The sequence below is a fragment of the uncultured Brachyspira sp. genome (genome assembly GCF_934747485.1).
Lineage (GTDB): Bacteria > Spirochaetota > Brachyspiria > Brachyspirales > Brachyspiraceae > Brachyspira.
Genome location: NZ_CAKVGN010000001.1, coordinates 1 through 57671, shown reverse-complemented (window position 1 = coordinate 57671; position 57671 = coordinate 1). Strand labels below are relative to the sequence as shown.

The 57671-nt window shown below is 29.5% G+C and carries 56 protein-coding genes and 1 pseudogene; 14 read left to right on the top strand and 43 right to left on the bottom strand.

Features of this window, described 5'->3' with window-relative positions; genetic code table 11:
• Positions 1-21 precede the first annotated feature (21 nt).
• The 15 genes and pseudogenes from rpsQ to rpsL all read right to left on the bottom strand — a co-directional run.
• Positions 22-282: pseudogene (gene rpsQ / locus Q0H31_RS00285) on the bottom strand (30S ribosomal protein S17); the annotation flags it as partial.
• Positions 283-296: 14 nt separating this feature from the next.
• Positions 297-503: a 50S ribosomal protein L29 gene (gene rpmC, locus Q0H31_RS00280; RefSeq protein WP_013243962.1), complete on the bottom strand. Its 207-nt coding sequence runs from the start codon at positions 501-503 to the stop codon at positions 297-299.
• On the bottom strand, positions 503-916 hold the full coding sequence (rplP, locus tag Q0H31_RS00275; RefSeq protein WP_014933897.1) for a 50S ribosomal protein L16: 414 nt from the start codon (positions 914-916) through the stop codon (positions 503-505). The genes rpmC and rplP overlap by 1 nt, the downstream gene beginning before the upstream one ends.
• Positions 916-1653, bottom strand: coding sequence for a 30S ribosomal protein S3 (rpsC, locus tag Q0H31_RS00270; RefSeq protein ID WP_013243964.1), 738 nt, complete (start codon positions 1651-1653; stop codon positions 916-918). The genes rplP and rpsC overlap by 1 nt, the downstream gene beginning before the upstream one ends.
• A 3-nt stretch (positions 1654-1656) precedes the next feature.
• A complete protein-coding gene (rplV, locus tag Q0H31_RS00265; RefSeq protein WP_014933898.1) occupies positions 1657-2061 on the bottom strand; it encodes a 50S ribosomal protein L22 in 405 nt (134 codons plus the stop codon).
• An 11-nt stretch (positions 2062-2072) separates the two neighbouring features.
• Positions 2073-2342, bottom strand: a complete 270-nt coding sequence (gene rpsS, locus Q0H31_RS00260; protein WP_013243966.1) for a 30S ribosomal protein S19 — start codon at positions 2340-2342, stop codon at positions 2073-2075.
• Positions 2342-3178 carry a 50S ribosomal protein L2 gene (gene rplB, locus Q0H31_RS00255; RefSeq protein ID WP_013243967.1) on the bottom strand — a complete coding sequence of 279 codons (837 nt, stop codon included), beginning with the start codon at positions 3176-3178 and terminating at the stop codon, positions 2342-2344. The genes rpsS and rplB overlap by 1 nt, the downstream gene beginning before the upstream one ends.
• A gap of 14 nt (positions 3179-3192) precedes the next feature.
• Complete coding sequence (gene rplW, locus Q0H31_RS00250) at positions 3193-3486, bottom strand: 50S ribosomal protein L23 (RefSeq protein ID WP_173385055.1); 294 nt, start codon at positions 3484-3486, stop codon at positions 3193-3195.
• Between the two features lie 11 nt (positions 3487-3497).
• The gene (gene rplD, locus Q0H31_RS00245) at positions 3498-4145 is read right to left on the bottom strand and encodes a 50S ribosomal protein L4 (protein ID WP_013243969.1); all 648 of its coding nucleotides are present in this window, start codon (positions 4143-4145) and stop codon (positions 3498-3500) included.
• An 18-nt stretch (positions 4146-4163) separates the two neighbouring features.
• Positions 4164-4820 carry a 50S ribosomal protein L3 gene (rplC, locus tag Q0H31_RS00240; RefSeq protein WP_013243970.1) on the bottom strand — a complete coding sequence of 219 codons (657 nt, stop codon included), beginning with the start codon at positions 4818-4820 and terminating at the stop codon, positions 4164-4166.
• A 126-nt stretch (positions 4821-4946) separates the two neighbouring features.
• Complete coding sequence (gene rpsJ / locus Q0H31_RS00235; RefSeq protein WP_013243971.1) at positions 4947-5252, bottom strand: 30S ribosomal protein S10; 306 nt, start codon at positions 5250-5252, stop codon at positions 4947-4949.
• 80 nt (positions 5253-5332) lie between these two features.
• The gene (tuf, locus tag Q0H31_RS00230) at positions 5333-6559 is read right to left on the bottom strand and encodes an elongation factor Tu (RefSeq protein WP_014935284.1); all 1227 of its coding nucleotides are present in this window, start codon (positions 6557-6559) and stop codon (positions 5333-5335) included.
• 78 nt (positions 6560-6637) lie between these two features.
• Positions 6638-8719 carry an elongation factor G gene (gene fusA, locus Q0H31_RS00225; RefSeq protein WP_295294889.1) on the bottom strand — a complete coding sequence of 694 codons (2082 nt, stop codon included), beginning with the start codon at positions 8717-8719 and terminating at the stop codon, positions 6638-6640.
• Positions 8720-8739: 20 nt separating this feature from the next.
• Positions 8740-9210, bottom strand: coding sequence for a 30S ribosomal protein S7 (rpsG, locus tag Q0H31_RS00220; RefSeq protein WP_014933900.1), 471 nt, complete (start codon positions 9208-9210; stop codon positions 8740-8742).
• Positions 9211-9224: 14 nt separating this feature from the next.
• A complete protein-coding gene (rpsL, locus tag Q0H31_RS00215; RefSeq protein ID WP_014935282.1) occupies positions 9225-9599 on the bottom strand; it encodes a 30S ribosomal protein S12 in 375 nt (124 codons plus the stop codon).
• A 372-nt stretch (positions 9600-9971) separates the two neighbouring features.
• Here rpsL and Q0H31_RS00210 point away from each other — a divergent pair, with 372 nt between their 5' ends.
• From Q0H31_RS00210 to Q0H31_RS00185, 6 genes are all read left to right on the top strand, one after another.
• Positions 9972-10565, top strand: coding sequence for a restriction endonuclease subunit S (locus tag Q0H31_RS00210; RefSeq protein ID WP_295294887.1), 594 nt, complete (start codon positions 9972-9974; stop codon positions 10563-10565).
• 25 nt (positions 10566-10590) lie between these two features.
• On the top strand, positions 10591-12438 hold the full coding sequence (locus Q0H31_RS00205; RefSeq protein ID WP_295294885.1) for a DUF2971 domain-containing protein: 1848 nt from the start codon (positions 10591-10593) through the stop codon (positions 12436-12438).
• 82 nt (positions 12439-12520) lie between these two features.
• A complete protein-coding gene (locus Q0H31_RS00200) occupies positions 12521-13699 on the top strand; it encodes a restriction endonuclease subunit S (protein ID WP_295294883.1) in 1179 nt (392 codons plus the stop codon).
• A gap of 157 nt (positions 13700-13856) precedes the next feature.
• On the top strand, positions 13857-15341 hold the full coding sequence (locus Q0H31_RS00195; RefSeq protein WP_295294882.1) for a type I restriction-modification system subunit M: 1485 nt from the start codon (positions 13857-13859) through the stop codon (positions 15339-15341).
• 336 nt (positions 15342-15677) lie between these two features.
• Positions 15678-18812, top strand: a complete 3135-nt coding sequence (locus Q0H31_RS00190) for an HsdR family type I site-specific deoxyribonuclease (RefSeq protein ID WP_295294880.1) — start codon at positions 15678-15680, stop codon at positions 18810-18812.
• 7 nt (positions 18813-18819) lie between these two features.
• The gene (locus tag Q0H31_RS00185; RefSeq protein ID WP_014933907.1) at positions 18820-19518 is read left to right on the top strand and encodes a M48 family metallopeptidase; all 699 of its coding nucleotides are present in this window, start codon (positions 18820-18822) and stop codon (positions 19516-19518) included.
• A 61-nt stretch (positions 19519-19579) separates the two neighbouring features.
• Here Q0H31_RS00185 and Q0H31_RS00180 read toward each other — a convergent pair whose 3' ends face one another.
• The 13 genes from Q0H31_RS00180 to Q0H31_RS00120 form a co-directional block, all read right to left on the bottom strand.
• Positions 19580-20068 carry a prolyl-tRNA synthetase associated domain-containing protein gene (locus tag Q0H31_RS00180; protein WP_295294877.1) on the bottom strand — a complete coding sequence of 163 codons (489 nt, stop codon included), beginning with the start codon at positions 20066-20068 and terminating at the stop codon, positions 19580-19582.
• 8 nt (positions 20069-20076) lie between these two features.
• Positions 20077-21015 (bottom strand): ABC transporter ATP-binding protein, encoded by a 939-nt coding sequence (locus Q0H31_RS00175; RefSeq protein ID WP_014933910.1) that lies wholly within the window; start codon positions 21013-21015, stop codon positions 20077-20079.
• Between the two features lie 12 nt (positions 21016-21027).
• Positions 21028-21984, bottom strand: coding sequence for an ABC transporter ATP-binding protein (locus Q0H31_RS00170; protein ID WP_295294875.1), 957 nt, complete (start codon positions 21982-21984; stop codon positions 21028-21030).
• 31 nt (positions 21985-22015) lie between these two features.
• On the bottom strand, positions 22016-23512 hold the full coding sequence (locus Q0H31_RS00165) for an ABC transporter permease (RefSeq protein WP_014933912.1): 1497 nt from the start codon (positions 23510-23512) through the stop codon (positions 22016-22018).
• Between the two features lie 22 nt (positions 23513-23534).
• Positions 23535-24932, bottom strand: coding sequence for an ABC transporter permease subunit (locus Q0H31_RS00160; RefSeq protein WP_295294871.1), 1398 nt, complete (start codon positions 24930-24932; stop codon positions 23535-23537).
• Positions 24933-25030: 98 nt separating this feature from the next.
• Positions 25031-26815, bottom strand: a complete 1785-nt coding sequence (locus tag Q0H31_RS00155; protein ID WP_295294870.1) for an ABC transporter substrate-binding protein — start codon at positions 26813-26815, stop codon at positions 25031-25033.
• 301 nt (positions 26816-27116) lie between these two features.
• Positions 27117-27572, bottom strand: a complete 456-nt coding sequence (locus Q0H31_RS00150; RefSeq protein ID WP_228369497.1) for an ATPase — start codon at positions 27570-27572, stop codon at positions 27117-27119.
• A gap of 83 nt (positions 27573-27655) precedes the next feature.
• Entirely contained in the window at positions 27656-29515 is a 1860-nt protein-coding gene (locus tag Q0H31_RS00145) for a V-type ATPase 116kDa subunit family protein (RefSeq protein ID WP_295294867.1), read from the bottom strand.
• On the bottom strand, positions 29512-30111 hold the full coding sequence (locus Q0H31_RS00140) for a V-type ATP synthase subunit D (RefSeq protein ID WP_157152085.1): 600 nt from the start codon (positions 30109-30111) through the stop codon (positions 29512-29514). Before Q0H31_RS00140 ends, Q0H31_RS00145 begins: the two co-directional genes overlap by 4 nt.
• Before the next feature lie 25 nt (positions 30112-30136).
• The gene (locus Q0H31_RS00135) at positions 30137-31462 is read right to left on the bottom strand and encodes a V-type ATP synthase subunit B (RefSeq protein ID WP_295294865.1); all 1326 of its coding nucleotides are present in this window, start codon (positions 31460-31462) and stop codon (positions 30137-30139) included.
• A complete protein-coding gene (locus Q0H31_RS00130) occupies positions 31455-33218 on the bottom strand; it encodes a V-type ATP synthase subunit A (protein ID WP_101504042.1) in 1764 nt (587 codons plus the stop codon). Before Q0H31_RS00130 ends, Q0H31_RS00135 begins: the two co-directional genes overlap by 8 nt.
• A 25-nt stretch (positions 33219-33243) precedes the next feature.
• The gene (locus Q0H31_RS00125) at positions 33244-34077 is read right to left on the bottom strand and encodes a DUF2764 family protein (RefSeq protein WP_157152088.1); all 834 of its coding nucleotides are present in this window, start codon (positions 34075-34077) and stop codon (positions 33244-33246) included.
• An 11-nt stretch (positions 34078-34088) separates the two neighbouring features.
• The gene (locus Q0H31_RS00120) at positions 34089-34703 is read right to left on the bottom strand and encodes a V-type ATP synthase subunit E (RefSeq protein WP_295294860.1); all 615 of its coding nucleotides are present in this window, start codon (positions 34701-34703) and stop codon (positions 34089-34091) included.
• A gap of 291 nt (positions 34704-34994) precedes the next feature.
• On the opposite strand from Q0H31_RS00120, the gene hpt reads away from it, so the two are divergent.
• On the top strand, positions 34995-35522 hold the full coding sequence (gene hpt, locus Q0H31_RS00115) for a hypoxanthine phosphoribosyltransferase (RefSeq protein WP_295294859.1): 528 nt from the start codon (positions 34995-34997) through the stop codon (positions 35520-35522).
• 407 nt (positions 35523-35929) lie between these two features.
• Here the strand turns inward: hpt and Q0H31_RS00110 are convergent, their stop codons facing one another.
• The 3 genes from Q0H31_RS00110 to ispG all read right to left on the bottom strand — a co-directional run bounded on the left by Q0H31_RS00110 (position 35930) and on the right by ispG (position 39723).
• Positions 35930-36847, bottom strand: a complete 918-nt coding sequence (locus Q0H31_RS00110) for an energy transducer TonB (protein ID WP_295294857.1) — start codon at positions 36845-36847, stop codon at positions 35930-35932.
• A 443-nt stretch (positions 36848-37290) separates the two neighbouring features.
• Positions 37291-38304 carry an FAD:protein FMN transferase gene (locus tag Q0H31_RS00105; protein ID WP_295294855.1) on the bottom strand — a complete coding sequence of 338 codons (1014 nt, stop codon included), beginning with the start codon at positions 38302-38304 and terminating at the stop codon, positions 37291-37293.
• Between the two features lie 384 nt (positions 38305-38688).
• Entirely contained in the window at positions 38689-39723 is a 1035-nt protein-coding gene (gene ispG / locus Q0H31_RS00100; protein ID WP_295294854.1) for a flavodoxin-dependent (E)-4-hydroxy-3-methylbut-2-enyl-diphosphate synthase, read from the bottom strand.
• A 202-nt stretch (positions 39724-39925) separates the two neighbouring features.
• Between ispG and Q0H31_RS00095 the strand changes: the two genes are divergently transcribed.
• Both Q0H31_RS00095 and Q0H31_RS00090 read left to right on the top strand, forming a co-directional pair.
• Positions 39926-40501, top strand: coding sequence for a CarD family transcriptional regulator (locus Q0H31_RS00095; RefSeq protein WP_295294852.1), 576 nt, complete (start codon positions 39926-39928; stop codon positions 40499-40501).
• 95 nt (positions 40502-40596) lie between these two features.
• Complete coding sequence (locus tag Q0H31_RS00090; RefSeq protein WP_295294851.1) at positions 40597-41607, top strand: PIN domain-containing protein; 1011 nt, start codon at positions 40597-40599, stop codon at positions 41605-41607.
• Between the two features lie 5 nt (positions 41608-41612).
• Here the strand turns inward: Q0H31_RS00090 and Q0H31_RS00085 are convergent, their stop codons facing one another.
• The 9 genes from Q0H31_RS00085 to Q0H31_RS00045 all read right to left on the bottom strand — a co-directional run bounded on the left by Q0H31_RS00085 (position 41613) and on the right by Q0H31_RS00045 (position 48604).
• Positions 41613-42173, bottom strand: a complete 561-nt coding sequence (locus tag Q0H31_RS00085; protein WP_295294849.1) for a geranyl transferase — start codon at positions 42171-42173, stop codon at positions 41613-41615.
• 21 nt (positions 42174-42194) lie between these two features.
• Positions 42195-43448, bottom strand: coding sequence for an AAA family ATPase (locus tag Q0H31_RS00080; protein ID WP_295294847.1), 1254 nt, complete (start codon positions 43446-43448; stop codon positions 42195-42197).
• An 85-nt stretch (positions 43449-43533) separates the two neighbouring features.
• Positions 43534-44073: a rod shape-determining protein MreD gene (gene mreD / locus Q0H31_RS00075; protein ID WP_295294846.1), complete on the bottom strand. Its 540-nt coding sequence runs from the start codon at positions 44071-44073 to the stop codon at positions 43534-43536.
• The gene (gene mreC, locus Q0H31_RS00070; RefSeq protein WP_295294962.1) at positions 44070-44927 is read right to left on the bottom strand and encodes a rod shape-determining protein MreC; all 858 of its coding nucleotides are present in this window, start codon (positions 44925-44927) and stop codon (positions 44070-44072) included. The genes mreD and mreC overlap by 4 nt, the downstream gene beginning before the upstream one ends.
• Before the next feature lie 33 nt (positions 44928-44960).
• The gene (locus Q0H31_RS00065) at positions 44961-45986 is read right to left on the bottom strand and encodes a rod shape-determining protein (RefSeq protein WP_014933928.1); all 1026 of its coding nucleotides are present in this window, start codon (positions 45984-45986) and stop codon (positions 44961-44963) included.
• A 5-nt stretch (positions 45987-45991) separates the two neighbouring features.
• Positions 45992-46930: a lipopolysaccharide assembly protein LapB gene (locus Q0H31_RS00060; protein ID WP_295294844.1), complete on the bottom strand. Its 939-nt coding sequence runs from the start codon at positions 46928-46930 to the stop codon at positions 45992-45994.
• 5 nt (positions 46931-46935) lie between these two features.
• Positions 46936-47334 carry a polymer-forming cytoskeletal protein gene (locus tag Q0H31_RS00055; protein WP_295294843.1) on the bottom strand — a complete coding sequence of 133 codons (399 nt, stop codon included), beginning with the start codon at positions 47332-47334 and terminating at the stop codon, positions 46936-46938.
• Positions 47334-48164, bottom strand: coding sequence for a protein-glutamate O-methyltransferase CheR (locus tag Q0H31_RS00050; RefSeq protein WP_295294841.1), 831 nt, complete (start codon positions 48162-48164; stop codon positions 47334-47336). Before Q0H31_RS00050 ends, Q0H31_RS00055 begins: the two co-directional genes overlap by 1 nt.
• A 23-nt stretch (positions 48165-48187) precedes the next feature.
• On the bottom strand, positions 48188-48604 hold the full coding sequence (locus Q0H31_RS00045; RefSeq protein WP_295294839.1) for a response regulator: 417 nt from the start codon (positions 48602-48604) through the stop codon (positions 48188-48190).
• Positions 48605-48830: 226 nt separating this feature from the next.
• On the opposite strand from Q0H31_RS00045, the gene Q0H31_RS00040 reads away from it, so the two are divergent.
• The 3 genes from Q0H31_RS00040 (at position 48831) to Q0H31_RS00030 (ending at position 51164) form a co-directional block, all read left to right on the top strand.
• On the top strand, positions 48831-49835 hold the full coding sequence (locus Q0H31_RS00040; protein WP_295294837.1) for a hypothetical protein: 1005 nt from the start codon (positions 48831-48833) through the stop codon (positions 49833-49835).
• A gap of 173 nt (positions 49836-50008) precedes the next feature.
• The gene (gene efp, locus Q0H31_RS00035) at positions 50009-50569 is read left to right on the top strand and encodes an elongation factor P (protein ID WP_147731790.1); all 561 of its coding nucleotides are present in this window, start codon (positions 50009-50011) and stop codon (positions 50567-50569) included.
• A gap of 1 nt (position 50570) precedes the next feature.
• Positions 50571-51164 carry a hypothetical protein gene (locus Q0H31_RS00030; protein WP_295294834.1) on the top strand — a complete coding sequence of 198 codons (594 nt, stop codon included), beginning with the start codon at positions 50571-50573 and terminating at the stop codon, positions 51162-51164.
• On the opposite strand, the gene Q0H31_RS00025 is transcribed toward Q0H31_RS00030, so the two are convergent.
• On the bottom strand, positions 51140-51502 hold the full coding sequence (locus Q0H31_RS00025) for a hypothetical protein (protein WP_295294832.1): 363 nt from the start codon (positions 51500-51502) through the stop codon (positions 51140-51142). The genes Q0H31_RS00030 and Q0H31_RS00025 overlap by 25 nt on opposite strands.
• Before the next feature lie 368 nt (positions 51503-51870).
• Here Q0H31_RS00025 and Q0H31_RS00020 point away from each other — a divergent pair, with 368 nt between their 5' ends.
• Together Q0H31_RS00020 and Q0H31_RS00015 are read left to right on the top strand one after the other, a co-directional pair.
• Entirely contained in the window at positions 51871-52971 is a 1101-nt protein-coding gene (locus tag Q0H31_RS00020) for an AAA family ATPase (RefSeq protein WP_295294831.1), read from the top strand.
• Positions 52972-53499: 528 nt separating this feature from the next.
• Positions 53500-54651 (top strand): iron-containing alcohol dehydrogenase, encoded by a 1152-nt coding sequence (locus tag Q0H31_RS00015; protein WP_295294829.1) that lies wholly within the window; start codon positions 53500-53502, stop codon positions 54649-54651.
• Between the two features lie 6 nt (positions 54652-54657).
• On the opposite strand, the gene Q0H31_RS00010 is transcribed toward Q0H31_RS00015, so the two are convergent.
• Positions 54658-55548, bottom strand: a complete 891-nt coding sequence (locus Q0H31_RS00010; protein WP_295294827.1) for a ribonuclease H-like domain-containing protein — start codon at positions 55546-55548, stop codon at positions 54658-54660.
• Positions 55523-56932, bottom strand: a complete 1410-nt coding sequence (gene cysS / locus Q0H31_RS00005; RefSeq protein WP_295294825.1) for a cysteine--tRNA ligase — start codon at positions 56930-56932, stop codon at positions 55523-55525. The genes Q0H31_RS00010 and cysS overlap by 26 nt, the downstream gene beginning before the upstream one ends.
• Positions 56933-57671 lie beyond the last annotated feature (739 nt).

Below are 57671 nucleotides of genomic sequence, written 5' to 3'. Positions count from 1 at the left end.
CATAGAATCTTTCTCTACACGCTCAGACTTCTTAACGATTTTTACTAATCTGAATTTTTTATCTTTACTAATAGGTCTGCACTCTATTATTCTTACTAAATCGCCTTCAAAACATTCATTTTTTTCATCATGAGCTTTATAGCGTTTATTCTTACTTATAGTCTTACCATAAAGGGGGTGTTTCTGTTTACTTTCAACTTTTACAACTATAGTTTTATCCATTTTATCAGAAACTACAATTCCTTCAAGTACTCTTTTATATTTTTTTGCTTTGTTTTCCACAGTAATACCTCACACTATTTTTTTATGCCAAGTTCATGCTGACGTATAAATGTCTTAACTCTAGCTATATCTTTGCGAGCTTTTTTTAATTGATGAGTTTGTCTTGCATCACCAACTACTTTTTCAAATCTATGCTCTTGATATTCTTTTTCTAATTTTAGAAGTTCACCCTTAAGCTCTTCTAAACCTAATGACTTGTAATCTTTATTATTCTTAGCCATTATATAGCCTCCCTCTTAATGAACTTAGTTTTAATAGGAAGCTTGAAACCAGCTAATCTGAAAGCAGACTGTGCTAATTCTTCTGGTACACCTGCTATTTCAAATATAACTTTACCTGGCTTTACAACTGCTACCCAATATTCAACGTTACCTTTACCTTTACCCATTCTTGTTTCTGCTGGCTTTTTAGTATAAGGTTTGTCTGGAAATACTTTTATCCACATTTTACCTACACGCTTAACATGTCTTGATATAGCAATACGTGCAGCTTCAATTTGTCTATCTGTAAGCCATACAGGCTCTAATGCCATTAAACCATAATCTCCAAAAGTTAAGTTACTTCCTCTTTTGGACTTACCTTTCATTCTACCTCTATGCTGTTTACGATACTTAGTTCTTGATGGTTGTAACATTATCTATCTCCTTTAGCACTGATAACTTTACCCGCATCATCTTGTTTGCTTTCTTTCTTATCAAGAATCTCGCCTTTATATATCCACACTTTTACCCCGATGATACCAAATGTAGTAGAAGCTTCAGCAGTACCATAATCTATATTTGCTCTTATTGTATGAAGAGGTACTGAACCATTTTTGTACTGTTCTGTTCTAGCGATATCAGCACCTGCTAAACGACCAGAACACATAACTTTTATACCTTTAGCACCTTTCTTCATAGCTTGAGTGATAACACTCTTCATAGCTCTTCTGAAAGCAACACGCATTTCTAATTGACGAGCTACGCTTTGTGCTGCCAATGTAGCATCTAATTCAGCCTCTTTGATTTCTGATATAGAAACATTAATAGGCTTTTTTACTAACTTTTGTACAGCAGCCTTAACAGCCTCAACTCTCTGACCCTTAGGACCTACAACTACTCCTACTCTTGCAGTAGAAATAAATACATTGATTCTATCTGGGAAACGTACTATTTGTATGTCAGATATAGCAGGATCAAAAGACTCTTTCTTTCCGCCAATTTTTTTCTGTTCTTCTTTTAATGTCTTATAATAATAGTTCATTATATAGCGTCTTATAGATAAGTCTTCATGCAAACTATCTGCATAAGTTCTGCCATCTTCGAACCATTTACTAGACCAAGTTTTATTAACTCCGAGTCTTAAACCTATTGGACTAACCTTTTGACCCATAGTTTATACCTCCGCTACTTTAGCTGCTTCTTCTTTTTTTGCAACTCTCTTAATTTTTTTCTTCTCAGGTTTTTTTTCATCACTTAATACTATAGTAATATGTGAATTTCTTTTTAATATAGGATCAGCACTACCACGACTTGCTGCTCTTATGCGTTTCAATGATGGTGCTTTATCAACAAAAGCTGTCTTAACCCATAATGTGTCTGGGTTAATAGTTCTAGTCTGAGAAATAGCATTTGCTATACCGCTTTTTATAGCCTTTCTAAGTACAACTGATGACATTTGTGGCATAGTTGTAAGATTAGCGATTGCATGGTTAACATACTCACCTTTAACAAAAGGAAGTAATCTTGCTACTTTCCTGCGACCTATGCGTAAATAACGTACCTTTACCTTATATTCCATAGTCCAATTCCTTATTTCTTAGCTACCTTAGCTGCACCTGCATGTGAACGAAAAGTTCTAGTAGGAGCAAATTCACCTAATTTATGACCTATCATATTCTCTTGTACATAAACTGCTACAAATGTTTTACCGTTATGAACATTTATAGTAAAACCTATCATCTCTGGAATAATTGTTGAAGCACGGCTATAAGTTTTTATTTGGTGCTTGTTATCTCCAGCTTGTATCTTCTTGAAAAGATTTTTATCTACAAAAGGTCCTTTCTTAATAGAGCGAGACATTATTTCTTACCCCCTCTTCTCTTAATTATTAATCTGTCAGAATATTTGTTTTTCTTTCTAGTCTTATATCCCTTAGTAGGTACACCTGTAGGAGATACTGGATGTGGGTTACCCTGTCCACTCTTACCTTCACCACCGCCGTGTGGGTGATCTACTGGGTTCATTACAACACCTCTTACTTTTGGTCTTCTACCTTTATGTCTAGTAGTACCTGCTTTACCGTCTGTAGTGTTGAAATGATCTAAGTTACCGATTTGTCCTATAGTAGCATAACAATCTTCTAATATTCTTCTCTCTTCACCAGAGCGAAGTCTTATTACACAATAACCACCAGATTTTGCTGTTATCTGAGCACCACCGCCTGCTGCTCTAACAAGCTGACCACCTTTTCCTGGTGTTATTTCTATGTTATGTATTATAGTACCTAAAGGTATCTTTCTTAAAGGTAAAGTGCAACCTACTTTTACTTTAGCATTTTCTCCGCTAACAACTCTGTCGCCTACATTAAGTCCCAATGGCCATATTATATATCTTTTTTCACCATCTGTGTAATGTAAAAGAGCTATACGAGCTGTTCTGTTAGGATCATACTCTATAGAAACTACTTTAGCTTCTATATCATGCTTATCTCTTCTAAAATCTACTAATCTAAATAATTTCTTGTGTCCACCACCACGACGACGCATAGTGATACGACCGTTTGAACCTCTTCCGCTTATGCGTTTTTTACCGCATACTAATGATTTACAAGGCTCATTTGTTGTTATATCCGAAAAATCAACTACTGTACGATAACGTAAACTTGGTGTTGTCGGTTTAAATTTCTTAATAGCCATCGGTATCCCTCAACTTATTTTACTATATCTATTGATTCTTTGCCATCGAGAACTATTATCGCTTTTTTATAACTGCGTGTATAACCGCGTCTGCTCATTCTGCGATTTTTCTTCTTAGGCTTTACATTTATTATCTTACAATCTAGCGGATGTACATTAAATATTTTTTCAACCGCTTTCTTCAACTCTTGCTTATTAGCGTCCTGTCTTACTCTAAATACATAATAACGCTTCTCTGTTCCTTTAGGCTCAGTTCTAAGGATATTACTCTTTTCTGTAAGTATAGGCTCTATTAAAAGTGAATACATGCTCATATTTATTATCCCTTAATTCTAGCATTTAATTTAGATAAAGCTGTTTTAGTAAAGTATACTTCATCAGCATAATATAAAGGATGTATAGACATACTGTCTGCATTTACAAGCTTTAAATCTTTGATGTTTCTTAAAGATAATAATAACTTATTGTAATTATCACCTAATGACTCATCTTTACCTACTACAAATGCTACTTTTCTGCTATTTGGCTCTTTAACCTTACTTATAAAACTTGCCATTCTTTTTGTCTTTGGAGCATCAAAAGTGAAATCCTCAAAAACTTTAAGAACATTGTTACCATATTTCAAAGATAAAACAGACAATAGAGCCTTACGTTTCATCTTTTTAGGCAATCTATAACTATAATCTCTAGGCTTAGGAGTATGTGTTTTACCACCGCCTACCCAAATTGGTGAACGTGTAGAACCTGCTCTTGCTCTACCTGTACCTTTTTGTCTCCAAGGCTTTTTACCGCCTCCTGAAACTTCTGCTCTTGTTTTAGTAGAGTGAGTTCCTTGACGTCTGTTCGCCAACTCATTTTTGATTGCTTCGTAAAGTAGATTGTTGTTAACTTCTGATTTGAATATCTCGTCAACTACCTCTAAATTACCTACGCTATCTCCATTTTCATTTAGTATTACTACTTCCATTTTATCATCCTGCTTTTATTATTTAGTCATTGAGTTCTTCTTCTTATTTTTCTTCTTAGCTGCTTGAGTGATTTTTACTATACCGTTTATAGCTCCGGGTATAGAACCTTTAATCATAATCAAGTTATCTTCTGGTCTTATTTCAACTACTTTTAAGTTTTGTATAGTAGTTAAAGTATTACCCATATGACCAGGCATACCTTTGCCTTTCCATACTCTTGCAGGGTAACTGTTACAACCTATAGAACCTGCTCTTCTTCTGAAATTAGAACCATGACTCATAGGACCACCATCGTAATTATGTCTTTTCATTACGCCGGCAAATCCTCTACCTTTGCTCAAAGAACTAACATCTATAAAATCGCCCGCTTGAAATATATCTACTTTAAGTTCCTGACCAACTGTATAGGCACTTGAATCATCTAACCTAAATTCTTTTAAATATTTCTTAGGCTCTAAATTTGCTTTTTTAAATTGCCCTATTTGTGGCTTTTTTAAATGCTTTTCTTTTACAGCACCATAACCTAATTGAATAGCATTATAGCCATCTTTCTCATTATCTCTAACCTGCATAACTGTGCATGGCCCAGCCTCTACAACTGTTACTGCTATAGCATTTCCAGTTTCATCGAAAACTGTTGTCATACCCAATTTTCTGCCAATTATTCCTACCATCGGCTAATCCTCTATAATGATTTTACTACTTCTTTTTTACCAATTTTTTTAAGTCAAACTATTAAAATTATAACCATATAAATAAAACGTAGTAAAGTTTTATTCACACAGTTTAAAAAACCTTTCTTATTTCAACTGTACATCTACGCCAGCTGGAAGTGCCAACTTCTTCAAAGACTCAGTTGTTTGAGGTGTTACATCAAAGATATCTATTAATCTCTTGTAAACTCTCATCTCGAACTGTTCTCTTGACTTAATGTTTACATGCGGACTTCTTATTACTGTTACCTTTCTTATGCTTGTTGGTAGCGGTATAGGTCCTGATACTCTTGCACCTGTCTTCTTTACACTAGCAACTATTGACTGAGCTGATTGATCAATTAATTCTATATCAAAGGCTTTTAATTTAACTCTTATTTTCTGTTCTTTCATAGTTTGAATTACTCGCTTTTATTCTTTATATTAAGGGATACATTTATTAAAACATATCCCTTTTATTTTCTTTCCTTAAATTATTCTAATATTTTTGTTACAACACCGTTACCTACTGTCTTACCGCCTTCACGTATAGCGAATCTTTGTTTCTCTTCCATAGCTATTGGAGTGATAAGCTCGATTGTTAAGTTAGCGTTATCACCTGGCATTATCATTGGAGAGCCTTCTGGTAAGTTGATAACTCCTGTTACGTCTGTTGTTCTGAAGTACATTTGTGGTCTGTAACCGCTTACGAAACCGCTATGTCTTCCGCCTTCTTCTTTTTTCAAGATATATACTTCTGCTTCGAATTTTTTATGAGGTGTGATTGTACCTGGTTTAGCTAATACCTGTCCTCTTTCTACTTCTTTACGTTCAATACCTCTTAAAAGACATCCAACGTTATAACCAGCTATACCAACAACTTCTTTCTTGAACATTTCTACACCTGTACAAGTAGTTTTCTTAGTAGGTCTTATTCCAACGATTTCTACTTCATCACCTTTTTTAATTTGTCCTCTTTCTATTCTACCTGTAACGACTGTACCTCTTCCAGGAATTGAGTATACGTCTTCGATAGACATTAAGAAGTCTTTATCTGTTTCACGTACTGGATCTGGAATATAAGTATCAAGTGCGTTTAATAGGTCTATTATACATTTACAATCTGGATCAGTTCTTGGATCTTTACCTGCTTCAATTGCTTGAATAGCTTTGATTGCAGAACCTCTAATAATAGGAGTTTTAGAGCCATCGAAACCATAGTGGTCTAATACGTCTACTACTTCTGCTTCTACTATTTCTGCCATTTCTGGGTCATCTAATTTATCACATTTGTTTAAGAATACAACGATGTAGTTTACACCTACTTGTCTTGAAAGAAGTACGTGTTCTTTTGTTTGCGGCATTACACCGTCTTCTGCTGATACTACTAAGATAGCACCGTCCATCTGAGCAGCACCTGTAATCATGTTTTTAATATAGTCAGCGTGACCTGGACAGTCTACGTGAGCATAGTGTCTGTTATCTGATTCATATTCTACGTGTGAAGTAGCGATTGTCAAAATTTTTGTAGGGTCTCTTCTACCTTGACTCTCAGAAGCTTTTGCTACTGAATCGTATGCAACTTTTTGTACTGTTGCTGGAAACATTGCAGATGATACTGCAGTTATTGCTGATGTTAATGTTGTTTTACCATGGTCAACGTGACCGATAGTACCAACGTTTACGTGTGTTTTTGTACCTTCATAAGTTCCTTTAGCCATTTTTATCCTCCAATTATTTATCCCTATTCTCTAGGAAATTGTTTTTTATTTTATTTTTATTTTTTGTTAATCTCTTACTTATTTGGTGTTACCCATTCTAGCACCTATTATCTCTTCTGCTACATTTTTAGGTACTTCCTCGTAGTGTGAGAACTGCATTGTGTAGCTTGCTCTACCTTGTGATACGTTTCTTATACTTGTTGTATAACCAAACATCTCTGCAAGAGGTACTGTAGCATTAATAGATTTATAACCAGACTTATCTGTAAATCCGTGAACCTGTCCTCTTCTTGAAGCTAAGTCACCGATAATATCACCCATATAATCTTCTGGTGTTACAACCTCTACACTCATCATAGGCTCTAACAAATAAGGGTCTGCTTTTTTACATCCATCTTTGAAACCCATTGAAGCAGCAATTTTGAATGCCATCTCTGATGAGTCTACTGGGTGGAATGAACCATCAAATGCTGATACTATAACGTCAAGCATTGGATAGTTAGCAAGAACACCTGTATTCATAGCCTCAACACAACCTTTCTCTACAGCTGGTATATATTCTTTTGGAACAACACCGCCAACGATTTCATTGTTAAACTTGAATCCTGCATTAGGCTCGTTAGGTCCAATTCTCAACCATACATCACCGTACTGACCTTTACCGCCAGACTGACGTACAAATTTACCTTCAACTTCAACTGTCTTCTTAATACCTTCTCTGTAAGATACTTGAGGACGACCTACATTTGCCTCAACTTTGTATTCTCTTTTCATTCTGTCACAGATAATCTCTAAGTGAAGCTCACCCATACCTGCGATGATTGTTTGACCTGTTTCTTCATCAAAACTAACTCTAAATGTTGGATCTTCTTCAGCAAGTCTTGATAAAGCTATAGACATTTTATCTCTATCACCTTTTGTTTTAGGCTCTATAGCAACGTTAATTACCGGCTCTGGGAAGTTGATTGATTCTAAGATGATAGGAGCATTTTCAGGACATAATGTATCACCTGTTGTAGTTTCTTTAAGTCCTACTGCTGCTGCTATATCACCGCAATATACTTGTTCAATCTCTTCTCTTTTGTTAGCATGCATCTGAAGTATTCTTCCGATACGCTCTCTTTTACCTTTTGTAGCATTATATACATAAGAACCAGCTTCTAATATTCCAGAGTAAACTCTTAAGAATGCTATTTTTCCAACGTGCGGGTCTGTCATTATTTTGAATGCTAATGCACTGAATTTCTCATCATCTGCTACTTTTCTTTTTATAACATTACCATCTAAATCTGTACCTTCTATTTCAGGTTTATCTAATGGAGATGGTAAATAATCAACTACAGCATCTATTAATACTTGAATACCTTTATTTTTGAAAGCTGTACCACAGAACATTGGGAAGAAGTCAGCTGTTAATGTAGCTGTTCTTATAAGTCTTTTTATTGTAGGAATATCTATTTCCTCACCTTCAAAGAACTTATTCATAGCATCATCATCATATTCAACGATTGCTTCTAATAATTCATTTCTATATTTTTCTGCTTGTTCTTTTAGTTCAGGTCTGATTTCTCTCTCTTCCATCTTCATACCGTCTTCAGATACCCAAACTATCTCTTTCATTTTTACTAAGTCAACAACACCCTCGAAATTGCTTTCTGCACCTATAGGTATAACTACTGGGTGACTGTTTGCTTTTAATCTATCTCTTGTTTGATCTAAAACAGCGTAGAAGTTAGCACCAATCCTGTCCATTTTATTAACAAAAATAGCTCTTGGGATTTTATAGTTACTTGCTTGTCTCCATACTGTTTCACTTTGAGGCTGAACACCGCCTACTGAACAAAATACTCCTACAGCACTATCTAATACCCTTAAAGACCTTTCTACCTCAGCAGTAAAGTCAACGTGCCCCGGAGTATCTATTAAGTTAATTCTATGACCATTCCAAAAACAAGTAGTTGCAGCAGAAGTAATTGTAATACCTCTTTCTCTCTCCTGCTCCATCCAGTCCATTTCAGCTGCACCTTCATGAACCTCACCTAATCTATGTGTCTTACCTGTAAAGAATAATATACGCTCACTTAAAGTAGTTTTACCAGCATCAATGTGAGCCATAATACCAATATTACGTGTATTTTCTAACGAAATTTGACGTGCCACTTATTCTCTCTCCTTAAACCTTACCACCTAAAGTGTGCAAATGCTTTGTTACCTTCAGCCATTCTATGTACTGTATCTCTCTTAGCAACTGCTTGACCTTTACCTTCTATTGCATCAGCTATTTCATTTGACAAACGCTCTATCATGCTTCTTCCGCCTCTTTTTCTTGAAGCATCTATAAGCCATGTAAAAGCTAATGAGTTTTGTCTGTCTGGTCTAACTTCAACAGGTACTTGATAAGTAGAACCGCCGACTCTTTTTGATTTTACTTCTACTTGCGGTTTTATATTATTAATAGCTTCATTAAAAGCCTCTAAACCATCTTTTCCTGTTTTCTCTTTTACCAAATCCATAGCTTTATAAAAAATGTTTTCAGCTTTACTTTTTTTGCCGTCATACATTAATTTGTTTATAAATTTACTTATAACAACACTGCCGTAAATTGGATCAGCATTTATTTTTCTTGTTTGCGCTCTTCTTCTTCTTGCCATATTAATTCACTCCATTAAGCCTTAGGTTTTTTAGTACCATATTTACTTCTAGCTTTCATTCTCTTTTCTACACCTGTAGCTTCACGGCTTCCGCGAACTATGTGATAACGACAACCAGGTAAGTCTTTAACTCTTCCGCCTCTTATTAATACACGGTTGTGTTCCTGTAATGTATGGTCTATACCAGGAATATATGCTGTTACTTCCATACCGTTTGTTATTCTTACACGAGCTATTTTACGCATAGCTGAGTTAGGTTTTTTTGGTGTAGTTGTTGTTACACGAGTACAAACACCTTCTCTTTGCGGACATTTCATTAATGCAGGTGATTTAGTCTTATTTACTATACGTTTACGACCTTTTCTTACTAATTGATTAATTGTAGGCATACAATACAAAACCTCTAATCTTTATTTTTTTATTTTTACCCTTTATTAAAAAGGATTTATATTATTAAAATTTTATCTTCAAACGAAACAGCTTATAACAGCCGAGCTTTTATAGTATTTATCTACATAAATGTAAAGAAAACTAATACTAAACGCTTTAATCGCTTCTCTGAAAGTTAGAAAATTATAAAACAATAAAACAAAAAAATCAATAGTTTTTTAACGAATTTTAGAATTTTTTTAAAAAATATAAACACTAAAAAGAACCTGCAACGCATATCATAATAAAAAACTGTTATATTTCAATATACAACAGACTTTATTCAAACAAAATCACTTGACTTTATCATAAAATTTCATATACTCTTAAATATGAAAACTATACCCCTCAAAAATATAGCCGACATCAAAATCGGAAGCCAAATACAAAGATTAACCGCAAAAAAACAATCTCCCCCCATAAACATTAAACTCATTAACCTAAAAGCATTCGATAATTTCTCTGCAGAATTCAAACCTAACTCCATAAACAATGAACCAATAACAATATATCAACAAAATTATAACATCATCGAAAATAATGACATACTCATAAGACTAAGAGAACCTTTTAAAGCAATAATCATAAAAAATAACGCCCAAGATTATATAATAAGCTCATTAATAGCCAACATCAAACTAAAGGAAAAAGCCCAAAATATATGTATGCCTGAATTTTTAGCTATCTACATAAACTCAAGCAGAAAAATACAAAATTTCCTACAAAAACAATCCCGAGGCACAGGAATAATATCCGTAGGCGTATCAAACCTATATGAAATACAAATAAATATTCCAAATATAGAAGAGCAAAAGAAGATAATAGAAGCCAACCGCCTATTTGAACGGTCATTGGAGATAGAAAGAAGCATTTTAGAGCAGAAAGAAAAATTTTATATAGGAGTGATGAGAAAATTTTTAGTTTAATTATTAATTAGATAGGTCATTTTATATGTTAAATAAAAATCAAATTGTAAAATTAATTAAAAATCGGGAATTTAAAGAAGCAGAAATAGCATGCAAAAATTATATAGAAAATAATCATAATGATGGAGAAATATATTATTATTTAGGTATAGTCTATAGCTTTGATAATGATTCTTTAGAAGCTAAAAAATATTTTGATAAAGCTATTAAATTGGGATATATAAATTCTGAAATATATTTTAATAGAGCAATAGCTAATAATAATTTAAAAAAATATCTTTATGCTATTGAAGATTATAAAAAAGCTGTGGAATATTTTAATGAAAATATAGGTTTAGGATATACTATTACAGATTGTTATTTTTATATAGCTTCATGTTATGTTCGTTTAAATATGTATAAAGAATCTATAGAGTATTCTAATAAAATAATAGAAATAAACAATTTCGATAAAATTTCATATTCTAATAGAGGATTATGTAAATCATATTTATCTAAATATGATGAAGCAATAGAAGATTGTTTGAAATCTATAGAAATAGACAATAGTTATGTACCTGCATATAACAATTTAGGAATATTCTATTCATATATAGAAAAATATGAACAAGCTTTAAAATACTTTGATAAAGGCATAAATATAATACATGCTCTTAACATGTATGGCATATATATTTATAATAAATATTTTATAGATTTACATTTACATAGAGGAATAACTAAATATTATTTAAATAAATATGAAGAGGCTATAAAAGATTTTGATATTGGTATTAAATATAACAATAAATATGCTGGATTATATTTTCATAGAGGATTAACAAAACAAGAATTAGCAAAAAAAATTAATGATAATAATTTATTTTTGGAAGCAATAAAAGATTATAATAGTTCGATAAAATATTTAGGTTTATCATATAACAAATTGAAAATACATATAAACAAAGCTGAGTGTTTTAGATATTTAAATGATAAAGAAAATGAATCAAATTTATATAAAACTTTTATAGAAGAATCTAAATTACTATTAGAAAAATCAAAATCTTTTGAATATACATACTTTTTGTTTGATGACTTAAAAAAAGTAAAAAATAATATAGAAATCAACTCATACTATAGTCTTTTAAAAGATATAATTCTATATGATTTAAAAAATGATGATAGATATAATATAAATAAAACTTTATTCAATTATACAAAGATTAATAAAGATACAATAAAAAATATTTTAAATGAAGAAATATGGCTAAGCAATACAAAATTATTCAATGACCCTGTTGACCCAAGTATCAAAAGAAAAAATAAAAATAATGAATACTATAATGATTTATTAGATAGAATAAAAGTTGGCTGTTTATCATCAAAAAATGATAATACATTAATGTGGAGTCATTATGCTGATAAACATAAAGGAATTTGCATAGAATATAATATTTCAAAAATTTTTATTGATAATAATTCTACCATTAGAAAAGTAAACTATGATAAAAATATGGTAGAAGAAAAAATGGATTATATAAAAAGGTTTAGTGATATAAAAATAGGTGATAAAAATATAACAAAACTTTTAGAGTTATTTTATATAAAATCTAAAGAATGGGAATATGAAGATGAATACAGAATATTATATTATGATGCTACAGCAAACAGTAATGGAATTACAATAAAACTTCCCATAAAGAGTATATATTTTGGCACAGAAACATCTGAAGAAGATAAAAAGTTAATATATGATATAATAAAAAATATAAATATAACTAAAACAAAAAATAATAAAATAAAGATTTACGAATCAAAATTTGATGATAAAAAATTATTTGAAATAAAAACAAATAAAAAATATATAAGGGCAAATAGTATTAAAAAAACTTAAATATATTGCAGGGCTTTGCACCGCACCCCAGTTCTTTTATTGGTATAAAAGAACCAAAAGAACTGCAGCAATAGTAATAATAATGTATAAAGGAGCGATAACTATGAACCACCCCCTCCCCCGCGGCTGGCAGGAAAAAAAGATTTCTGATATATCTGAAGTAACATCAAGTAAAAGAATTTACGAAAAAGAATATGTAAAAAATGGAATACCATTTTATAGAGGTAAAGAAATAACCCTACTAAAAAATAAAGAAAAAATAAAAGAACTATTTTATATAAGCGAAGAAAGATATATAGAATTAAAAAATAATTATGGTGTACCAAAAAAAAATGACATTTTAATTACTGCCGTCGGAACTATAGGTAATGCTTATATGATAGATGATGATAAACCTTTCTATTTTAAAGATGGTAATTTAATATGGTTAAAAAATATAAAAGAATACCCTAAATTTTTAGAGTTTTTATTTGAATATAATCAAAATAAAATATTAGAAATTTCTATGGGTTCATCACAAAAAGCATTAACCATAATAAAATTAGAGAACTTGAGTTTTTATTTTCCTCCCCTTGACGAGCAAAAACGTATTGCCGAAGTGTTGTCGTTATGCGATAAGTTAATAGAAAACCTCACGAAGCTCATAGAGAAAAAAGAGATTTATAAGAAAGGCGTGATGCAAAGGGTGCTTACAGGAAAGGTGCGTTTTAATGGTTTTAAAGATGAGTGGAGAGAAATAAACTTACGAGATATTGTAGAAGAATATTCAATTCCTAATACTAATAAATTAAAACAATATACTATTGGAAAAAATGGAATAAAGGAATTAGATGATTTTAGACATAGTATAGATAAACATAAAGTTTTTAAAAAAAATGATTTAATTGTAGGTATTGGAATAGATGAAATTAATGTAAATATTAATTTAGATTATGGATGCTGTAGTCCAGTATATAGAGTATATTCTATAAATACAAATTTATTAAATCCTAAATTTGGATATTTTTATATTAGAAAAGCTATAGATAGGATAAAAAATAAAATAACTAGAAAATCAACAAGAAGAGAATTTGAGTTTGACCATAAAGAATTTATAAAATATAGTATCCTATTACCAAGCCTCGAAGAGCAAAACAAGATTGCTGAACTGCTTACGCTCATTGACAAAGATATAGAAATTCTTAAACAGCTTTTACATCTTCGCAAGCTTCAAAAAAAAGGCGTGATGCAAAAACTATTAACTGGAGAGGTAAGAATCTAAAAAATATTTATTGTGTACTAAAAAATAACAACCCGCACGCATAAAAGATATGTGTTAATAAAAGGCTATACCGTGCGGAAAGGTGCTACAGCTCGTAGGGCAAAAGCCACCACTAATAATAAAATCTATAAAAGGTAAACAAAAAGGAGACTTCAAAATGAACAAAACTACTAAAGAAACTATTCAAAGTATCGTTTGGAGAGCTTGCGACACTTTTAGAGGGTCCATCGACTCATCGCTATACAAAGACTATATTTTAAGTATGCTATTCGTCAAATATTTATCTGACTTCAATAAAGAAAAAGCACAAGAACTTGAAAAGAAATATGGCTCAGATAAAGATAGACTTAAAAGAAATTTAGATAGAATGGAATATATAATATCTGAAGATGCAAGCTTTGATTATTTGGTATCTCAAAAAGAAGACCCTAAAATTGGGGAGATTATTAATAAAGCATTATTAAAAATAGAAGATTTAAACCGCAGTAAATTTACAGGCATATTTAATAATATAGATTTTAATGATAAAGTTAAATTAGGTTCTACAAGCACAAGAAATACAGTATTAAAAAACTTGTTAGAAGATTTTAATGACCCTTCTTTAAATCTCAATCCGAGTGCTTTAGAAAATAATGATGTGATGGGCGATGCTTATGAATATTTAATAAAGAACTTTGCAGGCGATGCCGGAAAAAAGGGAGGCGAGTTCTTTACACCGCCTGAGGTTTCTATACTTATATCCAAACTTGTAAGCGGCAGAAAAGGCGTAAGAATATATGACCCCACTTGCGGAAGCGGTTCTCTGCTTATAAAAGTATTTAAAGAAATAGGAAAAGATAATTGCAGTATATACGGCCAAGAAAAAAATGCTCAAACCTATTCGCTATGCAGAATGAATATGTATTTGCATGAAATAGGCGATATAGCAAAAATTGAATGGGGCGATACTATAAAAGAGCCTAAATTCTTGGAAGATGATAAATTAATGAAATTCGATATAGTAGTAGCAAATCCGCCTTTTAGTTTGGATAAATGGGGCGATAAAAATGATGATAAGTATAATAGATTTGAATATGGTGTTCCGCCTAAGAGTAAAGGAGATTACGCTTTTGTGCTTCATATGATAAGCAGTATGTCAGATAATGCAATTGCTGCTGTTGTAATGCCTCATGGTGTATTATTTAGAGGTTCTTCTGAAGGCATAATACGCGAAAATATAATAAAAGATAATTTACTTGACGCGGTTATAGGTCTTCCAAATAATTTATTTTATGGTACTTCTATACCAGCATGTATATTGATATTTAAGAAAGACAGAAAAGAGAAAGATGTTTTATTTATAGATGCGAGCAAGGAATGCGAGAAAGGCAAGAATCAAAACCGTTTAAGAGATGAAGATGTAGAGAAAATATACAAAGCTTATAAAGATAGAAAAGATATAGAAAAATATTCTAAGGTTGTAAGCCTTAAAGAAATAGAGGATAATGAATATAATTTGAATATACCTCGCTATATAGATTCTTTTGAAGATGAGGATAATATAGATTTAAAAAGTATAAGGGAAGAGATAAGCAAATTGGAAGCAGAGAGGGACAGTTTAGATTCAAGCATAGCAAAGATATTGAAAGATATAAAGCTATGAAGTTGCTGAAATGAAAATTTTATAATAGAATATGTTGGAGTGATTGCCTTTTGTTAGAAGAATATTTTTTAAGTTTTTTATCTGTGGCAGCTTTGCCCCACGCCCTCAGTTCTTTTGCGACCGTAGGAAGTGCCTTCGGTATTGCCACAAAGAAGCAAAAAGGCTACATTTTAATAATTTATCTTATATATAACTATGATTGATATTATTGTTTATTTGCACTTTTTGGTTCTTTTTGCGGCGGGAAAAAGAATTGAGGTTACGGGGGCTAGTCCCCGCAAATATACAAAAACTAAAATAAATTTAATTTTATTCATTACTGTTTAAGGAGCTAACATGACTAAACAACACAGCGAAAGATTTTTACAAGATAAAGTTATTGAACTCTTTAAAAAACTTGGATATAAATATTTAACTAAAGAAGAAGCCCTAAAAGAAAGAGATAATAATCTTAATAATGTGCTGCTTAAAAATATTTTAGAAGAGAGAATGACAAACTTTAATTATTTTTTATTTAGGGATAAGAAATATGCATTTTCTATAAATAATATAAAAAAGGCTATAGAAGATTTAGATTTTACATTAATAAAAGGCAGTTCAACTGCAAATGAAAAAATAACTTCAAAACTTATAGAAGGTGAATCATACGTAGAAAAAATAGGAGATAAACAAGACAGCTTTTCTATAAATTATATAGATTTTAAAAACATAGAAAACAATGTATTTCACATTACAGAAGAGTTTGAAGTAAATAGAAATGCAATAGATGAAAAAATAAAAACAAGAAGACCCGATTTAGTTGTATTTATTAACGGCATACCAATAGCGGTGATAGAATTAAAAAATGCTGTTGTTAATGTTGAAGAAGCAATTACTCAGATGATTAGAAATCAGGAGCAAAACGAAATACCTAATTTATTTAAGTTCACACAATTATTAATATGTGCTAATGATGATAAAGTAAAGTACGGCACCTTAGGAACAACATCAAAGTTTTATGCTGTATGGAAAGATAAAGAGCAGTATGATTACAATAAATCAAAAGATGCTTTAATAAAAAATGAAGAAAGTAGAATACAAAAAGAAATAAAAGAAATTATAAAAGACAGAATTATAAACGACATAGATATAACATTATATTCATTTTTTCAAAAAGAAAGATTTTTAGACATATTAGAATATTTTATAATTTTTGATAATGGAATAAAAAAAGTAGCTCGATACAATCAATATTTTGCCATAAAAAAGATAATGGAAAGAATAGAGCAAACTAATGATGAAGGCAAAAGAGAAGGCGGCGTTGTATGGCATACACAGGGAAGCGGAAAGAGCCTTATAATGTCTATGCTTACAAAAATAATATCAAGAAAAATTAAAGGCTCAAAAATAGTAGTAGTTACCGACAGAATAGAATTAGACAAACAAATAGAAAAAACTTTCAATGACACAGGCATATCAGTAAAAAGAGCAAAAACAGGTACTGGTTTAATAAATCTAATAAAAGAAGGAGCAACAATAATAACTACAATAATAAATAAATTTGAAAATGTATTTGATAAAAGAGTGGTAGTAGATTCTCCAGATATATTTATATTGGTTGATGAAAGTCATAGAACACAATACGGAGATTTTGCAGATAAGATGAGAAAAGTATTTCCTAATGCATGTTATATAGGTTTTACTGGAACACCGCTTTACAAATCAGAAAAAAGCACTGCAAAGAAATTCGGAGGATTTATAGACACATATACAATAAGAGATGCTTTAAAAGATGAAGTAATAGTTCCTTTATATTATGAAAGCAGGCTTCCAAAGATAATGATAAAAGATAAAGAAGCTATGGATAATGAATATGATGCTATATTAGAAGAATGTGCAGATACCGATGAAGAAAAAAAAATATTCAAAAGAAATATTAGAGGCGGCAGAATATTAATTAGTTATGAAGTATTAGAAAATATTGTAGATGATATTATAGAACATTATAATAAAAACTTAAAAAACACAAAATTTAATGCTATGTTTGCTGTAGGTTCTAAATTTGAAGCTATGAGGGTAAAAGAAATATTTGATAAAAAAAATGCTCTTACTACAGCAGTGATAATATCAGAAGATGATGACAGAAATGCAAATACTGAGCAAAAAAAATATGTTATAAACGAAGCTAAAAAATTATACAAAGATTATAAAGATGATAAAAATTATCAAGAAAAAATGATAGAGAAATTCAAAAGAGGAGATTTAGATATATTAATAGTAGTAGACAAACTTCTTACAGGATTTGATGCCCCTACTGCACAAGTTTTATATATAGATAAATACTTAAAAGATCATGGTCTTCTTCAGGCAATAGCGAGAGTAAATAGAACTCATGAAGGTAAAGGTTTTGGAGTGTTAATAGATTATAGAGGGCTATTTCAAAATTTGGGCGAGGCTTTTAATGCTTATGACAGGCTTGCTAATTATGATTTAGAAGATATTGAAGACACAGTTTTTGATATAAAAGAACAAATTGAAGAATTAGAAAACTCATACAATGAATTAACAGCTTTCTTACCTCAGCTTTTAGATGAAAATGATGCTTTAGATAAATGTGTTAGTGTTTTGATAGAAAAAGCAGAAAGAGAAAAATTTACAAAATTATTTTTAAATTATTCAAAAGTATTGAATATATGTCAGTTTAGCGAGCAATTTGTTAATGGTCTTGATAGTGAAGAAATATCAAAATATAAAAACTTATTTAAATTATGCGTAATATTAAGAAATCGCTTAAGAAATAAATATAATGAAAATATTAATTTTGCAGAATATGAATCTAAAATGCAAAAATTATATGATGAATTTATAGGAGTAGAAGATAACGTAAAAGTTTTAACAAAGATTCCAAATATATTTGATTATAATTTTGATGAAGAGATAAATAGTTTAGAATTAGAAGATAAAGCAGATGCAATATTAAATGCTTCAAAAAATACTTTAAAAGAAATATTAGAAGAAAATCCAGAGCTATATAAAAGATTATCTGAAAGAATAGATGAAATAATAAATGATTATAAAAACAACAGAATAACCTCAGAAGAAAAATTAGAATTAGCTCAAGAAATAGCACTTACAATTAAAGGCAAAAACGAAAAAGAAAATATTAAATATGATGAATCTATAAGAGATAATAAATGTGCTAGAAGCGTTTATGACAATTCTAAGAAATATATTGAAGATGAAAATATATTAATAGATTTCTCTTTGTTTGTAGACAAATTATTTAAAGATAAAAGCAGTATTCCAGATTGGCAAAACATGGAACATATAAGAATAAATATAGAGAGTAATATAGATGATAAATTATTTGAATTAGAAAATGATAAAAAAATAGAAAAAATAACAGGTCAAGAAATGAGAGAATTTTTATATATTTTAGTTCATATAGGTTTAAATATATACTCTAATTACAGCGATAAAAAAATAAAGTAGATTATAAATGAGCGATATAATAATAGAATATAAAAAAATAAAAAATATTTATATAAGAGTGAAAGAAGATTTTAATATATATGTAACTGCTCCTAAAAGAGTGAGTAAAGAATACATATATGAGCTTATAGAAAAAAGAAAAGATTGGATAGAAGAGAAGAAAAAAGAATTAAGAGAAAAAAACATTTATGATATAAGCAAAAAAGAATTAGTAAGCGGCGATGAAATTTATTATTTAGGCAGAAGATATATATTAAGAGTATTACAAAATAGAAAAGAAGATATTATATTGGATAGAAATATAATATATATGCATGCCAATCTAAAAGAAAAAGATGAGTTCAAAAATATTGATATACGAAGAAAACATAATTTGCTTGATATATGGTATAAAAAAGAAGCTTTAAAATTATTTGAAGAATTATTAAAAAAATATTGCAGTATCATGGATTTAGAAATAAATTCATTTAGTGTAAAAAAACTTAAGAGCAAATGGGGTTCATGCGATGTTTCAAAAAGGCATATAACTTTTAATTTAGAGCTTATGAAATACCCAGTTCATTCATTAGAATATATAGTAGTTCATGAATTAGCACATTTAATAGAAGCCAATCATAGTAAAAGATTTTATAATATTGTTAGTCTTTATATTCCTAATTGGATTAAAGAAAAAGAAATTTTAAATAATTTTTTTAAAAACAAATAGAAAACTAAAAATTTTAAGTATATACTGAAGTAATTATGTTTTTAAAAAACCTGATAATGTTTTAAATATCTATGATTTCTATATTATTTTTATTATTTATTAATTTTATTAAATCTCTATACTCAAGAAAAACAGTAGCAGTGTTATCGCATGGATGAATTCCTATTATATTAGTTTCCGGAAGCACTAACTCTCTATCTGCCACTAAATTAACTATTCCCTCTTTATCATATAAAATACCTAAAGGTGATACTGCTCCCTTACTTAAATTAAGATATTTATTCAAATCTTCTTCACTTGCAAATGTAAGCTTTGCCTGCAATTTTGAACTTAAATCCTTCAAATTAAGTCTTTTAGATTCTTCCATTATTACTAAAAAATATCTCTTTGTTTTTCTGCAAAACAAAAAAATATTTTTTATTATTCTTCCTTTTTTATCAAGTTCAAGCTCAAGCATATCTTCCATAGTATAAACTGCTTTATGCTCAACTGCTTCATAATGGATATTATTCTCTTTCAAAATATTATAAATTTCTTCTTTAGAACCCATATTTAAACCTAACTTTTTATACATGAAACCAAATGATTATTTCCAATATCTCTTAATTTTACATTATCATACAAACAGCTATCTTCAGCATAAGGACATCTATTATAAAATCTGCATCCTTTTTTAGGATTTATAGGAGAAGTAACTTCCCCCCTAAGCAATATCCTATCCTTTTTCTTATTTACATCAACAGTTGGAATGGCTGAAAGCAATGCTTTAGTGTATGGGTGTTTAGGATTTTCAAACAAAGTTTTTTTATCGCAGCTTTCTATTATCTCACCCAAATACATAACCGATATATTATTTGATATATGTTTTATAACAGATAAATCATGAGATATAAACATATAAGTTAATTTTAATTCTTTTTGCAAGTCCATAAGTAAATTAATTATTTGTGCCTGTATTGAAACATCTAAAGCACTAACCGGCTCATCGCAAACTATAAACTTTGGATTAATAGATAAAGTTCTTGCTATAACTATTCTCTGTCTTCTTCCGCCATCGAACTCATGCGGATACATATTATAGCTTCTCTTACTAAGACCTACTATATCCATAATCTCTTCAACCCTTGCTTTTCTATCTCTCGCATTATCATATATCTTAAAAAAACTTAAAGGCTCAGAAATTATCTCTGCTACTGTATATCTTGGATTTAAAGATGAATAAGGGTCTTGAAATATTATCTGCATGAATCTTCGCATTTTTCTCATATCATCATTATTTAATTTAGTTATATCCATGCCGTTATAATATATATTACCGCTGTCAGCCTCATGCAATCTCAAAATCACCCTTCCCAAAGTGCTTTTTCCGCAGCCGGACTCTCCCACAACTCCAAGCGTTTCACCCTCTTTTATGCTCAAATTAACATTATCAACAGCATGCAATTTACCCTTCGGCGTATCAAAATATTTATATAGATTCTTAGTTTCAATAAACATAAATAACTTCCCTTAAAAATTAAAATGACATTTATATTGATGCTCATTGCCCATTATATTAGGCTTCTTCTCTATACATATATCTTTTTTATATTTACACCTAGGATTAAAATAACATCCGCTTGGCAAATCGGCAGGATTAACCATATCACCCTCTATAGGTATGAGCCTCTCGTTATCAACATCAAGCCTTGGTATAGAATTAAATAATCCTTTGGTATATGGGTGCTTTGTATTTAAATAAACTTCTTTAACAGAACCGCTTTCAACAATCTCCCCCGCATACATTATAAAAACTCTATCACAAACTTCTGCCACAACACCCAAATCATGCGTAATAAGAATAAGAGACATGTCAAATTTTTCTTTAAGATTATTTATTATATTTAACACCTGTGCCTGTATGGTTACATCTAAAGCAGTAGTAGGCTCATCAGCTATTAGTATTTTAGGTTTTAAAAGCAAAGACATAGCAATAACAACCCTCTGCTTCATACCGCCGGAAAATTGATGAGGATATTCTTTTAATCTATCTCTTTGAACGCCCACCAATTCAAGAAGTTCTATAATAGTATCAAGCTTCTCGCCCTTACTCATATTACTTTTATGACTATCCAAAACTTCCATTAACTGTTTTTCAACTGTCATAGCAGGATTTAATGCAGTCATAGGGTCTTGAAATATCATAGAGATTCCGTTTCCCCTTATTTGCTGATACTCTTTTGCACTGCATTCTATTATATTTTTATCTTCATAAATTATCTCTCCGTCCATAATAATTCCCGGAGGATATGGAATTAACCCCATTACAGATAAAGCCATAGTAGTTTTTCCAGCACCAGTTTCTCCAACTATTCCTATACTCTCCCCTTTTTTGAGAGATAAGTTTATGCCATTTACCGCCTTTACTGTTTCATCTTCTTTAATGTAATGTACATGCAAATTTTTTATTTCTAATATATCTTTCATAATAGGCAACTCTTAATTTTTATTTGTTTTGTTATTTCATTTTAGGGTCTAATGCATCTCTAAGTCCATCACCCAAAAAGTTAAAAGCAAGAACCATAAATATAATTGCTAAACCCGGAAATATAGCTATATAAGGATTAGTTTCCAAATAAACACTTCCTATCTTCAATATATTTCCCCATTCCGGTATATGAGGCTCTATTCCTAAACCCAAAAAGCTTAAACCGCTTGTAGATAAAACAGCAGAACCTATATCCAAAGACATTCTAACAATTACAGGAGAAAGTACATTAGGCACTATATGCTTATAAATAATAACAAAATTATTAGCCCCCAATGCCTTAGCCGCTTCTATAAACTCCATATTAGATACCGATATTACACTAGCTCTCACAGTTCTCGCATAACTCGGTATAGCACTAATACTAAGAGCTATTATCAATACAAAAACATTAGCACCAAAAACAGCAATAATGGCTATAGCAAGAAGTATGCTTGGTACAGAATATAATATATCCAATACTCTCATTATAATGTTATCAGCCTTTCCCTTATAATATCCAGACAAAGCTCCTAAAACTCCGCCAACTACTATAGGTATGAGTGTGGATATCACACCTATTATAAGAGATATTCTGGCACCAAATACTATTCTGCTGAAAACATCTCTTCCATAATTATCCGTACCAAATGGATATATTAAAGAAGGTGTTTGAAGCAAAGCAGTATAATTGTTTTCTATAGCATCAGCATAATTAAAAGTAAATGTACTCATTATTGATAAGGCAAATAAAAATATTACAAAAAACATTCCTATTACAGCCATTTCATTTCTAAAAACTCTATATAATATATCAACAAACTCTATAGATATATCATCATCTTTATGAATAATTTTTAATATCATAGTAATGCCTGCTAAAAATGAAAATATATTTCCAATGAGTATAGTTAAAATACATATTGCAGAAATAAAATAAAAAAGCTTCTTATTTTGTTTTATTTCTTTTATTGAAATTAAATACATTGATAATATAAAAAATAATGAAACTAATATTAAAATTATTATGCCAAAATAAAAATTGTCAGGCAAAACTTCTTTAAATAAATTAATGCTTGATACAAATATAATAGCTATATTAACCAAAAAAGCCTCGAATATAAGTATATACTCAAGCTTTTTTTTCTTTGTTATCAAATGAAAACCAGAAGAAGCTACAAAAATATTTGCAGATACTAAAAAAGCTATAAGAAGAAAACCCAATTTTCTTGTAGAAGAAGATATATCATTATTAGCTTTTACATCTTTTTTTAATTTTATCAATACCAAGTATGAAATTAAAGCTGAAATAAAATATAATAATGCCGCTGAAATAGTGTAAATATTAAAACTCTTTTTAGTAAAATCTACAGAAAATAATAGTATAACAACTCCTACAAATAAAGAAGCCCCTACTGCAAAATTAAGAGAACTGTACTCTCTAAATTTAATAAACTTACTCTCTTCTAATTGTTTTTTATAATCCATATTCAGTTCCTATTTTTATCTGTTAATAATTTTTCATATTAGATTTTATTCTAGGGTCTAAGAAAGCATATAATATATCAACTGCCAAATTAACAACGCTTACAACCACAGATACATAAACAACCCCCGCTAAAACCGCAGGTATATCTGGAATAAATTGCTTATCAACTATATAGCTTCCTATACCGCTTATGTTAAACACCTTCTCTGTAACAGCAGCACCACCAAGTACAGCCCCTAACTGCATGCCGGCAGCAGTTATTATTGGTATTAAAGCGTTTTTTAAAATATGCCTAAATATAACTACATTCTCATTTAAGCCTTTGCTTCTTGCCGTAAGTACAAAATCTGCATTCTTTATCTCAAGCATAGAAGCCCTAGTCATTCTTGCTATACTCGCTGAAAAACCTGTACCCAATACTATAACAGGCATTATATATGATTTTAAATCACCTATAGAAAAAGTAGATGGAAGTAAATTTAAATTAATAGAGAAATTCAATATAAGTATTAACCCTATCCAGAAATTTGGTATAGATAATCCTATTAAAGCAAAAAGCATAAAAATATAATCAAATAATGAATACTGTTTTATAGAAGAAATTATACCGGCAGGTATTGCTATAATTATCGCAAGCAAAAGAGATAAAAATGATATTGACAAAGTTACAGGAAATTTTCTCGCTATGGCTGAAAATATATCCTCATTGCCTACATAAGATTTTCCTAAGTTAAAAGTAATAATATTTTTAAAAGCATTAAATAATTGTTCTATATAAGGTTTATCAAGACCATAAGATTTATTGAAAGCTTCTATCTGTTCTTTTGTTGCATCCTGACCCAATATATTTAAAGCACTATCCATAGGCGAAATATAAAGTATAGTAAATACTAAGAAAATTACACCAAGCATTACAAATATCATCATCATAAGTCTTTCAAATATATACTTCATATACCAATGAGAATATATATATATTAAAATATACATAGGAAAAGAAAATATTATAGAATATACAAAAAATATTTTATTCTCAAGCATACTGCTTAATACAGCAGAATTGGTAAAGCTCTCTTTAAACTTTTTATATTTATTTTTATTTCTTTCTTTTTTTAATTGTTCTATATATTTTTTTACCCTTTCTTTTTTATCTTCTTCGCTTATTTTTTTACCTAATATTTCTATCTCTTTTTCTATATGCAAATAATATTCTTTTTCTTTAATCTCTATTTCATCATCTGCATAATCATCAATAGCCTTATAAGAATTAGATTTTTTGTATTTGCTGTAGATAAAAAACTTTCTTATCCACAAAGCAATATAAGTAAATATTCCAAGTATTATTAATGCAGCTTTATAAAGAAATATTTTCTGCATTTTTTCAAAATTGCTGCTGATAGAAAAAACAATATTATTCATTTTAACGTCTCTATATTTTTTTAAATTAAACAATAAAAAATAATAGTTTTGTAAGTAAATAAATATATACACCTACAAAACTATTTTTTTATTAATAATTATTTAGAAGCCCCATTACTTTCTTCATAAGCTTTTAAATATTCTTTAGCCTTATCTTTATCTGCTGTTAAAACATTACCAGTATCAACCAATGGTGTAAGAGTAGTATAAGCCTTATAAGCATAGCCATCATTAACAGCTATAAAAGCATTTTGGTCTATAGAATATAAAATAGCCTTTCTTACATTAACATCTTTAGTAACATGTCCGTCTGACATATTAATAAAAGTAAATATTAAAGCATTACTTGGTACAGTTTGAAGAACTAAGTTGCTGTCACTTTCTATTACTTTTAATTTATCAGCTACTATATCATATAATATATAAAGGTCTCCGCTTCTCAAAGAAGATACAGCAGCATCTAAATCTTTTATAAATTTTATATTTATTGTTTTTATTTTAGGGAATTTATCAGTATCTGCCATAAATCCAGGATTTCTTTCTAAAACTACTTCATAATCATTTTTATAAATAGCAATATACTGTCCGCTAGTACATAAAGTATTGTTATAGCTATTTCCTTCTGTTATTGTTGATTCATCACCATAACAAATATCTTTCTGAGGGTCATAATTAGCAACATTATAAGTGTTTACTTTTTTAATTTGCTTTTCACTTACTATACCGGCAGATTGATGTGCCAAATAATTAAGCACTTGAGGGAATGGGTTTATTGTTGTAATTTTTACTACTTGATATACTCCATTTTTATTATCAGCCTGAGCAGTAGAAGAAGTAAGAGAACTTATAGGAGCAGGCAAGTTTTTAGAAAGTTCTGTATAAACATCACTTGCAGCTGTCTTAGTATTTTTAAGTTCATTTATATCAGTTACTATAGAAATTTTATCCATACTGCTGTGAAGACTATATGTTCTGTGATTAGGAACGCTATTTCTATCTTTAGCTCTGTTTAATGAAAATACTACATCGCTAGCACCAACTCTCTCACCTGTATTAACTGCTTTTCTATCTTCTACTTTAGCAAAATATATATCATCTCTTAAAATAAAATAATAATCTTTATTTCCGCTTGCTATAGCATAATTGTATGATAAAGAATTCTCAGTGCTTATTTGGTCATTAGTAGTCAAAGTTACTATTCTTACATACATTTGATTATTGATGAAATTAATAGAACCATCATTTCCTTTTATTGGGTCTAAAGAAGTTAATGAAGATAGAGACTGGCTTATATATAAAGGCTCAGTTTCATTTTTTGCTTTATCTACAAATGATATTGCCCCTGCATTAATAGAAGCTGCTTTGTATATCTGAACTGTATTTTCATCTAATATAGTTTTATTGAAAGCTTGAGTTTTTACTCTGTTGTATAATGGTATAATATATGCATTTTCATCTATAATAACTTTTTCTATTTCAGAATATGTAGCTTTAGAATCTTCAAAAGACTCTGCCGCTGCTTTTTCTATAAGTTCATCTAACTTAGCATTTGATATTTTAGAAGCGTTATAATCTCCATCGCTTATAAATAATGATCTTACAGCATAATCTGGGGTTCCTGTTACAGTATTCCAGCTGGTAATTGCTATATCATAATTATTAGCTTCCAACTGACCCATAAAACTCGCATAATCTGGGAGCATACTGATAGTAGGATTAAATCCGCTTTTTGAAAGTATATCTCTCATTACATTTAAAGATTTCTCATCAAAAGATTGAGCAATAATCTTGATGTTTACTTTATTTTCTGTGGTTTCTGAAGATTTTCCACATGAAATTGTTAATAACAATAAAAATAAAAAAACTAAAAATTGTCTATGCATTTGCATACCCCTTTTAAATATTATAATTATTTTAATTTAGATAATGAAATTTATTTATAGACTAACTGTCTACTTAAAAGATATTTTATAGATGCGGAAAATAATAAATTATAGGGAAAAACATATTTGTATACCTTATACCAATAATTTTTGAGTATATATTAAAATATAAAAAAAGCAATTTATTTTTTGTTAGTTTTAATAAAAAATACTATTTATAATAGTTTTTTAAAATAAAAAAATCCGTAAGAGCTATTACAACTCCTACGGATTTTATTTATTTCACTTTTATTAATTGATATTAAGCACCTAAAACACCGCTGATTAAGAATGCTGTAGCGAAAGAAACGATAGCGTAAAGTTCTGGGAATACAGCAACGATGATAGTGTTACCAAATACATCATAACCATTACCTATAGCCTCAACACCATTAGCACAAACTTTACCTTGGAATATAGCTGAAACCATACAAGCTAAACCAACAGCAATACCAGCACCCAATATAGCAGCACCTTGGAAGATAGTGATATCAGCAGTCAAATAAGGCTGCATAATGAAGAAAGCAGCAAAACCATAAAGACCTTGTGTACCAGGCAACGCACTTAAAACAAGACAGCTACCAAATGCATCTTTATTTTTTTTCAAAGCTCCAACAGTAGTCATAGCAGAAATAGAAGTACCAACCGCACTACCAATACCAGACATACCTACCATTATACCCGCTCCTATATATCCTAATAAAAGCGCTGTGTTCATTGTAAAACCCATAGTTAAAATCTCCTTTTTTAGATTATTTTCTTTTTTTTAATTATTAAATATTTTTATATATAAAAAACTAATTAAGCTGCCTTTTTAAGCGGCTTATATTCCTTACCGCCGCCTTCAAAACCAACGTTATTGTAGAACTCTACAAATGTTAATCTTAAAGGGTGTACCAAAGCACCAAGTATGTTTAATGCGAATATAGCTATGTGTCCGAATACTAAGAACACTACCATTATAACAACACCAACACCCGGTATAGCTTTGAAACTCATACCTATTTGGTTAATTACCAATGCCAATATAGAACCAGAAGCACCTAATGCAAACAAACGTATATAAGAAAGTGTATCACCCATTATACCAGTTGCCGCAAAATAAACACCAAGTATAGAGTTTAATACATCTGGTTTTTTACCAACATTAGAAAGTATTACTAAGAATACCAAACCAACAAGCATAGTTATATAATATATAGAGCTGAATTGTTTGATAACTTGCATTTTCTGCATATCACCCAAGAACCATAAAACAAGACTTGGTATAAATAAAAGCTTACCAACAGCTGCAAATATATCACCTATAGCACTAGTTTTTATTCTGTCTATAACACCAACTACTAAAGCAAAACATATATGAAGTACACCTATAAGTAATGCTGTATTGAATGGAGTTAAGAACCAATTTTCTTTTATATCTGTAATTATTAAATACTTACTTAAAGTAGCAAATATAGGTATTTGAGTATTAGAAGGTATGCTTACACCAAAGAAACTTCCCCCATTAATTACACCCATAATAGTAGTACATATTCCAAGTGTTAAAGCAAGTATACCAATACCTCTTAATTGTCCTTTTAGCACAGTAAATAAACCTACCAAAGCTACTATAGTTAATACTATACCATAACCAGAGTCCCCAAAACAATAAGCGAAAAATAACGGATAGAAAACTGCTATCATAGGAGTTAAATCTATCTCGAAATAATTAGGCAATTGGAACAATTTTGTAATAAGCTCATAAGCAGAAGAATACTTATTGTTTTTAAGCTCAACAGGTACATTATCATCTTTTGTAGGCTCTTCCATTATGTAAGCTATTTTTTTGCTGTCGAGTAAAGTTTTAACTTCGCTCTCTTTATCTTTAGGTACATAAGCTTCAACATAAAGTATCTTGCCTTCTGTAACCTCACTAGCTACAAAACTCTCTTTAGCCTCTTCAAAATGATTCTGTAAATTAAGATTATCTACTTCTTTGTTAATAGATTCTATATATATCTGATTTTTTATTATATCATTTTCAATATTCTCTATTTTGCTGTCAAGTTCAGCTATTTGAGTTTTTAATTCATCATAAGATTTATTAGGAATATTAACTATATCGAAAGGAATAGCCTCTTCGCTGCCCTCTTTCTTGAAAGCAACAAAATAAACCTTACCAGCCTCTTCTTTTACAGCATAAGTGAATATATCCCCAAAATTATAAGCTTCATACTCCTTAATAGGACCATTAAAAAATGATATATCATAAGAAGTTTTTTCTTTTAAGTTATTAATCTTATCAAAGCTAAAACTTCCAAAAGGAGCTATAATAGACAATTCTTTTTTAAGGTTATCTCTTTCAGCTTTTAATTTATCAGAAGATTGAGATAACTGCAAAACATTTTCTATTACATCAGATGCTTTTTTGTTAGTATCAGTTGCTTTTAAGTTAGCTACATCTTTCTTAGCTTTTTTAGCATCAGATAAAGCAGCATTTATAATACTTTTAGCTCTATTAGCATCATTTTTTTGAGCGGCAATATTTTCTATACTTTCAGATGAAACACCGTTAGCAATTTCTATATGCACAACTCCAAGAGAAGCTAAATCATTTAGAGTTTTTTCCCTATCCTCATGAAAGACAAAGAGAGAGAGTTTCTTCATTTTTCTAATCATAAAGACGCCTCCTTAGCTCTGTTTCTTTCTTTTACTATCTTTTGAGAAGACTTACTTAAATTTTCTTCATCTTCCATATACCTTTTAATTTTGATTATAGCTGTTTTATACTCAGGAATTTGCACTTTCTCATAAAGGTTAACTTTCTGAGTAGTTTTCTTCCTCGCATAAGCCAAAGCGTTGAGTCTTGCCTCAGTCATTTCAATTTTTATTTGTAATGTCATAAGAAGCTCAAACATATTAATGGCAAGCCTAATCCAAGAAGGCATATTAAACATGCTGACATTTTCAATATCAAAATCTATACCTGTTAATATAGAAACTTTAACACCGGCAATATTTTTTTGCTCAGAGTTTACATTTCTAATCTTAACAATCTCAGGAAACTCAGTCCAAAAACCATTATAGTTTTGATTTTGTTTCACAAGGGCTTGATATTCTTCTTTAAGTAATTCAATCTCAGCGGTAATCTTTCTCACCTCAAGACGAAGTGCTGCCTCTTTACTTTTCAAAGTAGGCAAAGCTTTCTCACGAATGGAAAGCTGGCGTCTTAGGTTTTGAAGAGCCGTTTTATTGTATTGAAACTTTAATGCCATATTTTTTAACCTACTTTTTTATAAATTAATTATTTGTCCATTTACCATATTTTTCTACAAGAGATTCTTTTACACCCACTTCGGCTTTACTGAAATATTTACCCATTAATTCCCAACCAGTCTCTAACATCTCATCAATTTTAATGTTAATGTCTATTGCTAATAATCTTTCAGAATATTCAGCAGCATATTTCAAACATCTTTCATCATACTCAGTTAAGTCGAAACCGTTTTCTTTTTTCATTTTAGCGTTAGCAGCATCTGAATAAAGACGAACTAAAGTGTTCATTACAGCAGGGTGATCTTCTCTAGTTTTCTTACCTATAACCAACTGTTTCAAACGTGAAAGACTTCTGAATGGGTCGATGATTGTTTTACCTATATCAGAGTCACGTCTTAAGTAAAGCTGACCTTCAGTGATGTAACCAGTGTTGTCTGGTACAGCGTGAGTAATATCACCTTCGTTAAGAGTAGTAACAGCGATAATAGTAATAGAACCGCCGTCAGGGAACTGAGCTGCTTTTTCGTATATTTTAGCAAGGTCAGAATATAATGAACCAGGCATAGAGTCTTTAGAAGGAATCTGGTCCATTTTGTTTGATACTATAGCTAAAGCATCGGCATAAAGAGTCATGTCTGTAAGAAGTACAAGAACTTTTTGCTTATGCTCAACTGCGAAATATTCTGCAGCTGTACAAGCCATATCAGGTATCAAAAGTCTTTCTACTGGAGGGTCATCAGTAGTGTTGATGAAACATATAATTTTGTCTAATGCTCCAGCTTCAGTAAATGTATTTTTAAATGATAAGTAGTCATCGTTAGAAAGTCCCATACCGCCAAGAATAATCTTGTCAGCTTCAGCTCTCAAAGCAACCTGTGCAAGTACTGCGTTATAAGGTTGGTCTGGGTCTGCGAAGAATGGGATTTTTTGTCCTGTAACAAGTGTGTTGTTAAGGTCAATTCCAGCAATACCAGTAGCAATAAGCTCTGAAGGCTGTTTTCTTCTAACAGGGTTTACAGAAGGTCCTCCGATTTCTACCTCTTTACCTTCAACTTCAGCACCTCCGTCTATAGGCTCACCGTAAGCGTTAAAGAATCTTCCTGCAAGAAGTTCGCTTACTTTAAGTTTAGGAGGTCTGCCTAAGAATACAACTTCAGCGTTTGTAGGTATACCTTCAGTACCTTGGAAAACCTGAAGCGTAACAATATCTCCAATCATTTTTACAACCTGAGCAGGTCTTCCAGCTACAAGAGCCATCTCATCGTTACCAACATTTTCTGCTCTTAAAGATACGGTTGCTTTAGTAATTTGTACTAATTTTGTATATACTTTTTGAAATGCTTTAGGCATGTGTTATACTCCTTTCAGCAAATATTGATTCCATCTCAGCTGTGTATTTTTTGTGTTCTTCAGACTGATATACAGAATAGTTCATCTGTTTGAATGCGTTAATAAGTCTTTTGAAATAAGTACCTACTTCGCTGTAATCATCAAATCTGTAATCAGCTTCTACAACTTTCATAACTTGATTTAATAATTCTTTTTGTCTCTCTATTGGGCAGTTTTTATCTACTTTATCGAAAGCGTCCTGCTGTAAGATTACGAAGTCTATAAGCTCAGCTTTCCATAAACGCTGATGGTATTCAAGAGGTACTGCGTCGTCACCAAGAATGCTTATCTGGTCGCTTGCTTCCTGACCTCTTCTAGCTATATCTTTTGCTCTAGTTACTTTATCAGCCCAGCCTTTTTCTATATAAGTGTCTGAAAACTCTACGAACTCTGGATATTCTATATACTTAGAATAAGAATCTAATGGGTCAACAGCAGGATATCTTTTACTGTCAGCACGTTTTTGTGATAATGCGTAGAAACATCTAGCTGCTTTACGAGTAGATTCTGTTACAGGCTCTTTCAAGTTACCGCCTGCAGGTGATACTGTACCTATAAATGTAATAGAACCAGTCTCTCCGTTATTTAAGTATACGAAACCTGCTCTCGCATAGAAACTAGAAATAATAGCCGGCAAGTCGATAGGGAACGCATCTGGACCAGGTAATTCCTCAAGTCTGTTAGACATCTCTCTTAAAGCTTGTGCCCAACGAGAAGTAGAGTCAGCAAGAAGAAGTACTTTAAGTCCCATTGACCTATAATATTCAGCTACTGTCATACCTACATAAACTGAAGCCTCACGAGCAGCAACAGGCATGTTTGAAGTGTTACAGATGATTGTTGTTCTTTCCATCAAGCTTCTTCCTGTTCTTGGGTCTATAAGCTCTGGGAACTCTGTAAATATTTCTACTACCTCATTAGCCCTCTCACCGCAAGCTGTCATTATAATCAAGTCAGCATTTGCGTTAGTAGCCAAAGCGTGCTGCAATACTGTTTTACCTGCACCGAATGGTCCCGGAATAAATCCTGTACCGCCTTCAGTGATAGGGTTAAATGTATCTATAGTTCTAACACCAGTCTCCAACAATTTGAATGGTCTTGGCTTTTCTTTGTAAGCTTTAATAGTAAGTTTTACAGGCCAAGTTTGTACCATTGTTACATTAACTTTTTCGCCTTTAGAATCTTTTATAACAGCAAGTGTGTCTTCTAAACCATAATTTCCAGCAGAAACTACGCTTTCAACAACACCTTTACCTTCAAATTTGAAAGGAACCATTATCTTGTGGTCAATCCAACCCTCTTTAACAGCACCAATCCAATCTCCTGCCTCAACTTCATCACCAACTTTAGCTATAGGTGTAAAGTCGTATCTCGCATCTTTATCTTCAGTAAGATTGTTATATTTACCTCTCTCTAAGAATACACCTTTTAATTTATCAAGGTCATTTTGAAGTCCGTCAAAGTTTTTACCTAAAAGTCCAGGTCCTAATTCAATTTCCAACATTGAACCAGTAAACTCTACGGCATCGCCTAATTTCATTCCCCTTGTAGATTCAAATACCTGAGCACTAGCACTAGTACCAGATATTTTAATAACCTCTGCCATTAGTTTGGCTTCCCCGCAAGATACAAAACATATCTCGTTTTGTGAAACGGGTCCGTCTACCTCTATTGAAATTAGGTTTGATATAATAGCAGTTACTTTACCTTTAGTCATTTCTATCTCCTAATTAATTTACATTTTATAATGACGCTTTGCTTTTTAATGTTTCTACAAGCGTCTCTAAATGTTTCTTACCTTCCTCTTCATCTCTTCCGTTGATACTAACGGCATAGTTAAGATTTATATAATAAGCAAAAATATTATCTGTTGTGAAAGATTTTATAGATGTTAACTTATCCAAAAACTCCCCTACCAAAGAACATTCTATATTCTCCATATTATATGGGTCAGCTTTGTCTGATGAGTTAAATGTCTCTATAATTGTATTAATATAAGGTATCTCTCTACCTACACCAAAATCTGAAGCTGTAGATTTGCTTAATGCAGATATTAAAGAATAATCGCCTATAAGCTCTTTAGCTATCTTATCACTATTAAAACCTAAAGCCCTGCCGTTTAAAGCTGCTAAAACATTCTTCATATCTCTCATAAATAAGGCATAATTCTTTATAAAATTATTACCGCTATTTATCATCTCTTCATAATACAAATTCAATAAACTGTTTTCTATATGTCTAACACTTTCCCATTCAACATTCTTATTATCTTCTAAAAATTTGCTCATATATGTTGGTAAATTAGAGATATTGCTGTATTTTTGTATCTCCTCTTTACTAAATATACAAGGCTCTAAATGCTTTGTATAAGGGCTGAATAACCCCTTTTGTTTTGCTATAGCATTTACCAAATTTTTATTATCGTTTTGATAAATAAGATATTTAAAAAACTTAGCATCTTTAGCACTTAAACTAGATAATATGCTTTGAGTAATTTCATTAATATCATACTTAGCCTTAGCATCAGATAATTTCACTTCGGGAAGACCTGAGATAAGATAATAATATGATCCCATACTCGCCCCTCTTATTTACTAAATATTACTTCTTCTGTTTTAGCTTTGATATAATCACTGAAAAACTCTACAAAATCTTCATCTGTAAATTGTAATTGATAATTGCCATTATTAGGTACTATTTTAAATCCGTTTGATAATTTCTTATCAAAATTAATAGTAGCATTATTAATAGCAGATTTTATAGATTTCTCAAATGCAGCATCTATATCTGCTTTTTTAGATTCTGGGAAATAAACTGTTACATCAGAATTATCTGAAGCAATATCCCATTTTTTTACAACCTCTAAAATTAAATCTTTTAAAAATGCAGTATCAGCAAAAGCTCCTTTCAAGCCTTCTTCCAATACTTTAGAGGCAACTAATTCTTTTACTCTTTGCTTTAAAGCACTTATTGACTGCTCACCTGCCATACGAACATCAGTTATGGTGTTCTTTTTTAGCTCTTCTGATTTTCTCTGAGCTTCTTTAATGATTTCTTCTGATTTTGATTCTGCTTCTTTAATAATTCTGTCTGCTTCACTTTTAGCATTAGAAATTATTTCATCAGCTTTCTTATTAGATTTTTCAACACCGTCTTGATATATACGTTCTAGAAGAGAGTCAAGTTTTTTATCTTCAGCCATGATATCTCCTTAACTTATAAATTATGTAATTATAAACATTATACGATATTGAACCATTTTAATGAATTCTAAAAAAAAATGCAAGCAAAATACAAAAAATATTGTTTTATGTTCGTATAATAAATGTATAATTTACACTTTAATTATATCATTATTCATTTTGTATATATATGTTACAATTATATAAAAAACTGACATGCATCTAAAAATTTTTATTAATTAAATAAAACTTTAAAAAAATATTTTTTATTATATAATCAATAAATAAAAATATATATATTAGGAAAAATTATGCTAAAAAAAGAAAATGGAATAAAAAAAATATTAATAGATGAAAACACTGTAAAACAAAAAGTTAAAGAGTTAGCACAAAAAATAAATAACGACTATAAAGATAAAACTCCATGTTTAATAGGGCTTCTTAAAGGTTCTTTTGTGTTTATTGCAGATTTGGCAAGAGAAATTGAAACAAATATAGAAATTGATTTTATGATTGTTTCTAGCTATGGAAATGATAAAATAGGCTCTGAAATTAAAATACTAAAAGATGTTGATATACCTCTAACAGGCAAAGATGTTATTATAGTAGAAGATATCATTGATACAGGATATACTTTAGAGAAGATTTGTGAAGTTTTAAAAACGAGAAATGTTTCTTCACTAAAAATATGCACACTTCTTAATAAGCCGTCAAGAAGAAAGGTTGATATAAAAATTGATTATAACGGTTTTGATATAGAAGATGAGTTTGTTGTAGGCTATGGTATTGACTATGCTCAGAAATATAGAAATCTTCCGTATATTGGAGTAGTTGAATAAAACTCTACTTACCGCACGCAGAGTGAAGTTATAATTTAATTTTTTGTTTACGGGTACTTTATCAAAGGACTAAAAAGTGCAAACGTTTTAACTTTATATTTTAGCTTCTATAAAGATAGGATTTATAAAAATCCAGCCTTTTTGCTTCTTTGTGGCAACAAAAGAAGTGGGGTGCGGGGCAAAGCCCTGCAATATCTTAATTTAAATAATTTAGATAAAAAATTTAATATATGTTAAAAAATTTTAAATTAATTTTATTGTTCTTTTTCCCGCAGCAAAAAGTGCAAGTTAAGAAACTAATACTAACTATATTTTATATACTAAATATTAAAACAATATCAATATTTATTTACACTAAATAATTAAAAATAAATCTTAATAACTCTCAATAAATTTCAAAAAAATTATCACTCTCTGCTGAAATTTTGGTATATAAACTTAAACGGTATATATATCTTACCATTCTCTGCATAATCACGCACTAAACCCTGTGGCGGCGGTTTTAATTTTTTAGCATATTCTATAGCCTTCGAACATGAATTGTCTAAACTGCTTTGACCTAATTTTGAATTGCTTAAAAACTTCTCAAAAATAATATTTCCGTCCAAATCTATTGATATAAGCACCTCTACCTCATCACTTCTCAAAAGCCCCAAAAAATGTGCCTGATTTGGAATAGTTAAATACCAAGAATCTCTTATAGAACCAACTAAAGTATAAAAATACCAAAAATATTCCTGTGCCTTTGTGCCGAGTTGAATACTTCCTGTTTCACTGGATAATACCACTGCCCTGTCTGCTCCGTCTTCAAATGATGCTGGTATTTTTGTATCGCCTTTAAGACCGGGATTTTTTGGCTTATAAGTTTCAACTTTTTCTCTATTTATTTCATTACCTAAATCTTTTTGTTTTGATGGTGAATTATTGTTGTTTGGAGTTATATTATCGCGTCTTTCAACTATTGGACTATTGGCTCCGTCCCCCAAAAAAGAAAACACTGAAGCATCTGAAAATACTTTTGAAGGTGTTACATTTACTTCTCCTCTTGATACTAATGACTTATCTGAAGCAAATGGAGTATCTTCGTTGTTTTCCTCTTCCTCTACATCTGGAGTCTCTACCAAAAACATATAATCATCTTTTTTATTTTTCTCTTCTTCTAAGATTTTTTTTAATTCATCATTATATGCAAACAAAGATTCTACTATATAAGTATTTATTAAACTCAATACAAATATATGAAGTATAAATGCAACTATTACTGCGAATATAGTATCTTTCTTTTTAACTATTATAGTTTTTAATTTACCAAAAAAATCTTTCATAATATATTTTATAATAAAATAGCTATATGTTCAATTATAAATTAAAACTCTAAAAATTTGAATATAGTCAAATGGTTTAATAAACTAATAATTGTATTTCATTATATAAGTTTTTATTTTATCAAAAATTAGTTTTTATTTCGGGGACTAGCCCCCTGCGAAGCGTGCCCTTAGGGTACGCACCTCCACTTCTTTTGCGACCGAAGGAAGTGCCGGCGACTGAAAGGAGTACCTTTAGGTAAGGCGTGACCCAAAGAAGAAAAAAGGCTGCATTTTTATTATAAATTTTATAATTTAATTGTACATTAAAATGCACTCCCCCGCACGACTAAGAAGTTATAATTAAAGCATAGCATTACCGTGCGGCAAGGTGGTACAGCTCGTACGCGGAAAAAAGTTGAATAAAAAATTATAGTTTTTATGAGAGTATACTAAAACAATTATCAAAAACTCTCGTTCGTTGCTATATATAAATCACCATTAGAATCAACTATATAAGCTTCTCTGTAATTATAATTCTCATTAGTGAAAAAATTAGTACCCATAAGAAAAGCAGTTGTAGATAAAGCATCAGCCTCTTCTGCATTGGTGTGTACAATAGTAGCTGACATTGCATTATAAGTAGGGTAACCTATTTTTGCATCTATTATATGATGATAGTTAGTGCCGTTTTCTGTAAAAAATCTCTCATAATCGCCGCTTGTTACTATAGTATAATTTGTAGCTTGTATTAAACCTAAATATCCATCTTCATCGTTTCTAGGGTTTCTTATTGCTATCACCCAAGGATTGCCCTTAGAGTTTACTCCATTAGCATAAGTATCTCCGCCATAATCTATTAAATAGTTTTTTATATTGTAATTTTTAAATATATCTATTAACTTTGTAACAATATAACCCTTTCCATAAGAACCAAAATCAAAAGTTAAATTACTCTTAAGCTCTATAAACTTCCTGCCGTTATTAGTAATAATGCTCGCCTTTGAATAATCTATTTTTTTTAATGCACTTTCAATCTCTTCTCTCTTTGGCACAGTTTGATTTTCTTTCACGCCAAAACCCCAAAGTTCAATCAGTGGTCTTACGCTTATATCAAAAGAAGGATTTATCTTAGAATATCTTAATCCTGTTTCAAATAAATGTGCCATATCCTCAGAAACTTCTACTTTGAGAACATCTTCTTTATTTTCTAAACTTTTTTTGTTTATAATTGCTATTTCGCTATTTTCATTATATGGATTTAATATATTATCCATTCTGTTAATTTCATTTGTTATAGAAGCTACTAAATCATACATTTTCTTTTCTGTAGTTTGTGCTGTGATGTTTAATATAGTGTCGCTTATTGCTATTGTTGTAGATATATATTTTTCTTTATTTCTATAAACAAAAAGTGTAACAATTAATGCCGCTGCTACAACTAAAATTAATAGATAATATTTTTTCTTTGATGTCATAAAATCTTCTCTCTATAATAATAATTATTCTTTTTAGTAAACTTATTATTAATAAACTTATTAAATTATAATATAGTTAAACAACTATGTATTGTCAAAAAATAAATTTTTTATTTTTAGATATTTGCGGGGACTAGCCCCCGCACCCCCACTTATTTTATTGGTATAAAAGAAGCAAAAGAACTACATTTTCATAAATCCTATCTCTATAGAAATTAAAATATAAATATTCAATATATATTCCTAAAATATAAAGTTAAAACTCTTGCACTTTTTGGTTCTTTGACGAAGTCAGCCCCGCGACCAAAGGAAGTACCTTTAGATATGGCTGCGAAGGCAGGAAAAGAATAACAAAATTTATAAAATAAAAATTTTCAGTACACCCTAAAACTCTTCTATCTTCTTTGTGATAAAACTTATAATATTTTCTTTTGATACCTTTATAGGCTCATTGTCTTTTTCAAAATATATAAAATTACCGTCTGCACTTCCTGCCACACCAAAATCTGCATGCTTAGCCTCTCCCGGACCATTAACCACACAACCCATTATAGCAATAGTGATATTTTTCTTTATATTTTGCACATGCTTTTCTATAAAACTAGCAACCTCCTCAACATTCACCTGACATCTTCCGCAAGTAGGGCATGATATTATCTCAACAGAAGGCTCTTTTCTTAAACCCAAAAACTTAAGAAGCATCTTTCCTGCCATCACTTCCTCAACAGGGTCTCCAGTAATAGAATATCTTATAGTATCGCCAATTCCTTGCATAAGTAAATATGATAAAGCACTTGTACTCTTAATTAAAGAACTTCTTAATGTACCAGCCTCTGTAACTCCTAAATGTATAGGATAATCAAATTTCTCTCTAAATAATGTATTTGCTTCTATTGTAGTTTTTATATCAGATGCTTTTAATGATACTTTTATATTTGTAAAATTTAAGTCTTCCATTAATTTTATATGCTCAGAGGCACTTTTTACCATATTTTGAGCATTTACTTCTTTATATATAGCCCTATCCAAACTTCCGCCATTAACACCAACTCTTATAGTTAAATTTCTGTCTTTTGCCTCTTTTATCACCTCTTTTACTTTCTCTTTATCTTTTATATTACCCGGATTAAGCCTCAAAGCATCAATACCGCTTTTCATACTCTCTAAAGCAAGCCTATAATCAAAATGTATATCCGCTATTAAAGGAACTTTAGTTTGTTTTTTTATCTCTTTTATAGCTTGAGCAGCCTCAATATCAAGCACAGCAAGCCTTACAATATCAACGCCAGCCTCTTCAAGAGATTTTAATTGACTTACAGTTTCTTTAACATTTCTCGTATCAGTATTTGTCATAGATTGTATGCTAACAGGATTCCCCCCTCCTATTAGTATATTTCCAACACTAACTATCTTACTCATTATTGTCCTCATAATAAACTTATAAATACAATACTGATTTTATAACCTAATAACAAAATTGTCAAAGAGTTTTTGCATAATGCCTGATGTTCATTTTGTCCTTGATTTTTTGGTTTTTTAGTATATAATAATTTTAGGTATTTTTTAAATTTAGTAGAATAAATTACTATAAATAAATTAAAGGTTTAATTTAATAAATAATATGTATAAACTAAATAGTTATGTTGTTTACCCTATGTATGGAATATGTAAGGTTGTAGGCATATCAGACAATAAAGTAAATTCTTCCGTTGTAGAATGTTATATACTTGAATGCGAAGGCGAAAATATTACATTAAAAGTTCCTATAAATAGAGTTAAAGAATATCGTATACGTAAAATAATCTCTAAAGCAGAAGCTGAAAATTTTTTGAATTTATTGCAAACTAAACCCCATGATATAGAAAATAATTGGAAAATTCGTTATCAGGAAAATGAAGTAAAATTAAGAAGCGGTGAAATTGAAGATACTATAGAAGTAGCAAGAAGCTTGTTTACTAGAAATAAATTAAAAGAACTATCCGCAAGCGAAAAACGTTTATATGAAAAAGCATATATGTTTATAGTAAATGAAATTAGTATAGCATTAAAAAAAGATAAAGACCAAATTGAAGATATAGTATCTAATGCATTAGAAAAATCAGCTAAAAAGTTTAAAACTAAACCTGCTGAAAAAGAACTTATTAAACCAACTAAAGCTGCTGCTAAGCCTGCCAAAAAAAAGAAAAAAGAAGAGTGAAATATTTATTAATTTATTCTATTTGAAACTAATAAAAAAAATATAAAAACATAAAAATAACTCGAGCTCTTTTTAGTTTTTAAGGAGAAACTGTTATGTGGAGAATAATTTATTTTGCTTGTTCTATTTTAGCACTCATATTTGACTATATTTATAATAAACTTTTTAATATAAATACTATTATATTTTTTGTTGTTAGTTCTGCTATTATAATATTATTAGATTTATTTTTTATAAGAAAAAGGTCTTCAAAAACAACTTTTGTAATTTTTATATCATTCTTTATTACATTAATAACTGTTATACTTACTCTAAATGTTATAAATATAATAGGCATCAATTTATCATTAAACAAAAAACTTATAATATTATTTATTGAAGGATATTTAACTTTTTCTGTAATATCATCACTTATACCAAATATATCAAACATGCTAAAACTAACAAAAACTGATAAAATAAAAACAGCCAAAATATTAGATACTTCTGTAATAGTAGACGGAAGGGTATATGATATAGCAGAGAAAAAATTTTTTGACGGTCTTTTAATACTTCCAGAGTTTGTAATAAAAGAAATACAATTTTTGAGCGATTCAAGAGACCCGCAAAAAAGAATAAGAGGAAGAAGAGCATTAGAAATATTAAATAAAATGAAATCTTCAAAAAATATATTGCTTTCTGTAACAGATATAGATTTTCCAAACATCAAGGAAGTGGATTTAAAACTTATAGAGCTTGCCAAAAAAATGGACGCTAAAGTAATTACGAATGATTTTAACTTGATGAAGGTAGCTTCTATTCATGGTGTTGATATATTAAATATTAATGATTTAGCTAATTGCTTGCAAGTTGTGGTGCTTCCTGGAGAAACTATAAAGATAGATTTGATAAGAGAGGGTAAAGATAAGCAGGCATTAGGTTATTTAGAAGACGGCACTATGATAGTTGTAGAGAATGCTAAACATTTAATAGGTAAAAGTGTAGATATAGAAATAGACAATGTACTTCATAAAGAAGCTGGAAGAGTTATATTTGCTTCTTTGGTAAGTAAGCAGCAAAATAATCAGCAAAACAACAAAAAAAAACAAAACCGAGAGCATAAATAATTTTATTAATTTTTTAATTTAGAAATAAATTTATTTTTAAACTCATTTTCACTATACAAATTAATATCTTTTAAAATAAATTTTTTTAATTTTAATACTCCGCCATATAATTGTGTTTCGTTATTTGCTTTTTTATAGATATGATTATTAAAAATATATTTTGAATTCTTATAAAAATTATAAATCAATATATATTCTATGTTCGATTTCGAAAACTCAACTATGCTTTCTATATATTTACTTCCGTCATTATATTTTATATCTGACAATATAAATAAACTATCATATATTTTTGTTTTTATATTATCTATTTCAATTTTACCATTTTTAAACTCTAAAAAATATAAATGACTATTATCCATAATATATAGTGCATCATTAGATGCTGGTAAATTATATAAATTTTTATCATCTTTATAACACTTTGCAACTTTATCAAAATCAATAACAGTAAATTTACTATCTGTCATATAATGATTATTACAAGTGTCTAAAGAAGTATTTTTTAGAGTATCTATATTATTTTTTAATATATCAGGCAAACTATCTATTATATCTTGTCTCATAATTAAATTACTTTATCAAAATTACTCATCAAAACTATTTTCTAAGTTTTCCAACTTCTCTATAGGCTGAGCCATTAAACTATATATATCTTCTATACTTTCATTTACCAACTTAAAAACAGAATATTTATTTTCTATATCTGATAAATAATAATTAGTTTTTTCCTGCATACCATGTAGTTTTGAATACATCTCTATAGCTTCCAAAAAATAAGGACTATGAGTAGTTATTAAAATATATATATTAAATTCTTTTTGTAAAAGCACTATTATTTCAGCATATAAAAGCTGCCATTTAGGATGAAGATGTATTTCTGGTTCATCTAATACTAAAATATCATCTTCTTTTAATGCATTTCTCTCTAACAGCATTTTTATAATAGCAAAAGATTTTAAACCTGCTGATAAATTATGTATTGATATAGGTTCATAAAAAATTTCTTCCTCTAAATAAAATTCTTTGTCTTTTTCTAAAATTTTACCATTTACAGCTTTTGATAATTTTTCATATATTTTCTTTAATTTCTCTTCTGCTAAAATTTTATCTGATGTGCTTGGTTTTTCTGAATATAATATATTATTTATTAAATGCGACTCCTGTACAGACAAAGAATATGAATAATCATTTCTATCAAAAATAAAAGGGTTATCTATGAAATATATATTTCTTTTATTTGAATAGTTCAGATTTGTTTCTATACATTTATCATCTATAAATTTAAAATACAAATCTAATATATTAATTTCAGCTATAGTATCTCTTTCTATTCTGCTGTTTATTTGATTATTAAACATTTCATTGAAATATTCTTCTATTTTTTTATAACCTATTTTTTCATCTGGTATATTAATATATTCTTCTATTTTTTTAGATGCTTTTTTTATATAGTCAATAATATTTTCATCTTTTATATCAACATATTCTTTAAAAGTATTTACTAAAATATCATATATATTTTTTTTAGTATTTATATAATCAGAATATAAATCACATGATATATTTTTAAGCACATCATACATCTTTTTTATTTTTTTAGTTTTAAGGATTATATACGGTAATAGTGAATGATATAGATTATAAACTTCCTTTTCTACAGAATATTCTTTATCTGAATATATTTCTTTTTCAATATTATTCAATGAATTAAAGCAAGAAAACAATACCTTTCCTACTGTTGTTTTGCCTGTATTATTTTCACCTGCTATTGTAGTGATGCCGTCTATTTTTATTTCGGCTTCTTTTATTCTGCCTAAATTTTTTATATTTAATTTCATACATTATCCTAAAAAGATAATCGGATATTTTATTATTTATTTTATTATAATATCATTTTTATATTTTTTGTATATGTTAAAAAAATCAATCTTCGTATGTTTTGGTGCTGTCATCTACATGTATTTTGTTTTTGTCATACACTATAGGGGCAATCTTTTCAAATAATATAAACAATGGCGAAGAAAGTATTACTGTGAGAGGAAGTCCTATAAATAACTCAGAACGCATAAGCACTGCAACACTTGATAAATCGGCATATATTGCCATTACAAAAAATAAAGCTATAATCTTTATTAAATATCCAATTAAAGTAACAAATATACCAGCTGCAATTTGCTTAATAAATATTCTGCTGTTAAAGAATCCAACAACCAAACCAATATTAAGAAATATTATGGCATAAGAACCAAAAGTAGAGCTTGAAACAATATCCTGCATTATTCCTATAAAAAAGCCGTATATAACTCCTTCAAAAGAACCATATCTAAACGATAAAAATACTAAAAATATAAGAAGCAAATCAGGCTTAGCACCTAATGTTATTCTAATCAAATCATAAGCAGGTGAAGATTGTATTATTAAAAGTAATAGTGAACTTATTATAACAGTTATTGCTCTTTTCATTTATTTGTAACTTCACCCTCTTCATATTCTTCATTAGCAAGCATAATAATTTCTCTGTCTGGAATCTTTTTTATCACATACACATTCTCTAAAGTTGAAAAATCAACTATAGGCTCAATATACAAATCGTGAAAGAGTCCGTAATTCTTTTTCTCAACTTTAAATACATTTCCAACCAATATTCCGCTCGGAAAAACTCCGCCCATTCCGCTAGTATAAACTTTTTCTCCCTCTTCAACATCAATCTGCAAATCTATATACTGCAAATGCGTTTGAGTGGAACGAGGATTCTGACCGCTCATAATACCAGTAGCCTTAGAACTCTCAAGCATAACAGATATTTGCGACCTTTCATCTATAAGAGATAAAACTCTGCTGTTGTATTTTCTCACTTCCACAACCTTGCCGACAAGCCCCTTGTATCCGCTTTTATATGATATAACAGGCATACCCACAACAATACCATGAGCCCTTCCTTTGTTAATAACTATAGTGTTGTAAAAGTTTTGAGGGTCTTTTGAAACTATCTCAGCATATTCTAAAGGGTATTCATCAGTAGGAGCTTCATTTAATAATGCTCTTAACCTTGAGTTTTCCTGACGAAGCTGTTCATATTCTAAAGCTGTGCCGTTTAATTCTGCTATTCTATCTCTAAGCACTTGAAGCTGACTTTGAAGTGTAAATATATCTGTAATGCTTGTATAAAGATAGACAAAAGCCTTAGATATGTTTTGTGTAGCATTCTGTACAGGATAAACACCAAGTGCATATATAGAACGCAAGTCAAAAACAAAATTACTCCTATTAAGCACCATAAATATAGACGCCACAAGACTAAGCGTAATATAAAGTATAAGCAATTTGTGTTTTAATATATTATTCACTTTTTAAGAAAATCTTCTATAATTTTTTAAATTTCTAGTCTCTTCTATAAACTTACCGCAGCCAATAGCCACACAAGTAAGAGGACTCTCAGCAAGTATAACAGGAACCCCTGTCTCTATAGATATTAAATCTGTAAAACCAGGAAGTAAAGAAGTTCCTCCGCTCATAACAATACCTCTCTCAACAATATCAGCAGCTATCTCTGGAGGAGTTTGATTAAGTACATATTTTACAGCCTCCAATATTTCAAGCAATATATCTGATATAGCATCTTTTACTTCAGCACTGTTGATAGTTAAAGTTTTAGGAAGACCAGATACGGAATCGCGTCCTCTTATGTCCATAGTCTTAGATATATCGCCCTTATAAGCATGCCCAATATTAATCTTAATCTCTTCTGCAGTTTTTTCACCAATATATAAGTTGTGAGTTCTTTGCATATATTTTATTATAGCATCATCAAGCTCATCGCCGCCCACACGTATGGAAGCACTGCGTACCATACTTCCAAGTGAAAGCACAGCAACCTCAGTAGTACCGCCCCCTATCTCTATAATCATATTGCCATGAGGTTCATTAATAGGCATATCAGCACCAATTGCAGCAGCCCTCGCTTGCTCTATTAAAAATATAGTTCTCGCTCCCGCCTGCTCACAGCTCTCACGTACAGCTCGCCTCTCAACTTCTGTAATGCCTGTAGGAATACCTATAGCAATCCTCGGTTTTACTAAAGTTTTTTTATTGTGAACTTTATTGATAAAATATCTTATCATTTTTTCAACAGTTTCAAAATCTGCAATAACCCCGTCTCTCATAGGTCTAATAGCTGCTATAGAATTTGGTACTTTACCCAACATTCTTTTAGCCTCATTACCAACAGCTATAACATTCCCAGTGCTTTTTTCTATAGCAACCACAGAAGGCTCTGCTAAAACAATCCCCTCTCCCTTAACATAAACTAAAGTGTTTGCAGTACCTAAATCTATTCCCATATCACTTGAGAACATATTATACAACCAACTAAACATATATACTATAATCTCCTTAATGCGTCCCTAGCGGGTTTATAGTTATTATCTATTTTTAATGCTTCTCTAAACATAGCAATTGCTTCATTAATACGCTTTGTTCTTCTAAATAATTCCCCTATACTATAATATAAATCAGGATTTTTGTCATCTAATAATAATGCTTTTTTGTAAAAAAATTCGCTTTCTTTATATAAGCCCTGCCTGTAATATAAATCCCCAAGCTTAGAATAAGATTTAGCCTCAAGCTTATAATCATTGTTAAACTTGCCGTCTATATAAGAAAGTATTTGTATTGCTTTGGTGTAATTTTTATTTCCTTCATAAGCAACAGCAAGTTCATAATATAATTCCAAGTTTAAAAACTCTTTATTATTCTCTGTATCCCTTTTTATAGCATATTCTAAATTATCTATCGCCTCTTTATAATATCCAATCTTATAACATATCTTAGCAAGCTCTATCACTGTAGATACTCTATTATCGCCATTTTTTATAGCCTCTAAATAAGAATTATAAGAATCAATATAATAAGAACTGCCAAGCCTCTGAAATCCATAAGCTAATCTCTGATATATTATATACTTGTTCTTTATAAACTTTGATGTTAATAACATCTGCTTTGCATATTTAGTAATATTTTCACTTGCTGTTGTAATGACATCTTTATCTGTAGTTATTAAAAGAATATTATAATATAAATCTATGCCTGCCATTAATATATTTTTATTTAAAGGTTTCCTGCTATGAAGGTCTTTAAATATAAAAGAAGCATTATCATAATCTTCTAATGCTATATAATCATAAATATATCTAATTCTTTTTTTCTCTATATAATTTGAAATAAATAAATAAGATAATACAACAGTTAAGATAATACCTACTAAAGTTGCAATAATGATTCTTGCATTAATTTTTCTTTCAACATCATATAAATAAGGCATATTAATTATTGTTGATTATTAGAATTATACAAATTAAGTATAGTCTCTTTAGGATTAGTCTTAGGGTCAGGCGATACTATACAAACACCCTCAAGTATAACGCCATTCTGTATAATAAGTTCAGGTGTGCGAATCTCTCCAAGAACTCTGCTTGTAGGCATAAGCATTACTCTGTTTTTTGCCTCAATATTTCCTACTACTATTCCTTCTATAACAGCTGAATTAGTTTTTATATTAGATTTTACCTTTCCGCTATTTCCTACAGTAAGGCTATCAACTTCAAGATTATCCCCCTCATAACAACCATCTATTCTTAAACTGCCATTAAGTGTAAACTCACCTTTAAAATATGAACCTTCACCTATTATAGAATTTGATTCTGATATTTCATTTTTTCTAAACATTAAAATACCTCCTCACTTTTGGTATATACAATCGAATTATCTATATTATTAAATTTAAATTTTGTATCAAGCCCAAATAAAGACTCGCTATGTCCTATAAATAAAAAACCATGTTTATTTAATATATCATAAAATCTATTAACAGTCAATTTAACAGATTCATTATCAAAATATATAAGCACATTCCTACAAAAAACTATGTCCATATTTAAATATCTATTATTAGGAGTGATAAGATTATGATATTCAAAAGTAACCATATCTTTTATATCATCTTTTACTTTATATTTTCCATTAGGCATCTCATCAAAATATTTAATCAAGTATTCTTCACTTATATTTGCAACCTTATCTTTATCATAAATGCCTTTTTTTGCCACATCTAAAGATTGAATAGAAATATCCGTAGCATATATCTTTACATTACTTCTATATATATTTGGTGTTTCCATACAAGTCATTGCTATGGAATACGCTTCTTCTCCTGTAGAACAGCCAGAACTCCATATGCGTATAGGCTCTGAATATCTTTTATTGTTTAATATTATAGGCAAAACTTTGTTTTTTAATAAATCGAAATTACTCTCTGTTCTAAAAAACTTAGTGAGATTTGTAGTTATATTATCTAAAAATAACTTTAGTTCATTTTTATCATTTGAAATAAGGTGAAAATAATCTTCTACATTAGCAATATTTCTCTCTTTCATAGAAGACTGTATTCTTGATTCTAATATTACCTGATTGATAAGGTTAAAACGAATACCGCTTTTATTATATATAAACTCCTTGAATAATTCTAAATATTTTTCATTTAAACTGCTGCTACTCAAATTAATGATACCATATTATTAAATCATTTCTTGTCTAAAACCATTTTTATACGCTCTAAAACTTTTTTTCTATCCAAAGGCTTAGTAATATAATTTTTAGCACCGGCAAGAAGTGCTTTTTTAACCATATCCTCTTTACCTAAAGCACTAACCATAACAATTTTAGCATTTTTATCAAACTCTACTATTTTAGTAAGAGCTGTAATACCATCCATTTTAGGCATAGTAATGTCCATAGTAACTAAATCTGGTTTTAATTCTTTATACATCATTACGCCTTCTTCACCATTTTCTGCTGTACCTACTACTGTATACTGTTCTGATACCAATATCTGCTGCAATTGTTTTACCACAAATGCCGAATCATCTACTAATAAAACTCTAAAAGATTTACCAAATTCATTTATGCCATCTGCTGCTTTTTTATTTATATCAGACATATTATATTACTCCTTAAAACTCTAAAAAATATTATCGTATTAGAAATTCTTATAATTTAGTGTAAATTTATAAAATTCTACTAGTATGTATTTGTATATATTTTATCAAAATAATAATTTTTTGCAAGTAAAGATTTAAATTAACATCATTATTTTTAATTAAAATATTGACAACTTATTTAAAAAACATATAATCATCGCTAAAAAATGCTTAAGAAAACGAAAAATGAATAAATATATATTAACGTGTTTTATCCTATTATCTTTCATATTAAATGCTCAAAATACAAACCTATCTATAGAACAAAAAATGGATAATTATTCCCAAAAAGTAAAAACTAAGTGGAAATATAACCCTCTAAGAAACCCAGAAACTGATAAATACTTCACTGGATTTACTGATGTAAATAATTATAATACAAAATTCTGGTTTGGAACAATATTTAATCCAAATAAGCTTTATAATAATAAAAATTTTACTATAGATAAAGTAATAATATTTCATAGCCCAACATTATCAACAGAATTATCCCCTATAGCTTTTAATATAAATGAAGAAACTCATAGAATTAGAATAGGTGTCGCTTACTCTGCAAAGTTTAATTTTGCTCATTATCAATATAAATACGATAAACTATACGGCACTAGTTTCTTATTTAGCACATATATGCAAGTAGAAGCATATATTGACTATATATTTAAAAATAAACTCAAAATAAGATTCTCTCCTTTAAAACATATATGTTATCATATGGGAGGAGATATATTAGGAGATAGCTCATTGCATGATAAAGATAATGATGAGTTTATAGATGTAGGTTTTGAACAGATGCATATTGCGGCATATTATAGATGGGGTTGGTTTTCTTTTTATGGGGGGACTTTATTTGCCATTACTGGTTTTAAAAAGTCTAATTTAGTTAATATACTTACTTTATATGCAGGAAGTGATTTTAGATTTCCTTTGTGGGGAGAGATGAATTTAATTACAGGAGTTTATATAGCTGGAGAATATGATGAACTTAATAAAATAAATAGAAAAAATGCTGGAGAAGGATATAAAGCAATAGAGTCTATTTATAGATGGTCGCCTTCTATATCTGTAGCTTTAGGAATAGAGATTTATAGATTTACAATTGCTGTAAAATATGAATATCTCCGCTCTAGACAGCTTTATGCTTTTAGAAAAATGGAAAGCAAGATTGGTTTAGAGGCTAGTTTATTCTTTTAAAATTTATTATTTATTTAGAAATAAAAGTTTATATGAATTACTTTTTTAATAATAATCAATAGTTTTTAATACTATAATTTAAATCAATTTTATTTGCTTTTTTTCTGCTAATAAAATATAATGCTTAAACTATCAATCATAAAAAATATATTATAATTAGAGGATTTATATTTATGGACGTTAATGATTTAAGAAAAGGCGATGCTATTATATTAGACGGCGAAACTTACTTAGTAATAGACGCTCACTTTCACAGAGCTCAGCAGAGAAAAGCTAATGTAAGAACTAAATTAAAAAACATGATTAAAGGCAATATGGTTGAAAAAACTTTTGCTTCTACTGAAACTGTTGAAGAGGCTGATATTGCTTACAAGAAAGCTCAATACTTATATAATGAAGGAAATGAGTATATATTCATGATACTTGATAACTACGAACAAGTGCATGTTAATGAAGATATACTCGGAGATAACAAATACTATCTCTTAGATAACAGCGAAGTTGATTTGCAATATATAAACGATGAAGTTACTGCTGTAAGATTCCCTATACATGTGATTTTAGAAGTTACATATACAGAGCCTGGTTTTAAAGGCGACACTACAGGAAGTACTTTAAAACCTGCTAAATTGGAAACAGGCATAGAAGTTAATGTTCCTCTTTTCATAAACATCGGTGATAAAATTAAAGTAGATACTAGAGATGACAGCTACGTTGAACGCGTAAATAAATAAAATGCTATATATAGCTTCTATAATATTAGCTTTATTCCTATTCATAATCATTTTTACTGTAAAAGTAAATATATTAATATATATAGTGGTAGCCTTATTTATAATTCATATAATACTTACAAAGTCTTTATATAAAACTATAAAAAGGCTATTGCATCTTATACCATATTTTTTAGCTGTATTTATTATTCAAGGGTTAAACTCCAGAGGAGAATATTATAACATATTAGGCATATACATAGACAAAGTAGGTGCTGATTTCACGATAATATATTTTATTAGAATATTAAGTTTATTATATTTCTTATCTATATTTTTTATTCTTATAAAAAAAATCAAAATACCAAACGGAATAATCTTTGATGAAATGATAAGAATTAATATATTTATGAATATAGTAAGAAAATCATTTTTTTTGGAATTTAATAAAATAAAAGATAAAAATAAAACATTCAAAGAAAAAATAAATTTAGTTAAAAAATTATTAGAAAACGTTTACAGAGACTCTTTTAAAAGATATCCATACGACAACTTTATTGATAATTACAGAACATATCAAAATATAAAAACTCACTGCCCTCCGAACAAAAATTGAGCACAATTACTGCATAAATGATTTCTTAATAAAACAGCTACAACTATAGTATCTTCTCTGTTTTCAGTCATAAATATGCCGTTATTGTTTTTATAATATTTATATTTTAACATCTTGTTTTTACCGTCTTTCGATTCCACATTAATAGAAATATAATTCTCTTTAAAATTATTGTTTACCATATTCTTATATTTAGGCTTTATTCTAATATGCAAGCTCGATATAGAATGCATATTAATAGTTATGGTATTATCATTGATGTTAAAATAGGCCTCAAATATATGATAATAATCAGTATCGCTTTCAATGCATTTTGGCGGAACTATTGCATATATCATATAAAAATCCTCCTTACATATTAATAATAATAAAAATTTATATTCTGTCAATTTTTACATTTTTGTGAATATAATTATTATTTTTATGTAAAATTTCATTACTGTTACTACAATTAAACTACATTTAAAACAGTCACAAAATATTTAACTCAAAAGAGCCAAATTACATCTAATTGATACACACAAATACATATATAAAACATGAATCAAATCTATATTTATTTTATATTTTATAATAATTATTAAAACAATTTATAGTTCATATTTTATATAAATTTATATTAAAAACGCTAAAAGTTTGAAAACAAATTATTTCTAATATATACTATCGTCAAAATTATTTTATATTAAAATCAAAAGAGAATAAAATGCAAGAAAATAATAATCAACATCAAAAACCATTAATGGAAGAGCTTTACAAAGAAGAATTAGAAATATTAAAAAGCAGAGATAAAAACCTAAAGCCAAAAAATTGGAAATTATCCCCTCAAGCGGTGAGAGATTTTATACTTGGCAAAAAGTTTGAAGACGGTAAAATTATTAAAAAAAAGTTTTACGGAGATAATGCTTTAGTTGAAAGGGCAATAATTACATTAGCAGGCAACAGAGGATTAATGCTTGTAGGAGAGCCCGGAACTGCAAAAACAATGCTCAGCGAACTTTTATCTGCAGCTATAAGCGGAAACAGTACAATCACAATACAAGGAACTGCAGGAACTAATGAAGATAATATAAAATATTCTTGGAACTATGCTTTACTATTTGCAAAAGGTCCTGTTGATGAAGCATTAATACCTTCTCCTATTTACACAGGTATGAGCAATGGTTTTATAACGAGATTTGAAGAGATTACAAGATGCCCTATTGAAATACAAGACTCTTTAATAAGTATATTAAGCGATAAGATAATGAATATACCAGAACAAAACAGAGTATTATTTGCAAACACTGGTTTTAATATAATAGCTACAGCAAATACAAGAGATAAAGGCATTAATGAGATGAGCAGTGCTTTGAAAAGAAGATTTAATTTTGAAACTGTTGAGCCTATAAAAGATATAAAATTAGAATCCGAAATAATAACAAATCAATGCGAAAGTTTATTTGAGCTTGCCAACATTGATATAAATATAGATTATGATGTAGTTAATGTACTTGCCACTACTTTTAATGAACTTAGAAACGGAATAAGCGAAGATAATACAAAACTTCAGGAGCTTAATTCTATAATGAGCACAGCTGAAGCAGTATCAGTTTATTATCAGTCAGCACTTCATTCATATTACTATGCTGATGGAAATATCAATATGTCTACAGTAGTAGAAAATCTTATAGGAAGTGTTGCAAAAGAAAATAAAGATGATATACCAAAATTAAAGCACTATTTTAATAATGCCGTAAAAATAAAAGCACAAAAACTCGGCCGCAGATGGCAGGAATATTATGACAGCAGAAATATTATTAGATAATTAAATTTAGATATACCTAAACAACTATATTTTATCAAAAATAAAATTATATTTTGTTTTTAATATCTGGGGCTTTGCCCCAGACCCCACTTCTTTTATTGGTATAAAAGAAGCAAAAGAACTGCATTTTTTAGACTAAAATATAAATATTATTTTATAAAATACATATTCATAATATATTGGCTATAGTATTTGCACTTTTTGGTTCTTTTGACGAAGTCCGCACCGCGAAGGCGGGAAAAAGAACAATAAAATTTTATGTTTTAATTATTTGCGGGGACTAGCCCCCGCACGACTAAGAAGTTATAATTAAAGTATAGCATTACCGTGCGGAAAGCCCTTACGACGAGTAATGCGGCAAGGTGGTACAGCTCGTACGCGGGAAAAGTTTAAGAAAAAACTCAAAAATATTTTTCATAAGCTCCTAAATATTCACTATACACAAAAATTAATATTTAATTTAAACAATAAACATACTTTTTCCGAGAATTAATGCAGTAAAATTAATTTTTATTATGATGAGTAAATATGGCTATAATAGAGTTTAAACTACCAACAAAAATAAAATTCGGCGTTGATTCTATAGAATGTCTTCATGACACCATCAAGCAATACGGCGGAAGAGTTGTTATTGTAACAGATGGAAATTCTTTTAATCAAATAGGGGTAATAGATAAAATTGTAAGCAAATTAGAAGATAATCTAATGAATGTTATGGTTTACTCTAAAGTTAATTCAAACTCCAACAGCGATGAATCAGATATTATAGCTAATTTAATTAGATACAGCAAAGCGGAATGTTTAGTTGCTATAGGCGGATTTAAAGTACAAAACATAGCTAAAGGAGCTTCTGTTGTAGTTACTAATAGCGGTGAGGCTTCTGATTATGTCTCAGGTCAAACTGCATATCACAAGCCATTCCCATTAATATCGGTGCCTACTATACTTGGTTCTTTATCTGAAATGACTACCGGAATGTATTTGGTAGATAAATATGACGGAATATGCAAAGAGTCTACTGATAAAAACATATATGCAAGAGATTGTATAATAGACCCCGCATTATATACAACTGTACCTGTAAAATATTCTATAAGCAGTGCTTTAAGCGTATTTGCTATGGCTTTTGATTTGTATATGAGTACAACTCTAAATGATATTAATGCCCCTCTAATTAAAAATGCAATGAAATCAAGCATAAAGGGATTAAGCAAACTTATATTAGACAGCTCAAATGTGGAAAATATTTCAAATATAGCTATGGCTAATATGATGTGTGCTATGGCTAGTTCTAATGCAAATCTCGGTGCTTCAAGGGCTTTATCTATTGCAATAAATAATATGTATTCTGTTAATAAATCTATTATTTCTTCATTGCTTCTTCCGCATATTATGGAATATTATATACCTGTTGTACCTGACAAATATACTATACTTGCAGATTTTATTAATGGAGTTGATCCAGAAATGACTCCTTTTGAAATAGCAAGCCAAAGCGGTGAATATATTAAAAAACTTCTTCACGACCTAAATCTTCCTCGAAGACTTAATGAAATAAATATAGACAGAAGCAAATTCAATAATGTTGCAGATATAGCTCTAACATACAGCGGTATGGATAAACTGCCTAAAGCTATGACTCACGATGCTATTACAACTATATTAGATCAAGCATATTAAAAATTTTTAATCATCGTTCTTAGGTGAATATTTATGCGGATGTTTGTGAAGATAATCTATTAATTTTTTATTAGGTTTATACTTACTTACAGAAGGAAGTATTTTATAATCTAAAAGTGCAGTATTATATTTCTCTGCATATTTATTGTATGCCAAACATAATAAATATTCCAAATCAATAGTATCAAGCAAATTATAATGTATGAGAGAATCTATTGCTGTTTCATCTTTGGTGTCTATATAATAATTCCAAAGCAGAACTGCCGTATATCCATTAACACCAAGCATATCATCTCCCCTATCAATACCGACATCTTGCTCAATCTTTTTTAATCCTCCAGTATATCCCAAATCCTTTAATACAAAACGTAAATCTATCTGAGCACATTTTATCTTTGTATTAAAATATCTCTCCAAAAAAGGTATATCAAAACAAGAACCATTAAAAGTAACAACAATAGAATAATTTTTTATATAATCTAAAAAATCTCTTTCGTTTTTACCATGAACAAACACCTGCATATCTTTTCCGTCATAGCAGCCTATCACTGTAACATAAGACTTTGCTGGCTTCATACCTGTAGTTTCTATATCCAAAAATACAGTTTTATCCATAAACATAGGGTAAAGTCTATATAGTATTGAGTTTGGAAACTTCTTTAAAAAATAATCATAATTTTTTGATTTCAAATTATATATAGATTTTGGAAGCTCATCTTTTAAAGCTTCTCTTATAGAGTTAGGCATTGCATAATAATTAATATTTTTTAACACACTTTGCCAATCTGTTAAACCTTCCTCCCAGAGTAAAGCTTCTTTTTTAGGACCGATGCCGCTTATATGCTGATAAGTATTAGTAATTAAATCTATATTATTTTCTTTTCCATTTAACGCCATTTGGTGTATCCATTATCTCTATTCCCATACTGTTAAGCTCATCTCTTATCTCATCGGCTCTTTTATAATTCTTCTCTTTTTTTGCTAAAGTACGTTCTTCTATGAGTTTATTAATTTTCTCTTCATCTTCACTTTCTATTTCTTTTTCACCATTCATATTAAAACAGTTTATTATATTATTTACTCTCTCTATAAACTTTATTATAGCATCTCTTGAACTAACATTAATAGAATCAAAAGAAATATTTATACTCTTTATAAAACTAAATAATATTCCTAAAGCCTCAGAAACATTTAAATCATCATAAATAGATTCAAAGAAGTTTTTGTTAGCCTCTTCAAGTTCTTTCATTACAGCACTATCATTAGCATCAGTTTTAGTAATATCTTTAAGTCTAAATATAAGGTCATTAACTCTATCTATTGCACTTTGAGATTGATTAATGCCCTCTATAGTAAAGTTTAACTGTTTTCTGTAATGAGAGTTCATAAGCGAATATCTTATAGCCTCAGCAGATAAACCTTTATTAAGCAAATCTCTAAGAGTATAGAAATTGCCTTTAGACTTAGACATCTTCTCGCCATCAACAATTAAATGCTCACAGTGAAGCCAATAGTTAACAAACTTCTCATTAAAAGCAGCCTCGTTCTGTGCTATTTCATTTTCATGATGAGGAAATTTATTATCAACCCCTCCTGTATGTATATCAAAATGCTTGCCCAAATATTTGCAGCTCATAGCAGAACATTCTATATGCCAGCCGGGTCTTCCCTTTCCAAAAGGTGAATCCCAATAAACATCTCCGTCTTCTTCTGTATATGCCTTCCAAAGCACAAAGTCGCTTGCATTTTCTTTATCATATTCATCGCTTGAAACTCTTCCGGAAGCTCCTTCTTTTAATTCCTGCTTGTCAAGATTAGCTAATTCACCATACTCTGGAAATGTGCTTATCTTAAAATATATAGAACCATCTGCCTCATAAGTATGTCCGTTTTTCTCTAAAAGTTGTATTATATCTATCATCTCTTTTATATGTTCTGTAGCAGAAGGATTAACTGTTGCAGGTTTTATTCTTAAAGTCTTTATATCTTCAAAAAAAGCTTCTTTATATTTTTTTGTATATTCATTTAATGATATATGGTTTTCTTTAGAGTTTTTTATAGTTTTATCATCAACATCTGTTAAATTCATTACTAACTTTACATTATATCCATAATCCTCTAAAACTCTTCTCACCAAATCACTAAATATATAAGCTCTAAAATTACCAATATGTGCATAATTATAAACCGTAGGTCCGCAGGAATACATTCCAACATCATTACCATTCATAGGTTTAAACTCTTCTTTTTGCCTAGTTAATGAATTATAAAACTTAATCATAAAAAATTATTTCCTTAAAGAAAAATACATTCCACAAAAATATTTCTAACATTTTACTTAAAAGAGTCTATTTGTCAAGGTTTTTAAAAGCTATTTTTGCAAACTTATGTAATTTTAAAAATATTTAATCTAATTCACCGCACGGTAAATTAAATTATATATGTTATTTAAATTATATTATTACCAAATATTTTAAATAAAATATTTTTAGCGTGCGGTTAAATAATCATTAAATTAAAAAACTGCTTGGGCGGGGGCAAAAATAAGAGTGCTAAACAAAAAAGAAAAGTAATACAAAAACAACAAAGAGTATAAAAAGCCTCTTAGGGCGGGGAGTGTAATTAATTTTTAAAATTTTATTTACATACCCCACCCTTTATTTTTTATAGCGTATTTAAAATTCTAATTTAAATTATTTTTATTGCATATTTAGAAATGTTCACGCCCACCCAAGTTTTTATTAAGTTTAAAATATTTATTAACGCACGGTTGGCTAATATTAGTTTTTTGATTTATTGTAATTGTTAATAAAATTATGTTTTATGCTTTGATTACCGTGCGGTTAAATAATCATTAAATTTAAAAACCGCTTGGGCGGGGAATGAGAATAAAGTTTTGAAAACAATAAAAATTGTAAATTTTCTTATAATAAAAAAATATTGTTTTTGCACAGGAGCCAGACATATTGCAGTTAGGAATTCCTTAATTTCTTAAAGTATAGCATAGGTGTATCATAATT

Coding starts and splice junctions, on each gene's coding strand:
- rpmC (WP_013243962.1), bottom strand. CDS start 503: ATGGCTAAGAATAATAAAGATTACAAGTCATTAGGTTTAGAAGAGCTT.
- rplP (WP_014933897.1), bottom strand. CDS start 916: ATGTTACAACCATCAAGAACTAAGTATCGTAAACAGCATAGAGGTAGA.
- rpsC (WP_013243964.1), bottom strand. CDS start 1,653: ATGGGTCAAAAGGTTAGTCCAATAGGTTTAAGACTCGGAGTTAATAAA.
- rplV (WP_014933898.1), bottom strand. CDS start 2,061: ATGGAATATAAGGTAAAGGTACGTTATTTACGCATAGGTCGCAGGAAA.
- rpsS (WP_013243966.1), bottom strand. CDS start 2,342: ATGTCTCGCTCTATTAAGAAAGGACCTTTTGTAGATAAAAATCTTTTC.
- rplB (WP_013243967.1), bottom strand. CDS start 3,178: ATGGCTATTAAGAAATTTAAACCGACAACACCAAGTTTACGTTATCGT.
- rplW (WP_173385055.1), bottom strand. CDS start 3,486: ATGTATTCACTTTTAATAGAGCCTATACTTACAGAAAAGAGTAATATC.
- rplD (WP_013243969.1), bottom strand. CDS start 4,145: ATGGAAGTAGTAATACTAAATGAAAATGGAGATAGCGTAGGTAATTTA.
- rplC (WP_013243970.1), bottom strand. CDS start 4,820: ATGGTAGGAATAATTGGCAGAAAATTGGGTATGACAACAGTTTTCGAT.
- rpsJ (WP_013243971.1), bottom strand. CDS start 5,252: ATGAAAGAACAGAAAATAAGAGTTAAATTAAAAGCCTTTGATATAGAA.
- tuf (WP_014935284.1), bottom strand. CDS start 6,559: ATGGCTAAAGGAACTTATGAAGGTACAAAAACACACGTAAACGTTGGT.
- rpsG (WP_014933900.1), bottom strand. CDS start 9,210: ATGGCAAGAAGAAGAAGAGCGCAAACAAGAAAAATAAATGCTGATCCA.
- rpsL (WP_014935282.1), bottom strand. CDS start 9,599: ATGCCTACAATTAATCAATTAGTAAGAAAAGGTCGTAAACGTATAGTA.
- Q0H31_RS00210 (WP_295294887.1), top strand. CDS start 9,972: ATGAAAACTATACCCCTCAAAAATATAGCCGACATCAAAATCGGAAGC.
- Q0H31_RS00205 (WP_295294885.1), top strand. CDS start 10,591: ATGTTAAATAAAAATCAAATTGTAAAATTAATTAAAAATCGGGAATTT.
- Q0H31_RS00200 (WP_295294883.1), top strand. CDS start 12,521: ATGTATAAAGGAGCGATAACTATGAACCACCCCCTCCCCCGCGGCTGG.
- Q0H31_RS00195 (WP_295294882.1), top strand. CDS start 13,857: ATGAACAAAACTACTAAAGAAACTATTCAAAGTATCGTTTGGAGAGCT.
- Q0H31_RS00190 (WP_295294880.1), top strand. CDS start 15,678: ATGACTAAACAACACAGCGAAAGATTTTTACAAGATAAAGTTATTGAA.
- Q0H31_RS00185 (WP_014933907.1), top strand. CDS start 18,820: ATGAGCGATATAATAATAGAATATAAAAAAATAAAAAATATTTATATA.
- Q0H31_RS00180 (WP_295294877.1), bottom strand. CDS start 20,068: ATGGGTTCTAAAGAAGAAATTTATAATATTTTGAAAGAGAATAATATC.
- Q0H31_RS00175 (WP_014933910.1), bottom strand. CDS start 21,015: ATGTTTATTGAAACTAAGAATCTATATAAATATTTTGATACGCCGAAG.
- Q0H31_RS00170 (WP_295294875.1), bottom strand. CDS start 21,984: ATGAAAGATATATTAGAAATAAAAAATTTGCATGTACATTACATTAAA.
- Q0H31_RS00165 (WP_014933912.1), bottom strand. CDS start 23,512: ATGGATTATAAAAAACAATTAGAAGAGAGTAAGTTTATTAAATTTAGA.
- Q0H31_RS00160 (WP_295294871.1), bottom strand. CDS start 24,932: ATGAATAATATTGTTTTTTCTATCAGCAGCAATTTTGAAAAAATGCAG.
- Q0H31_RS00155 (WP_295294870.1), bottom strand. CDS start 26,815: ATGCATAGACAATTTTTAGTTTTTTTATTTTTATTGTTATTAACAATT.
- Q0H31_RS00150 (WP_228369497.1), bottom strand. CDS start 27,572: ATGAACACAGCGCTTTTATTAGGATATATAGGAGCGGGTATAATGGTA.
- Q0H31_RS00145 (WP_295294867.1), bottom strand. CDS start 29,515: ATGATTAGAAAAATGAAGAAACTCTCTCTCTTTGTCTTTCATGAGGAT.
- Q0H31_RS00140 (WP_157152085.1), bottom strand. CDS start 30,111: ATGGCATTAAAGTTTCAATACAATAAAACGGCTCTTCAAAACCTAAGA.
- Q0H31_RS00135 (WP_295294865.1), bottom strand. CDS start 31,462: ATGCCTAAAGCATTTCAAAAAGTATATACAAAATTAGTACAAATTACT.
- Q0H31_RS00130 (WP_101504042.1), bottom strand. CDS start 33,218: ATGACTAAAGGTAAAGTAACTGCTATTATATCAAACCTAATTTCAATA.
- Q0H31_RS00125 (WP_157152088.1), bottom strand. CDS start 34,077: ATGGGATCATATTATTATCTTATCTCAGGTCTTCCCGAAGTGAAATTA.
- Q0H31_RS00120 (WP_295294860.1), bottom strand. CDS start 34,703: ATGGCTGAAGATAAAAAACTTGACTCTCTTCTAGAACGTATATATCAA.
- hpt (WP_295294859.1), top strand. CDS start 34,995: ATGCTAAAAAAAGAAAATGGAATAAAAAAAATATTAATAGATGAAAAC.
- Q0H31_RS00110 (WP_295294857.1), bottom strand. CDS start 36,847: ATGAAAGATTTTTTTGGTAAATTAAAAACTATAATAGTTAAAAAGAAA.
- Q0H31_RS00105 (WP_295294855.1), bottom strand. CDS start 38,304: ATGACATCAAAGAAAAAATATTATCTATTAATTTTAGTTGTAGCAGCG.
- ispG (WP_295294854.1), bottom strand. CDS start 39,723: ATGAGTAAGATAGTTAGTGTTGGAAATATACTAATAGGAGGGGGGAAT.
- Q0H31_RS00095 (WP_295294852.1), top strand. CDS start 39,926: ATGTATAAACTAAATAGTTATGTTGTTTACCCTATGTATGGAATATGT.
- Q0H31_RS00090 (WP_295294851.1), top strand. CDS start 40,597: ATGTGGAGAATAATTTATTTTGCTTGTTCTATTTTAGCACTCATATTT.
- Q0H31_RS00085 (WP_295294849.1), bottom strand. CDS start 42,173: ATGAGACAAGATATAATAGATAGTTTGCCTGATATATTAAAAAATAAT.
- Q0H31_RS00080 (WP_295294847.1), bottom strand. CDS start 43,448: ATGAAATTAAATATAAAAAATTTAGGCAGAATAAAAGAAGCCGAAATA.
- mreD (WP_295294846.1), bottom strand. CDS start 44,073: ATGAAAAGAGCAATAACTGTTATAATAAGTTCACTATTACTTTTAATA.
- Q0H31_RS00065 (WP_014933928.1), bottom strand. CDS start 45,986: ATGTTTAGTTGGTTGTATAATATGTTCTCAAGTGATATGGGAATAGAT.
- Q0H31_RS00060 (WP_295294844.1), bottom strand. CDS start 46,930: ATGCCTTATTTATATGATGTTGAAAGAAAAATTAATGCAAGAATCATT.
- Q0H31_RS00055 (WP_295294843.1), bottom strand. CDS start 47,334: ATGTTTAGAAAAAATGAAATATCAGAATCAAATTCTATAATAGGTGAA.
- Q0H31_RS00045 (WP_295294839.1), bottom strand. CDS start 48,604: ATGTCTGATATAAATAAAAAAGCAGCAGATGGCATAAATGAATTTGGT.
- Q0H31_RS00040 (WP_295294837.1), top strand. CDS start 48,831: ATGAATAAATATATATTAACGTGTTTTATCCTATTATCTTTCATATTA.
- efp (WP_147731790.1), top strand. CDS start 50,009: ATGGACGTTAATGATTTAAGAAAAGGCGATGCTATTATATTAGACGGC.
- Q0H31_RS00030 (WP_295294834.1), top strand. CDS start 50,571: ATGCTATATATAGCTTCTATAATATTAGCTTTATTCCTATTCATAATC.
- Q0H31_RS00025 (WP_295294832.1), bottom strand. CDS start 51,502: ATGATATATGCAATAGTTCCGCCAAAATGCATTGAAAGCGATACTGAT.
- Q0H31_RS00020 (WP_295294831.1), top strand. CDS start 51,871: ATGCAAGAAAATAATAATCAACATCAAAAACCATTAATGGAAGAGCTT.
- Q0H31_RS00015 (WP_295294829.1), top strand. CDS start 53,500: ATGGCTATAATAGAGTTTAAACTACCAACAAAAATAAAATTCGGCGTT.
- Q0H31_RS00010 (WP_295294827.1), bottom strand. CDS start 55,548: ATGGCGTTAAATGGAAAAGAAAATAATATAGATTTAATTACTAATACT.
- cysS (WP_295294825.1), bottom strand. CDS start 56,932: ATGATTAAGTTTTATAATTCATTAACTAGGCAAAAAGAAGAGTTTAAA.